The organism is Paractinoplanes durhamensis, from assembly GCF_016862175.1.
Classification (GTDB): Bacteria; Actinomycetota; Actinomycetes; order Mycobacteriales; family Micromonosporaceae; genus Actinoplanes; species Actinoplanes durhamensis.
Map to the genome: position 1 here is coordinate 1 of NZ_BOML01000093.1, position 44,599 is coordinate 44,599.

At 70.0% G+C, this 44,599-nt stretch carries 36 protein-coding genes; 26 read left to right on the forward strand and 10 right to left on the reverse strand.

The genetic code is table 11. The annotated features are described in order from the left end of the window. The coding region (locus Adu01nite_RS45910; RefSeq protein ID WP_203735721.1) for an aminotransferase class III-fold pyridoxal phosphate-dependent enzyme at positions 1-446 on the forward strand (446 nt) is incomplete at its 5' end. 26 nt (positions 447-472) lie between these two features. Continuing rightward, positions 473-898 (forward strand): MmpS family transport accessory protein, encoded by a 426-nt coding sequence (locus Adu01nite_RS45915; RefSeq protein WP_203735722.1) that lies wholly within the window; start codon positions 473-475, stop codon positions 896-898. Here the strand turns inward: Adu01nite_RS45915 and Adu01nite_RS45920 are convergent. Next, positions 878-1,519: a DUF2238 domain-containing protein gene (locus Adu01nite_RS45920; protein ID WP_203735723.1), complete on the reverse strand. Its 642-nt coding sequence runs from the start codon at positions 1,517-1,519 to the stop codon at positions 878-880. The genes Adu01nite_RS45915 and Adu01nite_RS45920 overlap by 21 nt on opposite strands. 116 nt (positions 1,520-1,635) lie before the next feature. On the opposite strand from Adu01nite_RS45920, the gene argC reads away from it, so the two are divergent. The 11 genes from argC to Adu01nite_RS45975 all read left to right on the forward strand — a co-directional run bounded on the left by argC (position 1,636) and on the right by Adu01nite_RS45975 (position 12,402). Further along, positions 1,636-2,637: an N-acetyl-gamma-glutamyl-phosphate reductase gene (gene argC / locus Adu01nite_RS45925; RefSeq protein WP_203735724.1), complete on the forward strand. Its 1,002-nt coding sequence runs from the start codon at positions 1,636-1,638 to the stop codon at positions 2,635-2,637. Continuing rightward, a complete protein-coding gene (gene argJ, locus Adu01nite_RS45930; RefSeq protein WP_203735725.1) occupies positions 2,634-3,806 on the forward strand; it encodes a bifunctional glutamate N-acetyltransferase/amino-acid acetyltransferase ArgJ in 1,173 nt (390 codons plus the stop codon). The genes argC and argJ overlap by 4 nt, the downstream gene beginning before the upstream one ends. After that, a complete protein-coding gene (gene argB / locus Adu01nite_RS45935; RefSeq protein WP_203735726.1) occupies positions 3,803-4,672 on the forward strand; it encodes an acetylglutamate kinase in 870 nt (289 codons plus the stop codon). Before argJ ends, argB begins: the two co-directional genes overlap by 4 nt. After that, positions 4,669-5,817: an acetylornithine transaminase gene (locus tag Adu01nite_RS45940; RefSeq protein WP_203735727.1), complete on the forward strand. Its 1,149-nt coding sequence runs from the start codon at positions 4,669-4,671 to the stop codon at positions 5,815-5,817. Before argB ends, Adu01nite_RS45940 begins: the two co-directional genes overlap by 4 nt. Further along, positions 5,814-6,743 (forward strand): ornithine carbamoyltransferase, encoded by a 930-nt coding sequence (argF, locus tag Adu01nite_RS45945; protein ID WP_203735728.1) that lies wholly within the window; start codon positions 5,814-5,816, stop codon positions 6,741-6,743. Before Adu01nite_RS45940 ends, argF begins: the two co-directional genes overlap by 4 nt. Further along, complete coding sequence (locus Adu01nite_RS45950) at positions 6,740-7,243, forward strand: arginine repressor (protein WP_203735729.1); 504 nt, start codon at positions 6,740-6,742, stop codon at positions 7,241-7,243. Before argF ends, Adu01nite_RS45950 begins: the two co-directional genes overlap by 4 nt. Further along, a complete protein-coding gene (locus tag Adu01nite_RS45955; protein WP_203735730.1) occupies positions 7,236-8,438 on the forward strand; it encodes an argininosuccinate synthase in 1,203 nt (400 codons plus the stop codon). Before Adu01nite_RS45950 ends, Adu01nite_RS45955 begins: the two co-directional genes overlap by 8 nt. Then, the gene (gene argH, locus Adu01nite_RS45960; protein ID WP_203735754.1) at positions 8,435-9,865 is read left to right on the forward strand and encodes an argininosuccinate lyase; all 1,431 of its coding nucleotides are present in this window, start codon (positions 8,435-8,437) and stop codon (positions 9,863-9,865) included. Before Adu01nite_RS45955 ends, argH begins: the two co-directional genes overlap by 4 nt. 117 nt (positions 9,866-9,982) lie before the next feature. Then, entirely contained in the window at positions 9,983-11,035 is a 1,053-nt protein-coding gene (locus Adu01nite_RS45965) for a cellulose-binding domain-containing protein (RefSeq protein ID WP_203735731.1), read from the forward strand. 77 nt (positions 11,036-11,112) lie between these two features. After that, the gene (locus Adu01nite_RS45970) at positions 11,113-11,517 is read left to right on the forward strand and encodes a nuclear transport factor 2 family protein (RefSeq protein ID WP_203735732.1); all 405 of its coding nucleotides are present in this window, start codon (positions 11,113-11,115) and stop codon (positions 11,515-11,517) included. Positions 11,518-11,652: 135 nt separating this feature from the next. Further along, positions 11,653-12,402, forward strand: coding sequence for a hypothetical protein (locus tag Adu01nite_RS45975; RefSeq protein ID WP_203735733.1), 750 nt, complete (start codon positions 11,653-11,655; stop codon positions 12,400-12,402). Positions 12,403-12,743: 341 nt separating this feature from the next. Here the strand turns inward: Adu01nite_RS45975 and Adu01nite_RS45980 are convergent, their stop codons facing one another. The 3 genes from Adu01nite_RS45980 to Adu01nite_RS45990 form a co-directional block, all read right to left on the reverse strand. Beyond that, on the reverse strand, positions 12,744-14,195 hold the full coding sequence (locus Adu01nite_RS45980; RefSeq protein WP_203735734.1) for a family 43 glycosylhydrolase: 1,452 nt from the start codon (positions 14,193-14,195) through the stop codon (positions 12,744-12,746). Positions 14,196-14,333: 138 nt separating this feature from the next. Then, positions 14,334-15,503 (reverse strand): globin domain-containing protein, encoded by a 1,170-nt coding sequence (locus Adu01nite_RS45985; protein WP_203735735.1) that lies wholly within the window; start codon positions 15,501-15,503, stop codon positions 14,334-14,336. Between the two features lie 14 nt (positions 15,504-15,517). Beyond that, the gene (locus Adu01nite_RS45990) at positions 15,518-15,946 is read right to left on the reverse strand and encodes an RrF2 family transcriptional regulator (protein ID WP_203735736.1); all 429 of its coding nucleotides are present in this window, start codon (positions 15,944-15,946) and stop codon (positions 15,518-15,520) included. A gap of 80 nt (positions 15,947-16,026) precedes the next feature. On the opposite strand from Adu01nite_RS45990, the gene Adu01nite_RS45995 reads away from it, so the two are divergent. Next, positions 16,027-16,986, forward strand: a complete 960-nt coding sequence (locus Adu01nite_RS45995; RefSeq protein ID WP_203735737.1) for a DUF1152 domain-containing protein — start codon at positions 16,027-16,029, stop codon at positions 16,984-16,986. Between the two features lie 44 nt (positions 16,987-17,030). On the opposite strand, the gene Adu01nite_RS46000 is transcribed toward Adu01nite_RS45995, so the two are convergent. After that, positions 17,031-17,405 carry a DUF2203 domain-containing protein gene (locus Adu01nite_RS46000; protein ID WP_203735738.1) on the reverse strand — a complete coding sequence of 125 codons (375 nt, stop codon included), beginning with the start codon at positions 17,403-17,405 and terminating at the stop codon, positions 17,031-17,033. Positions 17,406-17,507: 102 nt separating this feature from the next. Further along, on the reverse strand, positions 17,508-18,542 hold the full coding sequence (locus Adu01nite_RS46005) for a LacI family DNA-binding transcriptional regulator (RefSeq protein WP_239133209.1): 1,035 nt from the start codon (positions 18,540-18,542) through the stop codon (positions 17,508-17,510). A gap of 161 nt (positions 18,543-18,703) precedes the next feature. On the opposite strand from Adu01nite_RS46005, the gene Adu01nite_RS46010 reads away from it, so the two are divergent. Genes Adu01nite_RS46010 through pulA form a run of 5 tightly spaced genes read left to right on the forward strand, consistent with a single transcriptional unit; the run spans position 18,704 to position 29,567 of the window. After that, the gene (locus tag Adu01nite_RS46010) at positions 18,704-19,954 is read left to right on the forward strand and encodes a sugar ABC transporter substrate-binding protein (protein WP_203735739.1); all 1,251 of its coding nucleotides are present in this window, start codon (positions 18,704-18,706) and stop codon (positions 19,952-19,954) included. After that, entirely contained in the window at positions 19,955-21,556 is a 1,602-nt protein-coding gene (locus Adu01nite_RS46015; RefSeq protein ID WP_203735740.1) for an ABC transporter permease subunit, read from the forward strand. Continuing rightward, positions 21,553-22,401 carry a sugar ABC transporter permease gene (locus Adu01nite_RS46020; RefSeq protein ID WP_203735741.1) on the forward strand — a complete coding sequence of 283 codons (849 nt, stop codon included), beginning with the start codon at positions 21,553-21,555 and terminating at the stop codon, positions 22,399-22,401. Before Adu01nite_RS46015 ends, Adu01nite_RS46020 begins: the two co-directional genes overlap by 4 nt. Continuing rightward, the gene (locus Adu01nite_RS46025) at positions 22,398-24,155 is read left to right on the forward strand and encodes a glycoside hydrolase family 13 protein (protein ID WP_203735742.1); all 1,758 of its coding nucleotides are present in this window, start codon (positions 22,398-22,400) and stop codon (positions 24,153-24,155) included. Before Adu01nite_RS46020 ends, Adu01nite_RS46025 begins: the two co-directional genes overlap by 4 nt. Before the next feature lie 45 nt (positions 24,156-24,200). Beyond that, complete coding sequence (pulA, locus tag Adu01nite_RS46030; RefSeq protein ID WP_239133211.1) at positions 24,201-29,567, forward strand: pullulanase-type alpha-1,6-glucosidase; 5,367 nt, start codon at positions 24,201-24,203, stop codon at positions 29,565-29,567. A 14-nt stretch (positions 29,568-29,581) separates the two neighbouring features. Here the strand turns inward: pulA and Adu01nite_RS46035 are convergent, their stop codons facing one another. Genes Adu01nite_RS46035 through Adu01nite_RS46045 form a run of 3 tightly spaced genes read right to left on the reverse strand, consistent with a single transcriptional unit; the run spans position 29,582 to position 35,320 of the window. Continuing rightward, the gene (locus Adu01nite_RS46035; RefSeq protein ID WP_203735744.1) at positions 29,582-31,978 is read right to left on the reverse strand and encodes a putative bifunctional diguanylate cyclase/phosphodiesterase; all 2,397 of its coding nucleotides are present in this window, start codon (positions 31,976-31,978) and stop codon (positions 29,582-29,584) included. 49 nt (positions 31,979-32,027) lie between these two features. Further along, the gene (locus tag Adu01nite_RS46040; protein WP_203735745.1) at positions 32,028-32,948 is read right to left on the reverse strand and encodes a sulfite exporter TauE/SafE family protein; all 921 of its coding nucleotides are present in this window, start codon (positions 32,946-32,948) and stop codon (positions 32,028-32,030) included. Between the two features lie 41 nt (positions 32,949-32,989). Next, the gene (locus Adu01nite_RS46045; protein WP_239133212.1) at positions 32,990-35,320 is read right to left on the reverse strand and encodes a putative bifunctional diguanylate cyclase/phosphodiesterase; all 2,331 of its coding nucleotides are present in this window, start codon (positions 35,318-35,320) and stop codon (positions 32,990-32,992) included. 136 nt (positions 35,321-35,456) lie between these two features. On the opposite strand from Adu01nite_RS46045, the gene Adu01nite_RS46050 reads away from it, so the two are divergent. The 3 genes from Adu01nite_RS46050 to Adu01nite_RS46060 all read left to right on the forward strand — a co-directional run bounded on the left by Adu01nite_RS46050 (position 35,457) and on the right by Adu01nite_RS46060 (position 39,379). Then, a complete protein-coding gene (locus tag Adu01nite_RS46050; protein WP_203735747.1) occupies positions 35,457-37,067 on the forward strand; it encodes an alkaline phosphatase D family protein in 1,611 nt (536 codons plus the stop codon). Positions 37,068-37,219: 152 nt separating this feature from the next. Next, positions 37,220-37,807 (forward strand): TetR/AcrR family transcriptional regulator, encoded by a 588-nt coding sequence (locus tag Adu01nite_RS46055; RefSeq protein ID WP_203735748.1) that lies wholly within the window; start codon positions 37,220-37,222, stop codon positions 37,805-37,807. 75 nt (positions 37,808-37,882) lie between these two features. Next, on the forward strand, positions 37,883-39,379 hold the full coding sequence (locus Adu01nite_RS46060) for an MFS transporter (RefSeq protein WP_203735749.1): 1,497 nt from the start codon (positions 37,883-37,885) through the stop codon (positions 39,377-39,379). A 78-nt stretch (positions 39,380-39,457) separates the two neighbouring features. Here Adu01nite_RS46060 and Adu01nite_RS46065 read toward each other — a convergent pair whose 3' ends face one another. Then, complete coding sequence (locus Adu01nite_RS46065; RefSeq protein ID WP_239133213.1) at positions 39,458-40,099, reverse strand: TetR/AcrR family transcriptional regulator; 642 nt, start codon at positions 40,097-40,099, stop codon at positions 39,458-39,460. 152 nt (positions 40,100-40,251) lie between these two features. Between Adu01nite_RS46065 and Adu01nite_RS46070 the strand changes: the two genes are divergently transcribed. The 4 genes from Adu01nite_RS46070 to Adu01nite_RS46085 all read left to right on the forward strand — a co-directional run bounded on the left by Adu01nite_RS46070 (position 40,252) and on the right by Adu01nite_RS46085 (position 44,562). Then, the gene (locus Adu01nite_RS46070; RefSeq protein WP_203735750.1) at positions 40,252-41,268 is read left to right on the forward strand and encodes a lysylphosphatidylglycerol synthase transmembrane domain-containing protein; all 1,017 of its coding nucleotides are present in this window, start codon (positions 40,252-40,254) and stop codon (positions 41,266-41,268) included. Between the two features lie 74 nt (positions 41,269-41,342). Then, a complete protein-coding gene (locus Adu01nite_RS46075; protein WP_203735751.1) occupies positions 41,343-42,836 on the forward strand; it encodes an MFS transporter in 1,494 nt (497 codons plus the stop codon). A gap of 121 nt (positions 42,837-42,957) precedes the next feature. Next, positions 42,958-43,500: a hypothetical protein gene (locus Adu01nite_RS46080; protein WP_239133214.1), complete on the forward strand. Its 543-nt coding sequence runs from the start codon at positions 42,958-42,960 to the stop codon at positions 43,498-43,500. A gap of 372 nt (positions 43,501-43,872) precedes the next feature. After that, positions 43,873-44,562 carry a hypothetical protein gene (locus Adu01nite_RS46085; protein ID WP_203735753.1) on the forward strand — a complete coding sequence of 230 codons (690 nt, stop codon included), beginning with the start codon at positions 43,873-43,875 and terminating at the stop codon, positions 44,560-44,562. Positions 44,563-44,599: the final 37 nt, after the last annotated feature.

Genomic DNA, 44,599 nt, shown 5'->3' on the forward strand with positions numbered 1-44,599 from the left:
AGACCGCGCACGAGCGGGGCTTCCTGTTCTTCACCACGCACGTGTCCGACCCGCTGGTGGCCGCGGTCGGGAACACCGTGCTCGACGTCCTGCAGTCCGAGGGACTCGATCGGCGGGCCGCGGAGCTCGGGGCGTACCTCAGCAAGGGTCTTCGGGGTTTGGCGGAACGCCACGCGGTGATCGGGGATGTGCGCGGGCGCGGGCTGCTCGTCGGCCTGGAGCTGGTGCTGGACCGGGCGACCAAGCAGCCGGCCGACGAGGTGGGCGCGGCGGTGACCAGGCGATGCCGGGAGCTGGGGCTGCACATGAACGTGGTGCAGTTGCCGGGCATGGGCGGGGTGTTCCGGATCGCGCCCGCGCTGACCTCGACCCACGCCGAGCTGGACCTCGGCCTGGAGATCCTGGACCGGGCCATCGCCGAGACGACGGCGGGGGACAACGGCTGAGCCGGTCATGAGCGAGGATGCTCGCCGTGCGTCGATCTCATGTGGCCCTGGTGGCCGTCCTGCTCACCGCCGGCTGCTCGTCCGCGCCGAACTCCGCGCCGAAAGCCCCGGCGGCCGGCGCCTCCGCGATGGTGATTCCGGCGGCGAGCTTCCGACTGGAGAACGCGCCGATCCCGGTCGATCTCGAGGTGACCGGCGACGGCAAGGCGGAGATCACCTACGGGTCGCCGGCGGTCAAGGTCAAGGCGGCGACACCGTGGAAGAAGACGGTCGACTCGCAGTCGTCGGACGTGATGCTGACCATCATGCTGATCGCCCGGACCAGCAGCACCAAGGCCGACGCGACGATCACCTGCCGGGTCTCGGTCGGCGGCGTGACGATGCGGGAGAAGACCGCCCACGGACCAGGGGCGGTCGCCGACTGCTCCCCGCTACTCGCCGGCGTCGGCTGACGCCGCCGGCTGGAGGCGGGCCAGCTGGCGGTCGTGCAGGCGGGTCAGCAGTAGCAGGCTGACGATGGCGCCCACGCCGGCCATCGCCATGTCCCACTGGGTGTCCCAGATGTCGCCCTGGGCGCCCAGGAAGTCGTCGGCCGCCGAGCCGCCGATCAGGGCGGAGATCCACTCGAACAGCTCCCATGTGGCGCTCACCGCCATCACCACGCACAGGGTCAGGGCGTTCAGCCAGCCACCCGGGCGTAGTGGGGTGCGGCGGAGCAGGATCTCGCGGGCGATGATCGCGGGGACGAAGCCCTGGGCCAGGTGGCCCAAGCGGTCGTACGGGTTTCGGGCCAGACCCAGCGCGTCGCGCACCCAGTCGCCCGCGGGGACCTCGGCGTAGGTCCAGTGGCCGCCGATCATCAGGATCAGTGACTGGGCCAGGATCAGGCGGTAGGCGAGCGGGGTCAGCGGGAACCGGCGGTAGGTGAGCACCAGGATCGGGGCCGCGATCACCGCGGCCAGCACCTCCAGGAACCAGGTGCCCAGCGATTTGGCGCCGATCGCGGAGGTGACCAGGGCGATCAGGCCGATCCCGAGCAGGACGGCGGGTTCGCGGCGGCGTGGCGTATTCACGGGTCTCAGCCTTGTCGGTGGAGAAGGATCAGTCATGGGTACGCGTACCCAAAAGGTAGTTGGCGATCGAGGACTTAACTTGATACGGTTCTCTGCATAGTCATGCGGAGGTTGGTATGGGAATCCGGGTCGCGGTTGCGGGAGCCAGTGGGTATGCGGGAGGCGAGCTCCTGCGTCTGCTCGCGGGGCATCCCGAGTTCGATCTCGTGGCGGCCACGGCGCACTCGCAGGCCGGGACGCACGTCACCGCCGTACACCCGCAGTTGGCCGGCCTCGACCTGACGCTCGGGGTGACCGATGCGGCCGGGCTCAGCGACGCTGACCTGGTCTTTCTTGCTCTTCCGCATGGGCAGTCGGCGGCCGTCGCGGCGCAGCTGCCGCCCGAGGTGAAGATCGTCGATCTGGGGGCCGACTTCCGGCTCAAGGACGGCGCGCTGTGGGGGAAGTACTACGGCGGGGAGCACGCCGGCACCTGGACCTACGGGCTGCCCGAATTGCCCGGTCAGCGGGAGCTGATCAAGGGGTCGACCCGGGTGGCGAACACGGGTTGTTATGCGGCCACCATCACCCTCGCGCTGGCTCCGCTGATCGCGAGCGGGCTCGCCGACCCGGCCGACGTGGTCGTGGTGGCCAGCTCCGGCACGTCCGGCGCGGGCCGCAGTGCGAAGGTGAACCTGCTGGCCAGCGAGGTGATGGGCGATCTCTCGCCGTACAAGGTGGGGGCCCACCAGCACGTGCCGGAGATCAAGCAGGCCACCGGCGCCACCGCACTCTCGATGACCCCGGTCCTCGCTCCGATGCCTCGCGGCATCCTCGCGACCGTCACTGCGCGTTTCGCCGGCGACGGTGACCCGCGCCAAGTGCTTCTTGATGCGTACGCCGAGGAGCCGTTCCTCCACGTGCTGCCGGCCGGGCAGTGGCCGCACACCGCCGCCACCTCCGGCTCCAACTCGTGCCACCTGCAGGCGACGGTCGACGTCGACTCGGGCCGGATCATCGTGGTCAGCGCGCTCGACAATCTCGGCAAGGGCGCCTCCGGTCAAGCCGTGCAGTGCGCCAACCTCATGTTCGGCCTGCCCGAGACGATGGGCCTGTCCGTGTTCGGAGTTGCCCCATGACTGTCACCCATCCCAAGGGCTTCCGGGCCAGCGGTGTCGCCGCCGGCCTGAAGACCACCGGTAACCCGGACGTCGCGCTGGTCGTCAACGACGGGCCCGACTACACCGCGGCCGCCGTCTTCACCGGCAACCGCGTCAAGGCCGCCCCGGTTCTGTGGAGCCAGCAGGTCCTCAAGGGCGGCGTCGTGCGCGCCGTCGTGCTCAACTCCGGCGGCGCCAACGCGTGCACTGGCACCCAGGGCTTCCGCGACACGCACGCCACCGCCGAGCACACCGCGACCGTGCTGCGCAGCGGCGCCAAGCCGCAGATGATCGGTCCCGGCGACGTGGCGGTCTGCTCGACCGGCCTGATCGGCGAGCTGCTGCCGATGGACAAGCTGCTGCCGGGCGTCACCGCCGCGGCCCGGGCGCTGCACACCGACGGCGGCAAGCAGGCCGCCGAGGCGATCATGACGACCGACTCGGTGGCGAAGAACGCGGTCGTGCAGAAGGAGGGCTGGTCGGTCGGCGGCATCGCCAAGGGCGCCGGCATGCTCGCGCCGGCCCTGGCCACCATGCTCGTGGTGATCACCACCGACGCGTCGGCCGACAACGAGGTGCTGGACGCGGCGTTGCGCGAGGCGACCCGGCTCACCTTCGACCGGATCGACGCGGACGGCTGCATGTCGACGAACGACACCGTGCTGCTGATGGCCAGCGGCGCCTCCGACCGGCAGCCGTCGCCGGAGGAGCTGACCGCGGCCGTCACCGCCGTCTGCCACGACCTGGCCCAGCAGCTGATCGCCGACGCCGAGGGGGCCACCAAGCACATCGCGATCGTGGTCGAGGGCGCCGATACCGAGGCCGACGCGGTCGAGGTGGGGCGGGTGGTCGCCCGGAACAACCTGGTCAAGACCGCGCTGTTCGGCAACGACCCCAACTGGGGGCGCATCCTGGCGGCGGTCGGCACCACCCAGGCCCGGTTCGAACCCGACCGGGTCGACGTCGCGATCAACGGCGTGTGGATCTGCAAGGGCGGGGCGGCGGCCGAGGACCGGTCGAAGGCCGACCTGTCCGGGCGGGACGTCACGATCACGATCAACCTGCGGGAAGGGGCGATGGCCGCGACGATCTGGACGACCGATCTGTCGCACGCCTACGTGCACGAGAACTCGGCGTACTCGTCGTGAGCTCACCGTTGGAGAAGGCCGGCGTGCTGATCGAGGCGCTGCCCTGGCTGGAGCGTTTTCACGGCACCACGGTGGTGATCAAGTACGGCGGCAACGCCATGATCAACCCGCAGTTGCAGCAGGCCTTCGCCGAAGACATCGTCTTTATGCGATATGTCGGGATTAAGCCCGTCGTTGTCCACGGTGGAGGGCCGCAAATCAGCCGCATGCTTGACAAAATGGGCATCGCCAGCGAGTTCCGCGGTGGGCTGCGAGTGACCACACCGGAAGCGATGGACGTTGTTCGGATGGTTTTGACCGGACAGGTCGGGCGAGAGCTGGTCGGGCTGATCAACAAGCACGGCCCGTTCGCGGTCGGGCTGTCCGGTGAGGACGCCAAGCTGTTCACCGCGACCAGGCGCGGCGCGCTGATCGACGGCGAAGAGGTCGACATCGGCCAGGTCGGCGACGTTTCCCGGGTGGACACCAGTGCTGTCGACGACCTGATCGCAGCCGGCCGCATCCCGGTCATCGCCAGCGTCGCCCCCGATGCCGATGGTGTCGTGCACAACGTCAACGCCGACACCGCCGCCGCGGCCCTCGCCGAGGCGCTCGGTGCCCGCAAGCTGGTCGTGCTCACCGACGTCCCCGGCCTCTACACCAACTGGCCGGACACGTCGTCGCTGACCACCCGGATCGACGCCGACGCCCTCGAGAAACTGCTGCCCAGCCTCGAATCGGGGATGGTGCCGAAGATGGAGGCGTGCCTGCGCGCCGTCCGCGGCGGAGTGCCCGCCGCGCACGTCGTCGACGGCCGCGTCCCGCACTCCACGCTGCTCGAAGTCTTCACCTCGGAAGGGATCGGAACGATGGTGGTGCCCTCATGACCGCGCTGGTCGACCGTTGGTCGCAGTCGATGATGAACAACTACGGGACGCCGCAGATCGCCCTGGTCCGCGGCGAAGGCGCGGTGGTGACCGACGACAACGGCAAGCAGTACGTCGACTTCCTCGGCGGCATCGCGGTCAACGCGCTCGGCCACGCCCACCCGGCCGTGGTCGAGGCGGTCACCCAGCAGATCTCCCAGCTCGGGCACGTGTCCAACCTGTACATCGCCGAGCCGTGCATCGCTCTGGCCGAGCTGCTGCTGGCCCTGGCCGGCCGCCCCGGCAAGGTCATCTTCGGCAACTCGGGCGCCGAGGCGAACGAGGCCGCGTTCAAGCTGTCCCGGCTGACCGGCCGCACCCACGTCGTGGCGACCGAGGGCGCGTTCCACGGCCGGACGATGGGCGCGCTCGCGCTGACCGGCCAGCCGGGAAAGGCCGACCCGTTCCGCCCGCTGCCCGGCGAGGTGACGCACGTGGCGTTCGGCTCGCTGGAGACGCTGGACAACGCGGTCACCACCGAGACCGCCATGGTCATCCTGGAGCCGATCCAGGGCGAGAACGGCGTCGTCGTCCCGCCGCCCGGTTACCTGGCCGGCGCCCGCGAGATCTGTACCCGCAACGGCGCGCTGCTCGTGCTGGACGAGGTGCAGACCGGCGTCGGCCGCACCGGCCACTGGTTCCACCACCAGGCCGAAGGCGTCGAGCCGGACGTCATCACCCTGGCCAAGGGCCTCGGCGGCGGCCTGCCGCTGGGCGCCTGCATCGCCTTCGGCAAGGCGGCCGACCTGTTCACCCCGGGCTCGCACGGCACCACGTTCGGCGGCAACCCGGTCGCCTGCGCGGCCGGCCTCGCCGTGGTCCGCACGATCGCCGGCACCGGCCTGCTCGACCACGTCAAGCGGGTGGGGGAGCAGCTGCGCCGCGGTCTGGAGGATCACCCGCTGGTCGACCACGTGCGCGGCGCCGGACTGCTGCTCGGCATCGTCCTCAAGGGACCCGAGTCGAAGCGGATCGCGGCCGCCCTGCAGGACGCCGGCTTCCTGGTCAACGCCCCCCAACCCGACGTCATCCGGCTCGCCCCGCCGCTGATCATCAGCACCGAGCAGGCCGACGCCCTCATCGCCGCTTTCGGAGCCATCAAGTGACCAGGCATTTCCTACGTGACGACGACCTCAGCCCGCAGGATCAGGCGGCCGTCCTGGAGCTTGCGGCCGAGATGAAGGCTTCGCGGTTCGCCTATCGGCCGCTCGAAGGCCCGCGCTCGGTGGCGGTCTTCTTCGACAAGGTCAGCCTGCGCACCCGGCTGTCCTTCGAGGCCGGCATCGCCGAGCTGGGCGGTCAGCCGATCATCGTGGACACCCAGGCCACCCACTTCGGCCGGGGCGAGTCGCTCGCCGACGCCGGGCGGGTCGTCTCCCGCTACGTCGCCGCGATGGTCTTCCGCACCACCGGCGACGAACGGCTCACCGAGCTGGCCTCCGGCGTCAACGTGCCGGTGGTCAACGCGCTCACCGACGGCTTCCACCCCTGCCAGCTGCTGGCCGACCTGCAGACGATCCGGGAACGCTTCGGATCAACAGCAAACCGCAAGCTTGCGTACGTCGGGGATGCGGCCAACAACATGGCGCACTCGTATCTTCTCGCCGGGGCGACCGCGGGCATGCACGTACGCGTAGCCGGCCCGTCCGGTTTTGATCCTTCCCCGGCGGTGGTGTCCCGCGCCGCCGAGATCGCGGCGTGGACCGGCGGCTCGGTCGAGGTGATGCGCGACCCGTTCGAGGCCGCCGACGGGGTGGACGTGCTCGCCACCGACACCTGGACCTCGATGGGCCAGGAGGGCGACGGCAAGGACCGGTTGACGCCGTTCCGGCCGTACCAGATCAATGAGAAGCTCCTGGCCGCCGCCGCGCCGGAGGCGATCGTCCTGCACTGCCTGCCCGCGCACCGCGGGGAGGAGATCACCGACGAGGTGATGGACGGTCCGCAGAGCGCGGTGTTCGACCAGGCCGAGAACCGGCTGCACGCGCAGAAGGCGCTGCTGGCGTGGCTCCTGGCGGTGAATTCCCAGTGACCGGGCCGGTGACCCGCGCCGGGCGGCATGCCCGGATCGTCGAGCTGATCAGGGAGAAGGCGATCCGGTCGCAGACCGAGCTCGCCGAACTCCTGGCGGCCGACGGTGTGCAGGTCACCCAGGCCACCCTCTCCCGTGACCTGGAGGAGCTGGGCGCCGTGAAGGTCAGCGGCGCCTACCTCATCCCGGAGGACGGCAAGCGGCCGCTGCGCGATGCCGAGAACGCCCCGGCCCGTCTCCTGCGGCTGCTGCGGGAGTTGCTCACCGGAGTGGACGCCAGCGGCAACATCGCGGTCCTGCGCACCCCGCCCGGAGCGGCCCAGTTCCTGGCCAGCGCGCTGGACCGCTCCGGACTCACCGATGTCGTCGGCACCATCGCCGGCGACGACACGATTCTCGTCGTGGCCCGCGACGTCACCGGCGGCAAGGCACTTGCCGAGAAGCTCGCCGAATGGGCCGCACACAACCCTGACAATCTGGAAGGAGCACCCCGTGACTGAGCGGGTAGTTCTCGCGTTCTCCGGAGGCCTCGACACCTCCGTCGCCATCCCCTACCTCGCCGAGCAGACCGGCGGGGAGGTCATCGCCGTGGCGCTCGACGTCGGCCAGGGCGGCGAGGACATGGAGGTGATCCGGCAGCGTGCCATCGACTGCGGTGCCGCGGAGAGCGTAGTGGTGGATGCCCGCGAGGAGTTCGCGGCCGACTTCTGCCTGCCGGCGCTGCGCGCCAACGCGCTCTACATGGACCGGTACCCGCTGGTGTCGGCGCTGTCCCGGCCGCTGATCGTGCGGCACCTGGTCGAGGCGGCCAAGCAGTACGGCGGCACGATCGTCTCGCACGGCTGCACCGGCAAGGGCAACGACCAGGTCCGGTTCGAGGTCGGCATCGGGGCGCTCGACCCGTCGCTCAAGGTGATCGCGCCGGCCCGGGACTTCGCGTGGACCCGGGACAAGGCGATCGCGCTGGCCGAGGAGAAGGGGCTGCCGATCGACGTCACGCACAAGTCGCCGTACTCGATCGACCAGAACCTGTGGGGCCGCGCCGTCGAGACCGGCTTCCTCGAGGACATCTGGAACGGGCCGATCGAGGACATCTACTCGTACACGGCGAATCCGGCTCTCGAACGGGACGCGGACGAGGTCGTCATCACGTTCGACCAGGGCAATCCGGTCGCCATCGACGGCGAGACGGTCACCCCGTTCCAGGCGATCAGCGAGCTGAACCGGCGGGCCGGTGCGCAGGGTGTCGGGCGTCTCGACATGGTCGAGGACCGGCTGGTCGGCATCAAGAGCCGCGAGGTGTACGAAGCTCCCGGCGCGATCGCCCTGATCACCGCCCACCAGGAGCTCGAGAACGTGACCGTCGAGCGTGACCTGGCCCGCTTCAAGCGCTCGGTCGACCAGCGCTGGGGCGAGCTCGTCTACGACGGCCTCTGGTTCTCCCCGCTGAAGAACGCGCTCGACGCGTTCATCAACGACGCGCAGAAGCACGTCACCGGTGAGGTGCGGCTGACCCTGCACGGCGGCCGCGCGACCGTCACCGGCCGGCGTTCGGACGCCAGCCTGTACGACTTCGGGATGGCCACCTACGACACCGGCGACACCTTCGACCAGACCCTGGCCAAGGGCTTCGTGCAGCTCTGGGGCCTCCCGTCGCGCATGGCGGCGGGCCGGGACCGGCGGCTGGCAGACTGAGCGTCGTGACCGAGAAAACTAGTTTGTGGGGCGGCCGGTTCTCCGGCGGCCCCGCCGACGCCCTGGCCCGGCTGTCGGTGAGCGTTCAGTTCGACTGGCGGCTCGCCCCCTACGACATCGCCGGGTCCCGGGCGCACGCCCGGGTGCTCGCCGCGGCCGGGTTGCTCGACCCGGACGAGCTGGGCCAGATGCTGGCCGCCCTCGACGACCTCGAGGCGGCCTGCGCGTCCGGCGAGTTCCGGCCCACCATCGACGACGAGGACGTGCACACCGCCCTCGAACGCGGCCTGCTCGAACGCCTCGGCACGCTGGGTGGCAAGCTGCGCGCCGGCCGGTCGCGGAACGACCAGGTCGCCACCGACCTGCGGCTCTACCTGCGCGACCACGCCCGCGGCCTGGCCGTGTCGCTGGTCGAGCTGGCCGACGCGCTCACCGAGCAGGCGGCGCTGAACGTCAACACGGCGGCGCCGGGCATGACCCACCTGCAGCACGCCCAGCCGGTCACCTTCGGCCACTGGCTGCTCGCCCACGTGCAACCTCTGCTGCGCGACCTCGACCGGCTGCGCGACTGGGACGCCCGCGCGGCGATCTCGCCGCTCGGCTCGGGCGCGCTCGCCGGTTCGTCGCTGCCGCTCGACCCGGCCGCGGTCGCCAAGGAGCTGGGCTTCACCGCGCCGGCCCCGAACTCGATGGACGCGGTCGCCGACCGGGACTTCGTGGCCGAGTTCCTGTTCGTGACGGCGCTGATCGGCGTGCACCTGTCCCGCCTGGGCGAGGAGGTGGTCCTCTGGACCTCCACCGAGTTCGGCTGGGTGGAGCTGGACGACGCGTTCGCCACCGGTTCGTCGATCATGCCGCAGAAGAAGAACGCGGACATCGCCGAGCTGGCCCGGGGCAAGAGTGGCCGCCTGGTCGGCGGCCTGGTCACGGTGCTGACCATGCTCAAGGGACTGCCGCTCACCTACGACCGGGACATGCAGGAGGACAAGGAGCCGGCCTTCGACGCGATCGAGACGCTGGGACTCCTGCTGCCCGCTCTCGCGGGCATGATCTCCACCATGACCGTACGGGTGGACCGGCTCGCCGCGGCCGCCCCGGTCGGCTTCTCGCTGGCCACCGAGGTCGCCGACTGGCTGGTCCGGCGCAACGTGCCGTTCCGCGAGGCGCACGAGATCACCGGGCAGCTGGTGGCGTTGTGCTCGGTGCGCGGCTGCGAGCTGGAGGACCTGACCGACGACGACCTGAAGACGGTCAGCGGCCACCTGGACCCGTCGGTCCGCGCGGTGCTGTCGGTCGAGTCGGCGCTGGCCAGCCGCACCACGCCCGGTTCGACCGGCCCCGGCCCGGTCGCCGAGCAGCTGGCCGGCGTCCAGCACAAACTGGACAGCTGGCGGCAGTGGGCGGTCGAGAAGGTCGTTCCCCGGTAGACGTTTGTTCGAGGAGGGGCGGCGCGTGACGCCGCCTCTCTTCTTGCCTCTTTACGAAAACGTTTTCGGGAGGCACGGTGATAGACGTACATCGATCGTCTGCCACCGGAGGAAACGATGAACACTCGACGAAATCGCAGCCTGGCGGCGGTTGCCGCGGTCATCTCGCTCGGCGCCGCGGTCGCGGTCACGGCGACCGGAGCCAGTGCCGCGGCGGCCGGCTGCCAGGTGTCCTACACGGTCGCATCGCAATGGCAGGGCGGCTTCGGGGCCACCGTTGCCGTCACCAACCTCGGGGATCCGCTCACCGGGTGGACGCTGCGCTGGTCGTTCGGCGCCGGCCAGACCATCACCCAGGCGTGGAACGCCACGGTCACCCAGAGCGGGGCCGCGGTGACCGCCGTCAACGCCTCCTACAACGGTGCGCTCGGCACCGGCGGGAGCACCTCGTTCGGCTTCAACGGATCGTGGACCGGCAGCAACCCTCTCCCGTCCGCATTCACCCTGAACGGGGTCGCCTGCACCGGGTCGGCTGTTCCGACCCCCACGCCCGTCACCCCGGCGCCGACCGGCTCGGCGGCCGTCAAGACGGTTCGGGTCTTCTGGCTCAAACCCACCGACGTCGCCTTCGACCAGCGCTACCCGGACGGCATCGCCGCCGTCATGCGGGAGGCTCAGCGCTACTACAAGCAGGAGATCGGCAAGACGTTCACGCTCAACGGCACGGTCGTCGAGGTGGTAAACGGTGAGCACGACCGGAACTGGTACATCACCACCAACTGCAGCGGCAGCGACCACTACTGGTGCGTGGTCCAGAACATGCAGCAGGAGCTGATGCGCCGGTTCGGGATCAGCAGCCAGGACAGTCGCTGGCTGTGCGTGGGCGAGATCAGCGCCGAGGAGACCAACCAGTCCGGCGGTGGCGCCAGCCCCGGCTGGGTGGTGCTCAGCGGCCACGACGCGGACGGCGCGGCCGGCCTCAACGGGGCGATGAACCGCTGGTACGGCGGCATGGTGCACGAACTCGGCCACGGGTTCGGGCTGCCCGACTCCACGTCGACCGACGGCACCCCGATGTCCGCGTCGTTCTACAGCTACCCGGACACCCACTTCAGCCAGGCGCAGAAGAACGCGATCCTGGCCGGCCCGTACGGCAGCTTCCTGTCCTGAATGCGAAGGGGCGGCTCTTCGAAAGCCGCCCCTTCCCGATCGAGGGCCTACGCTGAGGCCGGGGGAAGGGGCGCGCGATGGAGAGCGATTCTCGAACCAGGGCCGCGATCGAGGCACATTGGCGGGCGTCCGAGGCGGGCGAGACCGACGCCGAGCACGCCATCTACGCCGAGGACGCGATCCTCGACCACCCGCAGTCGGGGGAGCGTTTCCGCGGCCGCGCGACGATCGTCGCGCAGCGCGGCGGGCACCCGGCCGACCGGCACTTCACCGTCCTGCGGATCACCGGCAGCCGGGACATGTGGGTCAGCGAGTGCATCATCACCTACGACGGCGTGCCCACCCACTCGGTGAGCATCATGGAGTTCGCCGGCGAGCAGGTGTCCCACGAGACGCAGTATTTCGCCGACCCGTTCCCGTCCCCGGCGTGGCGGGCCGCCCTCGCCGAGCCGATGCCGGGCCAGGAGATCATCCGGGCCTGACCGAGACCGGACACCAGTGCGGCCTCGACGCCGGTTGTGCCGGGTGGCGGCAGGCCGGAGCATGGCGGGATGGGTTTCCGCCTGCGTGTTCCCGGTCGTGTGCCCACTGTGGAGGCCGGCCCGGTCCTGCTGATCATGCTTCTGGTACTGGCGATCGCCTCCGCGATCGGCGGCATCGCCGTGCTCAACGGCAGTCACGGCGAGGGGATCGCCTTCGAGGTCGGAAAGTGGCTGCTCCAGCTCACGACGGTGCTGGTCGGGGCCGGCGCGATCGCCACCCTGCTGCGCTGGACCGACCTGGTGCGGGCACGGCGCGAGGCGTGGACCGGCCTGATGCACGAGGTGATCGCGGCCGGCAACACCATCGAGATGGCGGGCCGGACCTTGCAGGCGGACATTTCCGCGGCGTCCTATCAGCGGTTCATCGAGACCTGCCGGGAAGTCCGGGCGGTCCTGCGGCGGATCACCGCGGCTCCGGCCCTGCACGAGGACGAAGAGCTTCGGAACGGCCTCAACGTCATGCGGCGCTACCTCACGACGCTCGTCCTCGAGTGCGAGGACCGATATCTCGCGGTGGCGCGCCAGCAGCAGCTCGACGACTACTTCCTGGAGGCCCAGCTGAAGAAGCTCGCAACCTCGGCCGCGACGGCTCCGCCCCGCCTGCCGACCGAGCTGGCGGCGTCCATGCCCGCCGCCGAGATGTTGCGGAATGCCGTCCGGTTCAAGGAGTTGACCGCCTTCCGCGAGAGTTTCGACAAAAGCCCGTTCCGGATCGCGTACGTGCGGACGGTCAAGCCGTTGCTGGAGAAGCACGCCGGTGTCCACCGGCGTCCCCGGCAAAGAGGGTCCCCGTCCGGCGCGGTCCGCCCGCCGGCCGGCTGGTAGGCGGGGTCCCGCGCGATTTCCTTGATGTTGGGTCTCGGGTGGGCGAGGGCCCGATTTCCTGGATCTCGGCCTCTGGGTGCGAGAGTGAGGCCCCAACTTTCGCGAGGTCGGTGGCACTTGCTCCCTGGCCGGCTCTCCGCTGCTCTCGGCGCCGGCCGGGTGTTCCTCGCGCACCAGCCCGGCGCCGGCCAACTCCGTGGTCAGCGCCAGGGTGGTGCTGCGATTGACCCCCATCCGCTCGGCCAGGGCGGCGCGGGACAGCGGCCCCGCCACGTGAACGTGGTGGAGCAGCGTGCCCAGGCTCGATCGGTGGCGGTGCATGTCAACCGACAATCTAGGGGCTATTCGCCGGCCGGTGCGGTCAGCGTGACGCCGAGGCCGACCGGGGTGCCGAAGTTGGGGGTGCCATCCGCGTTCCAGGTGAACTTCTGGGCCCTCGTCGAACGGTTGAGGTCACAGTTGCCCGCCGAGTTCGTGGTGGCGTGGTAGACGATCCAGTCCTCGGTGCCGTCCGGCGACTTGAAGAAGCCGTTGTGGCCGGGGCCGTACACGCCGGCCGCGTTGTTGCGCTGGAAGACCGGGGTGGCCGACTTCACCCACGACGACGAGTTGAGTGGGTCGCCGCCGTTCCAGGTGAGGATGCCCAGCTTGTAGTCGGGCGTCGAGCAGTGCGACGCGGAGAAGACGATGAACGTCTTGCCGCCGTGCTGCAGCACCTCGGCGCCCTCGTTGACCGCGCCGCCGACCGTCTCCCAGTTGTAGGTGGGGGTGGAGAGCAGGTGCCGGGTGCCGGCCGCGGTCCACGGGTTGGCGAGCTCACGGATGAAGTTGGGCTGGGCGCCGTTGTAGTACGTGCCGAGCAGGTAGATCTTGCCGTTGAGCTGCAGGATGCTCGGGTCGAGCTCCCAGGTGTTGTCGGCGGTCGGGTCGAGCAGGTCGGCCTTGAACGCGTACGGGCCCATCGGGTCGGTGCCGGACGACTCGAGCACGTGGATGCGCTGGGTGCCCAGGTTGTACGGCTCCTGACCGGCCACGTAATACAGGTACCAGTGGCCGTTGATCAGGAAGAACTCCGGCGCCCACATGGTGCCCGCGCCGTTCGCCCGGGTCAGCGTGAAGACCGTCGTGTCGGCGGCGGTGGCCAGCCCGCCCAGGGTCGCCGACTTGCGCATGGTGACCTTGTTGTTCCAGGTCGTGGTGGCCAGGTAGTAGAAGCCGCTGTAGTAGGTGAGCCACGGGTCCGGGCCCTGCACCTTCAGCGGGTTGGTGAAGGTCTTGGTGGTGCCGCCGCCGGTGGGGTAACCGGCCAGCCGCCAGACCCGATCGGTGGCCGTGGTGCACGGCAGCTGCACGAGCCCGTTTCCGGAGGTGCCGGTGGCGATGCACTTTCCGGAGTGGACGGCGGCCAGCTGGAACGTGCCGGTGGCGACCGGGCGGAGCTGGAATCGCTGGTTGTCCTGCGCGTTGCAGGGCCACTGGATGATCTGTGCGTTGTCGGCGGTGCTCACCCCGTACACATCAATGCAGTTGGTGTTGGCCGGGGTGGTGATCGTGTAGATGTCGGAGGTCGCCGAGATCGGCGTGAGGGTGAACGACTGGCTGCAGGTGGCCTGGGTGAGCTGGAGCCCGGCGGTGGTGGCGCCGCCGGGGACCGTCACGCAGTTGCTGTTCGCCGTGCTGGCGATGGTGCTGGAGAAGGTGGACGCGGCCTCGGCGCGGGCCGGGACCAGCAGGCTGACGAGCAGGGCGCCGACGAGGACGGCGGCGCCACGTCTTTTCCGGATGCGGAGCATGGGGATCCCCTCGCTTCAGGACAGGAAGCTGGCGGATGCCGGGTTGGGGAGTCACCGGCGAAAACCTTTTCAGGACGATAACAGCGCACGCCGAAGCAGTGATAGAGCTGTTTCGATCCGAAAAGTTTTCGGTACCTCTCAGGCCATCGCGGGCGTCGCGATCCACTGCTCGGATCCGAAGACCTCGTAGCGGATCCGCTCCTCCGGGATGCCGCGCCGATGCAGGCCGGCCCGCACCGCACCCATGAACGGGATCGGGCCGCACAGGTACACCTCGGCGTCCGGGTGCAGCGGGATCACCGCCGGGTCGATCAGGCCGACCTCCTCCTCGTACCAGACCTGCTGGGTGAAGGTCCGCAGCCGGGCGCCGGCCGCGGTGATGTCGGCGCGCAGTGGGTGCCGGGCGGCCGAGCGGTCGGCGTGCACCACGGTCACCTCGCGGCCCGGCCGGGTTCGGGCGACATGGTCGAGAATGGACGCCATCGGGGTGATGCCCACGCCCGCGCTGACCAGCAGCAGGGGACGGTCGCCGCCGGCCGGGAGCGCCAGATCGCCGTACGGCTGGGAAAGCTGGAGCTCGTCGCCCTCCCGGACCACGTCGTGCAGGAAGCCGGAGACGGCGCCGCCGGGGAGGCGGCGGACCGTGATCCGCAGGGCGCCGCCGGCCGGTGCCTGCGACAGCGAGTACTGCCGCAGCTGCCGGATGCCGCCGGGAAGATCGGCGGCGACGGTGACGTACTGCCCGGGGTGGAACGGCGCCGCGGCGCCGCCGTCGGCCGGGGTGAGCAGCAGCGACACGGTGTCGTCGGCCTCGGCCACCTTCGAGGCCACCACATGGCTACGCCATGGCCGGTCGGCGTCGACCCCGGCGGCGGCGTAGAGCCGGGCCTCACGCCCGATCAGCCGCACCGCGAACAGCCAGTAGACCTCGTCCCAGGCGGCGGCGACGGCCGGGGTGACCGCGTCGCCGAGCACCGTGCCGACCGCGCCGAGCAGGTAGCGGCCGACCATCGTGTACTGCTCGGGGGTGATGCCGAGGGCGCAGTGCCGCTGCGCGATCCGCTCGACGACCTGCTCGATCGGGAACGGGACCGGCGCGCCGACGAGGTGGCCGGCGAAGGCGGCGACCGCGCCGGCCAGGGCCTGCCGCTGCTGACCGGTGGCCTGCGCGCTGCGGCTGAAGAGATTCAGCAGCTCCGGGTTCTCGCCCAGCATGGTGTCGTAGAAGGTGCCGGTGATCGCGGCGAGGTTCGCGCCGACGACCGGGAGGGTGGCTTCGACGACGGCTTTGCTGGATGCGGACAGCATGGTTCCTCCTGCGATTAGGGGCGGGCCAGGGTGAGCAGCACCTGGCGGGCCGGCGGCGAGGTGAGGTCGCCGACCGTGATCGGGTCGAGGGCGGTGTAGAAGGCTTCCTGCGCGGCGGCGAGGGCCCCGCGCAGCCGGCAGCCGCCGGCCAGCGGGCAGACGGCCTCGCCCTCGCAGTCGACGACTTCGGTGCCGCCCTCCAGCTCACGCACGATGCCGCCGATCGAGGCGGTGGTGGCGGCGGGGGTGAGGCGTACGCCGCCGTGCCGGCCCCGGACGGTCTCCAGCAGACCCAGGTGCTGCAGCCGCTGCACCACCTTGGCGAGGTGGTGCCGGGGCACGTTCAGGGACTCGGCGAGGTGGTCGACCGTGAGGAGGCCGCGTTGCACCGCGCCGAGCATGAGGATGCGGAGGCTGATGTCGGTGGACCGGTTGAGGCGCACGACCGAAACCGTACGCCAAAGAGGACTCCCATATACCTCTTTGTGTCACCAGCCACTCGAAGATCTGTGATCATGGATCGGTGACGTTCTCGTTGGCCACGCCGCCGTTGTTCGCCGCGCTTGCGCCGGCCCGCCGGGTGCTGATCGCCGGGGCCGGTGGTGGCTTCGACGTTTATGCCGGGCTGCCGCTCGCGCTGGCGCTGTGGGAGCTCGGGGTGGAGGTGCACCTGGCCAACACGTCGTTCTCCGAGCTCGAGTTGGTCGGCCGGGAGTCCTGGCTGACCGAGCACGTGGTCGCGGTGACGCCCGAGTCGAGCAACCCGGACTGGTATTTCCCGGAGGGCACGCTGGCCCGCTGGCTGGCCGAGAAAGACCTGCCCTCGAGGGTGTACGCGTTTCCTCCGCTCGGCGTGCAGACCCTGCGGGCGGCCTACCGCTTCCTGATCGAGCGGCACGACCTCGACGCGATCGTGCTTGTCGACGGCGGCACCGACATCCTGCTGCGCGGCGACGAGAACGGGATCGGCACGCCGGTCGAGGACCTCACCAGTGTCGGCGCGGTGACCGCCCTCGACGTGCCGATCAAACTGGTGACCAGCCTCGGGTTCGGCATCGACGCGGCCGACGGCGTCAACCACGTGCAGGTGCTGGAAAATCTGGCCGCACTCGACCGGGAAGGTGGCTATCTCGGCGCGCTGAGCATCCCGGGCGACAGTCGGGAGGCGGTGCTCTACCGCGATGCCGTCGCGCACGCCCAGGCGGCCACGCCGGACCGGCCGAGCATCGTCAACGGGCAGATCGCGGCGGCCATCAGCGGCGCGTTCGGGAATGTCCAGTTCACCCGGCGCACCAGCGGCAGCACGCTGTTCGTCAACCCGCTGATGGCCATCTACTTCACCGTCGACCTGGACAAGCTCGCCGCCCGGTGCCTCTATCTCGACCGGATCGAGAACACCGTCGGCCGACGGCAGGTGATCAGCCGCATCGAGGCGTTCCGCAACGAGATCACCACGCGGATCCCGCGGGCCTTCCCGCACTGAGAGCGGGCCTTCCCGCACTGAGAGCGGGCCTTCCCGCACGGAAACTAGAGGGCGTCGAACGGCAGCCTTCGGCGGCCGGCGAAGCCGAGGTCGGCGCGGTGGTACCAGTCCAGGCCGGTCTCGCCCTCCAGCCAGCAGAGCAATACGGGTACGCCGTCCAGGTCGGCCGGGAAGTCGACCAGCAGGGGAGCCACGCCCTTGAGCTCGGCGCCGGTCTGCTGCACCTCGGTCATCAGCTCGTCGAGCCGGGCCTCGGTCGCCTTGCGTTCCGCCAACCCGCCGAGCGGGGAGGGTTGACCGCCGGGGGTGAGGGCCGCCGACAACTCCACCATGTCGGCCCGCCGCACCACGATCTCGTCGAGGACCGGCATCAACCGGACCAACTCCTGCCGAGCCTCTGCCACCGTGAACAGACCCATGACGATCATTCTGGCACCGTCCCGCCCGCGGTAACAGGTTGGTAACAGGAGAACCGGTTCAGTGGGCTCGTGGCCGATAAAATGGGTGGGCGTTCGTGCAATCTATGAAAGAACTTGCGCGATCAACTCGCGGCGACTCGGTGCGATCGCGGTCGATTCGCGCACCACGAGCTCCGGGCGGAACAGGTACTCCGAGTGCGGGGCGCCGTGGCCGTTGATCTCGTCGACCAGCGAGCGGCAGGCGGCCACCGCCATCGACGCCACCGGCTGCCGCAGCGTGGTCAGCGGCGGGTCGGTGAACGCGATCAGCGGCGAGTCGTCGAAACCGATCACCGAGACGTCCTTCGGCACGTGCAGGCCACGCCGCCGGGCGGCCCGGATCGCCCCCAGCGCCATCAGGTCGGAACCGCAGATCAGGCCGGTGACACCCTGCGCGAGCAGGCGATCCGCGGCCACCTCGCCACCCTCCACACCGAACAGCGTGAGCGATACGTCCGGCTCGTCGATGTCCAGCTCGCGCTTCATCGCGGTGCGGTAACCGGCCAGTTTGCGCTGGGTGTTGATGAACCGGTTCGGTCCGGAGATCATGCCGATCCGGCGGTGCCCGAGGGCGACCAGGTGGCTGACCGCGAGGTCGCCGGCCAGCCGGTCGTCGCACGACACGAAAGGCGCCTCGATCGTCTCCGCATAGCCGTTGACCAGCACGATCGGAAGCGGACGGTCGAGCAGGCGGCGGTAGCGGGACGGGTCGGCGGCGGTGTCCGCGGACAGGCTGGAGACGAAGACGATCCCGCTGACCTGACGGTCGAGCAGCATCTCCACGTACTCGTCCTCGGTGACCCCGCCCGGCGACTGGGTGCAGAGCACCGGCGTGTACCCCTGCTGGGCCAGTGTCGACTCGATGACCTGGGCAAACGCCGGGAAGATCGGGTTGTCCAGCTCGGGGACGACCAGGCCGACCAGACCGGCCGAACGCTTGCGTAAGCGTTCCGGCCGTTCGTAGCCGAGGACGTCAAGGGCGGTCAGCACCGCCATCCGGGTTTCATGGGAGACACCTGGACGGTCATTGATGACCCGCGAGACCGTCGCCTCGCTGACCTGGGCCTGTTTGGCGATATCGGCCATCCGTGCACGCATGGCGGACACCGTAGCAATGGCTCGTAGCGGCCTCGTGACTGCAAGCCCTTCCATTCTCTGCAAGTGCTTGCTAACGTCCCGGCAACACGGCCGACACATGGTGATCAATTCGTGTCGGCGGTTGCAAGTTCTTTCGAAACCAAACCCGACAGGAGATCCATATGCGCATCCGTGCCGCGGGTGTGGTCGCCGTTCTGACCATTCCCCTGCTGGCCGCTGGTTGTGGCAGCAAGGACGACAGCGCCACCACCGACAGCCCGTCCGCCAAGGCCGCCACCGGCGAACTCGTGATCTGGGCCGACGACAAGCGGGCCGCCGCGCTCAAGCCGTTCGCCGACAAGTTCGGCACCGAGAACGGCGTGACCGTCAAGATCCAGGCCATCTCGAAGGACCAGCAGACCACCTTCGTCACCGCGTCCCAGCAGGGCAGCGGCCCCGACGTGATGGTCGGCGCGCACGACTGGATCGGCAACCTGGTGCAGAACGGCGCCATCGACCCGGTCCAGCTCTCCACCGAGCAGAAGTCCGGCATCGCCGAGAACGCCCTGAAGGCCGTCACCTTCAACGGGCAGACCTACGGGGTTCCGTACGCCACCGAGAACCTGGCCCTGATCCGCAACACGGAGCTCGCCCCCGAGGCCCCGAAGACGATCGAGGACCTGGTCAGCACCGGCACCGCCCTGAAGAAGGACAAGAAGGCGTCCGAGATCCTCGCCCTGCAGGTGGGCCAGAACGGCGACGCCTACCACCTGTACCCGCTGTACGCGTCGGCCGGCGGCTACCTCTTCGGCACCAGCGCGAACGGCGACTACAACGCCAAGGACCTGGGCGTCGGCAACGCCGCCTCGGTGGCCGCGTTCAAGAAGATCGCGACCCTCGGCGAGAAGGGCTCGGGCGCGCTCAAGCGGTCGATCACCTCGGACAACTCGATCGCCACGTTCACCGGAAAGAAGAGCGCGTTCCTGATCTCCGGCCCGTGGGCGATCACCGACGTCAAGAAGGCCGGCATCAAGTACGACATCACCGGAGTCCCCGGCTTCGCCGGTGGCAAGGAGGCCACGCCGTTCCTCGGGGTGCAGACCTTCTACGTCGCCTCCAAGGGCAAGAACAAGGCCCTGGCCCAGGAGTTCGTCACCAACTACGTGACCACCCCGGACCTGGCCGTCGCGCTCTACAACGCCGAGCCCCGGCCGCCGGCCCTGACCGCCGCCTTCGACCAGGTCAAGGGCAGCGACCCGGACCTGGCCAAGTGGCAGGACGCCGGTAAGAACGCGATCCCGCTGCCGGCGATCCCGGAGATGGCCGCCATCTGGGACCCGTTCGGCAAGGCCGAGGCCGCCATCATCGGTGGGGCCGACCCGGCCAAGACCATCGAGGCCGCCGGCAAGACCATCTCGGGCTCGATCAAGTAAATGTCGACGCAGCTTGGAGGGCCCGCACTGCGGGCCCTCCCCGCCCACGAAGAGACCCATCCGCCTTCGCGGGAGCTCGGCATGGCCGGCCGCATCGTCAAGATCGTCCTGTTGGGACTGGTCGTCGCGATCGCCGTCTGGGCCGCCTTCCCGCTGGTCGCGAACGAGGCGTGGATCGGGCTCGCGCTCGTGGTGGTGACCACGGCCGTGCTGCTCTGGCTGTACCTCACCCCGCGGCACATCCCGGCGAAATACCTCGCGCCGGGCACCCTCCTGCTGATCATCTTCCAGATCTTCCCGGTCATCTACACGGCCAGCACCGCGTTCACCAACTACGGCGACGGGCACCGCGGCAGCAAGGACGAAGCCGTCGTGGCCATCCAGAGCGCGTCGGTCACCCAGGTGCCGGGTTCCACGCAGTACGCGCTGAGCGTGGCCACCACCGGCGACCCGGCCACCGGACCGCTGTTCTTCCTGATCACCGACCCGGCCACCAAGCAGGTCTCGGTTGGCGACGCCGACGGCCTGACGAAGCTCGACGACGCCACCGTTTCGAGCTCCGGCAAGGTGACCGCGGCCAAGGGCTACACGGTGCTCAACGCCGGGCAGGCCAGCCTGCGCAGTAAGGAGATCACCGCGCTCGCGGTGCCGGTCGACGGCGGCGCGATCCGCTCGTCCGGCCTCTCCCGGGCCTACGAGGGCAAGGCCGGCCGGGCCTACGACCAGACGTGCGACTGCATCAAGGACACCACCACCGGCAAGACCTGGACCGCCGACGAGAAGGCCGGCGCGTTCATCGCCGCCGACGGTGACCGGCTGACCCAGGGCTGGAAGGTCGGCGTCGGGTTCAGCAACTTCACCCGGGTGATCACCGACCGGTCCATCTCCGGGCCGTTCCTGGCCACCCTGATCTGGAACTTCGCGTTCGCGCTCGGCTCCACCGGCGGCACGTTCGTGCTCGGCATGCTGGTCGCGGTGTCGCTGCACTCCAAGCGGGTGCGCGGGCGCAACCTCTACCGGCTGATCCTGGTGCTGCCGTACGCGATGCCGGCCTTCGCCATGCTGCTGGTCTGGCGGGACATGTTCAACACCGACTTCGGGCTGATCAACAACCTGCTCGGGGTGCACGTCGACTGGCTCGGCGAGACCACCTCGGCCCGGATCGCGGTGCTGCTGGTCCAGTTGTGGCTGGGCTATCCGTACATGTTCCTGGTGACCACCGGCGCGCTGCAGGCCATCCCGGCCGAGCTGAGCGAGGCCTCCCGGATCGACGGCGCCGGCGCCTGGCAGAGCTTCCGCCGGATCGTGCTGCCGCTGCTCATGGTCGCGCTGACCCCGCTGCTGATCTCGTCGTTCGCGTTCAACTTCAACAACTTCAACGCGATCTACCTGACCACCGACGGCGGCCCGTTCCCGGCCGACAACCCGATGAACGGCGCCACCGACCTGCTGATCACCTACACGTACCGGCTCGCCTTCGGCGGCTCCGGCGCGCAGTACGGCTACGCGGCGGCCATCTCGATCTTCATTTTCCTGATCGTCGGCACCGTCTCGGCGATCGCCTTCCGCCGGACCCGCCAGCAGGAAGAGGTGTACGCATGACGAGGTGGATGAAGCGAGTGGGCTGGCGGCACGCCGTCGGGCTGCTGGCCGTGGCGTTCTCGCTCGGGCCGATCCTGTTCGTGCTGTCGGCCGCGTTCAACCCGCTCGGCACGCTGTCCTCCAGCCAGCTCGTGCCGACCGGCTTCTCGCTCGGCAACTTCGACAAGCTGCTCACCGAGACCGACTTCGGTAAGTGGTTCCTCAACTCGGTGATCATCGCGGGCGTCGCGTCGGCGGTCTCGGTGTTCGTGAGCGCCCTGGCCGCGTACGCCTTCAGTCGCCGCCGTTTCCGCGGCCGGCGGGTGGGTCTGCTCTCCGTGCTGCTGATCCAGATGTTCCCGCAGTTCCTCGCGGTCGTGGCGATCTTCCTGATGTTCGCGACGATCACCGACTACTGGCCGGCGATCGGCTTCAACACGTCCTGGGGCATCATCCTGCTCTACCTGGGCGGGTCGCTGGGCGTGGGCACCTGGCTGATGAAGGGCTTCTTCGACACCGTCCCGCGCGAGCTGGACGAATCGGCCACGATGGACGGTGCCTCGCACGCGGCGATCTTCTTCCGGATCCTGCTGCCGCTGGTCGCGCCGGTGCTCGCGGTGACCGGCCTGCTGGCGTTCATCACCACGATCAACGAGTTCGTGTTCGCCAACATCTTCCTCACCGACTCCGGCTCCAAGACCCTCTCGGTCGGGCTGTGGGGCCTGGTCGCGGCTGAGCAGCGCAACACCAACTTCGGCATCTTCTGCGCCGGCACACTGCTCACCGCGATCCCGACCGTCGCGGTCTTCCAGGCGCTCCAGCGCTACATCGTCGAGGGGCTGACGGCCGGGGCGGTCAAGGGATGATTCCGCACCACGACGGCTCCGAGCTGTACGTCTCGAACCCGGCTCCGGCGCTCGGCGAGACGGTCAGCGTCTTCGTCCGGGTGCCGGCCGGGCTCCGGACGAGCCGGATCCACCTGCGGTGGCTCAGCGACGGTGAGCCGGTCTTCACCTCGGCCGTCGTGGACCGCACCGATGCCACCGGCGATGTCTGGTGGCGGGCCGAGATGCCGGTGCGCAACCCGGTCACCCGGTACCGCTTCCTGATCCGGACGAGCCAGGGGGTGCGCTGGCTGACCGGGCTCGGCCTCACCCACTACGACGTGCCGGACAACACCGACTTCCGGCTGGTCACCCACCTGGCCCCGCCGGCCTGGGCGCGCGACGCGGTGGTCTATCAGATCTTCCCGGACCGGTTCGCCCGGTCCGGCGCGGCGATCGACCGGGAGCGGCCGGACTGGGCGATCCCGGCCTCCTGGGACACCCCGGCCGCGCTCGGATCCACCCAGGTCCTCTACGGCGGCGACCTGGATGGCGTCGCGCGCCGGCTCGACCACATCGCCGGCCTCGGGGCGGACACGCTCTACCTCACGCCGTTCTTCCCGGGCCGGTCCGCGCACCGCTACGACGCGTCCAGTTTCGACCGGGTCGACCCGCTGCTCGGCGGCGACGCGGCGCTGAGCCGGCTGAGCCAGTCGGTGCACGAGCGGGGCATGCGGATCCTCGGCGACCTGACCACCAACCACACCGGGCTCGCCCACCCGTGGTTCGAACAGAACCGGGACTTCTACTACATCAAGAAGGACGGCAGCTTCGAGTCGTGGCTGGGCCTCGGTGAGCTGCCGAAGCTGAACTGGGGGTCGGGCGAGCTGCGCCGGCGCTTCGTCGAGATCATCCAGCGGTTCTCCGCCGACCTCGACGGCTGGCGGATCGACGTGGCCAACATGACCGGCCGCCGCGGCGCCGACGACTGGACCTACGAGGTGGCGCGGCTGCTGCGCGAGGCCGCCGGTGACGGGCTGCTGATCGCCGAGCACGCCCACGACGCCACCGGCGACCTGGACCGCAACGGCTGGCACGGCACGATGAACTACTCCGGCTTCACCCGGCCGGTCTGGGGCTGGCTGCGCGCCGACGAGCTGCCGTTCGACGACTTCCTCGGGGTGCCGGGGGAGGTGCCGGCCCGGGACGCGGCGGCCACCGTCGCCACCATGTCGGCGTTCGGCGCGCAGATGTCCTGGCGGTCGTGGACCACCTCGTGGTCGATCCTCGGCTCGCACGACACCGCCCGGATCCGCACCGTGGTGGGCAGCGCCGACCGGCAGGAGGTCGCGGCCGGCCTGCTGCTGACCATGCCGGGCACGCCGATGATCTTCGCGGGCGACGAGATCGGGATGACCGGCGACAACAACGACACCGCCCGCCAGCCGATGCCGTGGGACCGGCCGGACACGTGGGACCGTGCCACCTTCGGCCGCTACAAAAATCTCATCGCGCTGCGGAAGGCGCATCCGGCGCTGCGCCGGGGCGGCCTGCGCTGGGTCGCCGGCGACGCCGACAGCCTGCTCTTCCTGCGGGAATGCGCCGAGCAGACGGTGCTCGTGCTGGCCCGGCGCGCGGGCCACGAACCACTGCGGACGACCGACCTGCCGGCCGGTTCCCGCTGGGAGAACCTTTACGGCGGCGCCAAGCCGTTGTACACCGAACCGGATGGCTCCACCACCATCGATGTCTCCGGCCCGGCCTTTCAGGTCTGGGCCGCAGATACACATAAATAAGGGGACAGTGTGGTCAAAAAACGGCTTCTGGCTGCCTTACTCAGTTTGTTCGTTCCATTCCTGGTCGCGCTTCCGGCCGATGCGGCCGCCGCCAAGGCGCCCAGCGACGCCGCCATTGCGAGTTGGGGCGCGGACAAGCTCACCACCAGCGAGCAGTACTACTTCGTGCTGCCCGACCGGTTCGCCAACGGCAACAAGGCCAACGACACCGGAAATCTAAAAGGCGACCGGCTCCAGACCGGTTACGACCCCACCGACAAGGGCTTCTACCACGGTGGCGACCTGCAGGGCGTGATCGACAAGCTGGACTACATCCAGGGGCTCGGCACGACCGCGATCTGGCTCGCCCCGGTCTTCAAGAACCGTCCGGTGCAGGGCAGCGGCACCGACATCTCGGCCGGCTACCACGGCTACTGGATCACCGACTTCACCCAGGTCGACCCGCACTTCGGCACCAACGCCGACCTGAAGCGGCTGGTCAAGCTCGCGCACCAGCGCGGCCTGAAGATCTACCTGGACATCATCGTCAACCACACGGCCGACGTGATCCAGTACGCCGAGAACAAGTACGACTACATCGACAAGGCGACCGCGCCCTACAAGGACGCTTCCGGTAACGCCTTCGAGGACCGCAACTACTCGGACGGCCAGAACGGCTTCCCTTCCGTTTCAACGGCGTCGTTCCCTTATACGCCGATTTTTCCAACTCAAAAAGACAAAACGGTCAAGGTGCCGAGCTGGCTGAACGACCCGACGATGTACCACAACCGGGGTAACTCCACGTTCGCCGGGGAGAACAGCGAGTACGGCGACTTCTACGGCCTCGACGACCTGTGGACCGAACGTCCCGAGGTGGTTCGCGGGATGACGAAGATCTACGCCGACTGGATCACCGACACCGGCATCGACGGCTACCGTCTCGACACGGTCAAGCACACGGACCTGGACTTCTGGCCGCAGTTCGCGGCGGGCATCAAGAAGGCCGCCGGCAAGGACTTCTTCATGTTCGGCGAGGTCTACAGCGCCGACCAGGAGATCGAATCGACCTACGTCCGCGAGGGCGGCCTGCCGGCCACTCTGGACTTCTCCTTCCAGGAGGCGGCGAAGGGCTTCGTGACCGGCGCGGGCTCCGCCCAAACCCTTGCTGACGTGTACGCCAAGGACGCGCTCTACACCGCCCGCGACACCGACGCGGACCGGCTGCCCACCTTCCTCGGCAACCACGACATGGGCCGGATCGGCTCGTTCATCGAGTCCGGCAACTCCGACGCTTCGTCGTACTTGAGAAGAGACGAACTCGCGCACGAGCTGATGTTCCTGACCCGCGGCCAGCCGGTCGTCTACTCCGGCGACGAGCAGGGCTTCACCGGCCCCGGCGGCGACAAGGACGCCCGGCAGGACCTGTTCGCGTCGAAGTCCGCCGACTACCTCGACGACGACCTGATCGGCACCGACCGCACGCACGCGGTCGACAACTACAACACCGCGCACCCGATCTACCGGACCATCGCGTCCCTCGCCGCGCTGCGCAAGGCCAACCCGGCCCTGACCACCGGCGAGCAGATCACCCGGTACGCGGCCACCGGGGCGGGCGTCTTCGCCGTCTCCCGGATCGACCCGAACAAGCGCAACGAGTACGTGGTAACCGCCAACAACGCGACCACTCCGCAGACCGTCACCTTCGACACCTCGTCGGCCGGGGCGAACTTCCGCGGCATCTACGGCGGCACCACCGCGATCAGGGCGGCCGCCGACGGCAAACTGACCGTCACGGTGCCGGCGCTGTCCACTCTGGTGTTCCGGGCCGACACCACGGTCGCGATCCCGTCGGCCGCGCCGACGGTCACCATCACGTCGCCGGCCGCCGGTGCGCTCGTCCCGACCCGCGCCGCGGTGACCACCCAGGTCGCCGGCGACCCGCTCGCCACCGTGACCCTGGCCGCGCAGGTCGGCGACGGCCCGTGGCAGCTCGTCGGCACCGCGACCCGCGCGCCGTACACGATCTACCACGACCTCGACGGCCTGGCCGGCGGCACCACCGTGCGGTACAAGGCGGTGGTGCGCGACAGCCGGGGCCGGCTCGGCTCCACCACCAGCTCGATCGTCGTCGGCACGCCGGTCGTCTCGACCAGCCCCGACTACGCGGTCGTGCACTACCAGCGGCCGGCCGGCGACTACGACGACCAGAACCTCTACGTCTGGGGTGACGTCGACGACTCGATGGCCTCGACCTGGCCCGACGGGCAGAAGTTCGTCGGCCGGGACGCGTACGGCGCGTTCGCCTACGTGAAGCTCAAGCCGGGCGCCAAGAACGTCGGGTTCATCGTGGTCAGCAAGGACGGCGTCAAGGACACCGACGCCGACCGCTCGCTCGACCCGAGCAAGAACGCCGAGGTCTGGCTGAAACAGGGCGACACCGCGGTTCAGCTGAGCCACGACTACCCGGCCCAGGACCAGAACACGGCGATCATCCACTATCGCCGGGCGGACGGGAACTACACCGGCTGGGGGCTGCACGTCTGGGACGGCGCGGCCACCGGCACCGACTGGAGCTCGCCGCTGCAGCCGGCCGAGACCGACACCTACGGCGTCACCTACAAGGTGCCGCTCGCCGCCGGGGCGACCGGGCTGAGCTACATCATCCACAACGGCGACGCCAAGGATCTGCCCACCGACCAGCGGCTCGACTTCGCCACCGCGGGCCGGGAGGTCTGGCTTCTCGGCGGGGTCACCGACCGGCTGCTGCCGATCGTCAAGAAGGCCGGCGCGGGCGGCGTCATCGACCTGACCAAGGAGAGCGCGGTCTGGATCGACCGGAGCACCATCGCCTGGAAACCCGGCGACAGCACCGACGGCAAGAGATATGAGCTGGTGTACGCCCCGGACGGCGGCATCGGCGTCGCGGACGGTGAGCTCACCGGTTCGTACTCGTCAATTCCGCTGACCGCCCGGCGTGACGGGCTCACCGAGGCGCAACGCACGACGTTCCCGCACTTGTGGCAGCAGGACGCGTTCAAGCTCAGCGCCCCGAACATCCAGAGCATCCTGCGCGGCCAGGTGGTTGCCGTCGAACGCGACGCGGTGGGCAAGCTGCTCTCGGCGACCGGGGTGCAGACCGCCGGCGTGCTCGACGACGTCTACGCGGCGGCGACGAGTGCGCAGCTCGGGCCGGTCGGCACCACCCTGTCGGTCTGGGCGCCGACCGCCGGGACGGTCGATCTCCAGCTCTACGACACGACCACCGCGTCGCCGCAGACCGTGGCGATGAAGCGCGACGACCGCACCGGCGTGTGGAGTGTTCGCGGCCCGGCGACCTGGATGGGCAAGTACTACAGGTACCGGGTCACGGCCTGGCAGCCCGCGGTCGACAAGGTCGTCACGGCGGCGGTCACCGACCCGTACTCCATCGCCCTGTCCACCGATTCGACGCTCAGCCGGATCGCCGACCTCAATGATCCGGCGCTCGCGCCGGCCGGCTGGTCCTCCCTACGCAAGCCGGCCGCCACCAGCCCCGCGAAGATTCAGATCTCCGAACTGTCCGTGCGGGACTTCTCCATCGCCGACACGACGGTGCCGGCCGCTGAGCGCGGTACCTACGAGGCCTTCACCGACCCCAAGACGGCCGGCATGAAGCACCTCGCGGCCCTGGCAAGCGCGGGAACGACCCATCTGCACCTGCTCCCGGTGTTCGACTTCGCGACAATCCCCGAGAAAAGGGCAGATCAGGCGACGCCCGCCTGTGACCTCGCCGCGCTGCCGCCGGACTCGGAGGAGCAGCAGAAATGTGTGACCGCGGTGGCGGCCACCGACGGCTACAACTGGGGCTACGACCCGCTGCACTACACGACGCCCGAGGGCGGCTACGCCGTCGACCCGGACAAGCGGACCGTGGAATTCCGGCAGATGGTCCAGGGGATCAACAAGGCCGGTCTCCGGGTGGTCATGGACGTCGTCTACAACCACACCTCGGCCGCCGGCACCGACCCGCACTCCGTGCTCGACCAGCTCGTGCCCGGCTACTACCAGCGGCTTCTCGCCGACGGCACGATCGCCAACTCCACCTGCTGCGCCAACACCGCCACCGAGAACGCGATGATGGGCAAGCTCGTCGTCGACTCCATCGTCACCTGGGCGAAGGCCTACAAGGTGGACGGTTTCCGCTTCGACCTGATGGGCCACCACCCGAAGGCGAACATCCTCGCGGTCCGCTCCGCCCTCGACAAACTCACGCTCGCCAGGGACGGCGTCGACGGCAAGAGCATTTATGTGTACGGGGAGGGCTGGGACTTCGGTGAGGTCGCCGGCAACGCCCGCTTCGTGCAGGCCACCCAGGCCAACATGGCAGGCACGGGGATCGGCACCTTCAACGACCGGCTGCGCGATGCCGTTCGTGGCGGCGGCCCGTTCGACGACAACCCGCGACTGCAGGGGTTCGCGTCCGGTCTCTACACCGACCCGAACGGCGACACCGCCAACGGGACGGCGGCCGAGCAGAAGGCCCGCCTGCTGCACGACCAGGACCTGATCAAGGTCGGGCTCAGCGGCAACCTCGCGTCGTATCGCTTCGTCGACTCGTCCGGGGCGACGGTGACCGGCTCGCAGGTCGACTACAACGGCTCGCCGGCCGGCTACACGGCCCAGCCGTCCGACGCGATCACCTATGTGGACGCACACGACAACGAGATCCTGTACGACGCGTTCGCCTACAAGCTGCCGCAGGCCACGTCGGCGGCGGACCGGGCGCGGGCACAGACCGTCGCGCTCGCCACCACCGCGCTCGGCCAGGGCATCGGGTTCGTGGCGTCGGGCAGCGAGCGGCTGCGGTCCAAGTCGCTCGACCGCAACTCGTACAACTCCGGTGACTGGTTCAACCAGATCATCTGGAACTGCGCGGACGGCAACGGCTTCGGCCGCGGCCTGCCGCCCGCCGCCGACAACTCGACCAAGTGGGTCTACGCCAAGCCGTTGCTGGCCGACGCGTCCCTGGTGCCGAGCTGCGCGGCGGTCAACCAGGCCGACGCGACCTTCCAGGAGCTGCAGCGCATCCGCAGTTCCTCGCCGGTCTTCGGCCTCCCGAGCGCCGCCGAGGTGCAGAAGCGACTGTCGTTCCCGCTCAGCGGCTCCGCCGAGACGCGGGATGTGCCGGTCGGCTCCGCCGAAGAACCGGGGGTCATCACCATGACTCTGGACGGACGGGGAATCGACCGGAACTACCGATCGGTGACGGTCGTCTTCAACGCCACCTCGGCGGCCACCACCCAGACCGTGGCCTCGCTGGCCGGGAAGCAGATCAGCCTGCACCCGGTCCAGCGGGCCTCGGCCGACCCGGTCACTCGTACGGCGTCCTTCGCCAAGGCGAGCGGCACGTTCACCGTTCCGGCCCGTACGGTCGCGGTGTTCGTCGAAGGTTAGGTTCTTCAAGAAAGCTAGACCCAGGAGCCGGCCGCCAGACGCTCGATGAGCGTGGCGACCGGCTCCGGCCGTCCCAGGTGGTAGCCCTGCGCGTAGCGGCAGCCCATCCGGGTCAGCAGCTGCAGCTGGTCCTCGGTCTCGATGCCCTCGACCACGACCTTCAGGCCAAGCGTGTGCCCGAGCTGCAGCACCGCGCTGACCAGCTCCTGCTGCCGCTGGTTGCCGACCAGGCCGGTGATGAACGAGCGGTCCACCTTCAGCACGTCGACCGGGATGTCGCGCAGGTAGCCCAGCGACGAGTAACCGGTGCCGAAGTCGTCGATGGCGATCTTCACGCCGAGCTCGCGCAGCTCCTCGAGGCGGGCCGCGGTGACCGCGAGGTCGCGCATCAGGACCGTCTCGGTCAGCTCGAGCACCAGGCAGTGCGGGGACAGCCCGGTGGTGGCCAGGGCGTAGGCGACCCGGTCGGTCAGATCCGGGATCTCCAGCTCGACCGCCGACAGGTTCACGCTCACCCAGGCCGGCGATGCCTCCGGGGCCAGGTCCTGCCAGCGCTTGACGGCCTGGCACGCCTCGAACAGCACCCACCGGTCGATCTCGGCGATCAGCCCGGTCTCCTCGGCGAGCGGGATGAACGAGCCCGGCTGCTGCAGCCCGCGTTCCGGGTCCTGCCAGCGGACCAGCGCCTCCACCCCGCCGACCCGGCGGCCCGGCAGCGCCACCACCGGCTGGACGTGCAGGCGCAGCTCGCCGCGGTGCACGGCGTCGCGCAGCCGGGCCTCGCTGTCCAGCTTGTCGAGCAGCTGCTCGTGCATGTGGCTCTCGAAGACCTGGAAGCAGCCCTTGCCGTAGGCCTTCGCCGCGTACATCGCCACGTCCGCGTTGCGCAGCACCTCCTCGGCGTCGGTGTAGGCGGCGATCGGCGACACCATGCCGATGCTCACCGACACCATCGCCTTGCGGCCATGCATCACGAACGGCTGGTTCAGCGCGTCCAGGCAGGCCTGCGCGTACGTCTCGGCGGTGGGCTGGTCGGCGCCCTCCAGCAGCACGGCGAACTCGTCGCCGCCGAGCCGGGCCACCGTGTCGTGCGGGCGCAGCGCCGCGACCAGCCGCTCGGCGGTGGTGCGCAGCAGCGCGTCGCCGGCGTTGTGGCCGAGGCTGTCGTTGACCTTCTTGAAGCCGTCCAGGTCGAGGTAGAGCACGGTGGCCGCGTCGCCGGCCGCCCGGGCCCGGGCCATCGCGTGCTCCAGGCGGTCGAGGAACAGCTTGCGGTTGGGCAGGCCGGTCAGCACGTCGTGCAAAGCTTGGTGCCGCAGGTCGTATTCGAGGTCGCGCTGCCGGGTGACGTCCCGCAGCACGATGACCGCGCCGATCCGGGCGTCGTCCTTGACGATGGTGCTGACCGTGTAGGCGACCCGCACCGACGTGCCGTCCGGGCGTTCGAGCGGGATCTCGCGCTCGGTGTCGTCGCCGGCCGGCAGAAACTCCTGGGCGTCCACGCCGAGCAGGCCGTCCGCGCCGAGCCCGGTGATCCGGCCGGCCGCCTCGTTGGCGAAGGTGATCCGGCCGCCGGCGTCGACGCCGCAGATGCCCTCACCCGCGTTGGCCAGGATCCGGTCGGTGTACTCCTTGGCGAGGATCTCCCGGGCCGAGCGTTCCAGGCGCCCGGCCATGTCGTCGAAGGCCTGCCCGAGCCGGCTGATCTCGTCCCGGCCGGACAGCGCCACCCGGCCCGAGAGGTCACCGTCCCGGATCACCTCGACCGCCCTGGTCAGCGAGTTGATCCGGCGGGTGATCGACCGGGAGATCAGGAGTCCGAGCAGCATCACCAGCAGGATGCAGATCAGCACGGCCGCGATGATCAAGCGCCGGGCGCCGCTGGTCGCGGCCACCATCTGGTCGTAGAGCGGCGTGTATTCGAGGACGATCGCACCCTTCACCGCGCCGGCGACGCCGATCAGCGGAACGACGACCTGCTGGATGCCCTCCGGGTAGTCGGCGCTCTGTTCGATGAAGATCCGGGGTTTCTGGTCGTCGATCGTCGCGGTCACCTCGCCCCCGCGGTCCTCCTCGAACCGGGTGCCGATGTTCTCCGGGACCGCGTCGGCCAGGATGTTCTTGTTCTGGTCGATCACCACGATGTCGCGCTGCTGCAGGTCGTGCAGGCGGTTCAGGTACAGCTCGAGGGCCGACTCGTCGTAGAGGAGCGGCGCCGGATGCTCGCCGTCGGTGTCCGCCGGAAGCCCGAAGGCCACGTCCTTGGCGATGCCCCGGGCCACCTGCTCGGCCTCGCTGACCGCGGCCTGCTCGGCCGCCGTCCGGTCGGCGTGCAGCACGACCCCGCCGGTGGCCGCCACCAGGGCAGCCGCCACCAGGAATGCACCCAGCAACTTGCGCCGAACGTCCATCCCACCCCCACTTGCCTGATCGGCGGGGTGAACGTCCGGTTTAGCGTCCTCAGGTCAGTCGGACGGGTGAGCGCTCCTGAGCCGGTGATGACTCGGGCTCCAGGGCGGCCGGGATGCGGCGGGCCCGGTTGGCGAGGGCGAGCCCGACGGCGATCAGGACGGCGATGCCGGTGACGATGCCGACCGCGGCGGTGGGCACGTCGAAGAGCTTGAGGGCGCTGGCCAGCAGGACGATCACCAGGGCCGCGCGGACCAGGCCACCGGGGGCGCGGGACGAGATGCGGGAGCCGATGAGTACGCCCGGGACCGAGCCGATCAGCACGGCGCCGGCCAGGTCGAGCTTGAGGTCGCCGAAGAACGCGTGCCCGAGGGCGGCCGACGTGACCAGCGGGATCGCTTGCACCAGGTCGGTGCCGACCAGGTCGTTGGCGCGCAGCTTCGGGTACATGGCGAGCAGCGCCACGATGATCAGCGAGCCGGAGCCGACCGAGGTGAGACCGACGACCAGGCCACCGACCGCGCCGAGCAGCGCTGTGGGCAGTGGCTTCACGGTGACCTTGACCGGTTCGTCGGAATCGCGGATGCCTTGCCTGCGGGCCACCCACGCCTTGGCCAGCAGTCCGGCCGCGGCCAGCACGAGCGCGACGCCGAGCGCGATCCGGATGGTCTGCTGCACGCTGTCGTCGTCGCCGAGCAGCCGCAGCAGGAGCACGCCGAGGAACGCGCTGGGCACGCTGCCGGCGCACAGCCAGCCGACCATCGCCCAGTTCACCGTGCCGCGGCGGGCATGCACGGCGCCACCGAACGGCTTCATCACCGCGCTGGCGGCGAGGTCGCTGGAGACGGCCGCGATCGGCGGGATGCCGAAGACGAGGACCAGGATGGGCGTCATCAGGGCGCCGCCGCCCATGCCGGTGAGGCCGACGACGATGCCCACGCCGAGGCCGGCGAGCGCCAGGGTGAGATCCATCCGGCGAGTCTGGCCGAGGATCCCCCACCTTGTCCACTATTTCAGTGGAGATTGTCGACTTTCCCGCTCGCTGGGATACCGGTGGGAAGTGATAGGAGTAGGTCGATGTCCGAGGCGGGCATCGGCCGGGCGAAGTGGAAGCCCTGGGCCAGCCGATAACCCATCTTGTGCAGCCGGAACGCCTGGTCGGCCGTCTCCACGCCCTCGGCGACCGCCTCGATCCGCAGGCCCTCGGTGATGCCGATCAGCCCGTTCACGATCACCGCCTGGGCGCTCGTGCCGGTGACCCCGTCGACGAACGACTTGTCCACCTTCAGGACCTTGACCGGGCAGTCCACCAGCAGGCTCAGCGACGACTGGCCGGTCCCGAAGTCGTCCAGGGCGATGCGCAGGCCGAGCGCGTGCAGATCCCGTACGGCATCAAGCGCTTCTCCGGTGCCCAGCACCGCGGTCTCGGTGACCTCCGCGACCAGCCGGTAGGGATCGATGCCGGAGCTGCGCAGCAGCTCGGCCACCTCGGCCGGGAAGCCCGGCTCGCGCAACTGCCGGGCCGAGATGTTGACGCTCACCTTCTCCGGCGCGTTCGCACCGTAGGTCTGCTCCCACTCGGCGGTCTGCCGCACCGCCTCGCGCAGGATCCACCGGCCCAGCTCGACGATGTAGCCGTTGCGCTCGGCGAGCGGGATGAACACCGCCGGGGAGACCAGGCCGTGCTCGGGGTGCCGCCAGCGGACCAGCGCCTCCACCCCGGCGAGCCGGCCGTGCGGCAGCTCGACGATCGGCTGGTAGAGCAGGAACAACTCGTCGCGGGTGAGGGCCTGGCGCAGGTCGGCGGCGAGCTGCGCGTCGGCGTCGGCGAGCTGGTCCATGATCGGGTCGAACCAGGTGCAGCGGCCGCCGCCGGTGTTCTTGGCCGCGTACATCGCCACGTCCGCCCGCCGGAGCAGCTCCTCCGGGGTGTCGCCGGCCCGGGCCGCGGTGACGCCGATGCTGACCTGCGGTTCCAGGTCCCGGCCGTGCAGCGCGAGCGGCTCCTGCACCCGGTCGAGCACCTCGCGCAGCAGCCGGGCCGCGGCCTCGTCGTCGAGACCGCACAGCAGCAGGGTGAACTCGTCGCCGCCCTGCCGGGCCACCGCGTCCTGCGGGCGCAGGCTCTCGTGCAGCCGCCGGCTGACCGTGCGCAGCAGCGCGTCGCCGGCGCCGTGCCCCATCCGGTCGTTGATCACCTTGAAGTCGTCGAGGTCGAGCATCGCCACGTGGAACGGCCCGCCCTCGGCCAGCCGGTCGGTGACCTGCTCGGCGAACCGTTCCCGGTTCGCGATGCCGGTGAGCGCGTCGTGGTTGATCTGGTGGTCCAGCTCGGCCTGGTACTCGCGCAGCTTGCTCAGGTTGGCGGCGACCGTGGTCAGCAGCCGGGCGTTGTCGCGCAGCGCGCTGATCTGCCGGACCACCACGAGCGCGGTGATCGCCGCCACGCTCGCCGCGATGGTCAGCTGCTCCGGCCCGTCGTCGATCTCGCCGGCCAGCAGAAGCGCGGTCATCGCCGCGATCGCCACGTAGGGCAGGATGCTGAACCGCTGGCCCATCCGCGGGTCGGCGGCCGGTTCGCCCGCCGCGCGGCGCTGCCGGGCGGCCGCGATGACCGTGGCCAGCCCGGACACCGGCCCGGCCAGGAACGACGTGGTGAGGTACGGGCGGTCGGCGAAGACCGGGCTCAGCGCGCCAGTCGCCGCCGCCAGCGCCACCCCCGCCGCCAGGATGTGCAGGGCCTTGCGGTCCAGCTCACCGGTGCCCGCGAAGGTCACCTTGACCAGGGCGATCACCGCGACGATGGCGAGCGCGCAGACCGCGAGCATCGCCGCGTTCTGCGCGGTCCACTGCCCGCCGGTGTGCAGCCAGAGACGCCACAGCAGGCCACCATAGGTGATCAGCAGCACGCCGGCGTCCAGCCCGAAGCGGGTCCAGTCGCCGCGGGAGCGCTGCCAGACCGGCAGCCGCAGCATCGACCAGATCATCACGATCACCACGACGACCAGCAGGCCGAGCGTGAGCGGGCTGATGTACTGCGTCGGCTCGGGTCCGTGCAGCGCGTCGTACATGTTGCTGATCTCGGCGACCGTCAGAACCGCACAGGCCACCGCGAGCGAGCGCCAGAACCGCCGGGTTGCCGCGGCGAGATCCCGCCTGCGGGAGACCTTCCCGCAGGCGTACGCGGCGAGCGCCGCGATCGCCACGACCGGGAGCCACCCGATCGCCGGGTACGCCCACTCGTGCCGGAGCCCGATCAGCACCCACGCCGCCTCGAACGCGGCCAGCGCCGAAGTCAGCGTGGTCGTGCCGCTGAGGCGCCGGAGAACGGAGGTAGCGGACACGGTTGCCAAATCGGTACAACCGCGGCGGACATGAGGACTTCGCCATTTGACGCAGCGGTTGCCGGGTCTCGGCCATCCGGCGAACATCTCCGCCGACCGGGCTAAGTTACCGGCGAGTCAATATATATAGAACGGCATGACTGTCACTTCGAGCCGACGCTCGTTGCTGCTCCTGGCCGGAGTGGCCGCCGCGGCGACCGCCGCCCGTCCCGCGTTCGCCGCCGCTGCCACCAGCGCGTTCCAGCACGGCGTCGCGTCCGGCGACCCGCTGCCCGGCGGCATCCTGCTCTGGACCCGGGTCACGCCCACCCCCGAGTCCGCTCCCGCTTCCGGTGCCGGACCGGTCGTCACCGTCGACTGGCAGATCGCCGCCGACGCGTCGTTCGCGACCATCGTCCGGTCCGGTGTCGTCGCGACCGGTCCCGACCGCGATCACACCGTCAAGGTCGACGTGACCGGGCTGACCCCGGCCACCACCTACTGGTACCGCTTCGGCCTGGCCGGCGCCTGGTCGCCGACCGGCCGCACGATGACCGCGCCGGCCGCCGACGCCGCCATCACCCGGCTGCGGGCCGGCGTGGTGAGCTGCGCCAACTGGGAGGGCGGCTACTTCGCGGCCTACCGGCACCTGGCCGAGCGCGGCGACCTCAACCTGGTGGTACACCTCGGCGACTACGTCTACGAGTACGCCTCGGGGGAGTTCACCGCCGGCGGCACCGTGGTCCGCAAGGCGCAGCCGGCCAACGAGACGATCGCCCTCGCCGACTACCGCACCCGGCACGCGCAGTACAAGACCGACCCCGACCTGCAGGCGCTGCACGCGTCGGTGCCGTGGGTGATCACCTGGGACGACCACGAGATCGCCAACGACGCCTGGAGCGGCGGCGCGGAGAACCACGACCCCGCGACCGAGGGCTCGTACGCCGCCCGGGTGGCCGCGTCCCGGCAGGCGTACGCGGAGTGGATGCCGGTGCGGCTGGCCGAGGACGGGCACATCTACCGGCGGCTGCGCTACGGCAACCTGTTCGAACTCTCGATGCTCGACCTGCGCACCTACCGCTCTGAGCAGGCCAGTGGTGCGGAGGTCGACGACCCGGACCGGACCATCACCGGTGCGGCGCAGATGAGCTGGCTGATGGACGGGCTGACCAACTCCACCGCCACCTGGAAGATCGTCGGCAATCCGGTGATGATCTCCCGGCTCGACGTGGGTGCGCTGCCGGCCTGGCTGCTCGGCCCGCTCGGCAAGCTGATCGGGGTGCCGGAGAACGGCCTCGTGCTCAACGGCGACCAGTGGGACGGCTACAACGCCGACCGCGAGAAGCTGGTCGACACGCTGCGCGCGCACGCCACCAAGGACGTCGTCTTCATCACCGGCGACATCCACACCTCGTGGGCGAACGAACTGACGACCAAGGACACGGGTACGGCGAACCCCGCCGCCGCCGAGTTCGTGGTGCCGTCGCTGACCAGCGACAACGTCAACGACTTCCTCGGCACCAGCCCCGGCGGACCGCTCAGTCTGCTGGCCGCGACGCTGATCCGGGCGACCAACCCGCACGTCAAGTGGGTGGAGACCGACGGGCACGGCTACGGCGTCCTGGACATCACCTCGAGCCGCTGCCGGATGGACTGGTACCACCTCGCCGACCGCACCTCCAAGACCTCGTCGGTGACGTGGGTCCAGGGTTACTCGGTCGGCCGGGGCTCCTCGAAGATCCGCCGGGAATCCGCGCCGACGGCCTGATTCTTTCTCGTTGCGCAAGACGCCCGCCCTCCGGCGGGCGTCTTTGCCGTTGGCTGGGTCACAATCGGCTACGGAGATCGCCATCGGGAGGCAGGAGCGCTAGTGTACGAAACAGTTTCGTTTCGCATGGCCGTGAAGACGGGGGGTTCGTGATGGCTGAGACCACAGCTGCCCGGACCCGGCGGCTCGACGAGGACCGGGAGCAGGCGATCCTGCGCGCGACCTACGAGCTGCTCGGTGAGGCGGGCTACCAAGGCCTGCGGGTCGACGCCGTCGCGGCGCGGGCCCAGGCCAGCAAGGCGACGCTGTACCGGCACTGGCCCACCAAGGCCGAGCTGGTCGCCGACGCCGTGCGGTGCTGCAAGACCGAGTCGCCGCCACCCGCCGACACCGGAAGCCTTCGGGGTGACCTGATGGCGTGGTTCGGCGAGATCGGCTGTTTCATCTCCGGTGAGGAAGGGCCCATCCTGGCCGGGCTGTTCATGGCTCTGCACACCGACCCCGCACTGGCCGCCGAGTTGCGGTCGATGCAGGAGTCGAAGTTGCCGTTCGCGGAAGCCATCTGTGAGCGGGCCGAGCGCCGCGGGGAGATCCACCCCGGCTACGACGCCGGCTTGATCGACGAGATCGTGCCTGCCCTGCTGTTTATGCACTGTTTCGCCCTCGGCCAGCCGCTCGACGACGCGTACCTCGCACACGTCGTCGACGACATCGTTCTCCCGCTCCTGACCAGGTCCTGACTGTTTCGTTCCTGACCCCGCGGCCCTGCATGCCGCGCGGGTGATCTCCGCGTGCCCTGACTAGGGGGAATCTCCATGTCCATCTCGACTTCTGACGCTCGCGTCGCGCCGGATATATCCGGTAAGTCACCATCCAAGTGGCTGGCGCTCGCCGTCATCGCCGTGTCGCAGCTTCTCATCGTGCTCGACGCCACGATCGTCAACATCGCCATGCCCACCGCCCAGGTCGCGCTGGACATCAGCGACGCCAACCGGCAGTGGATCATCACGGCGTACACCCTGGCCTTCGGTGGTCTTCTTCTCCTCGGCGGCCGGATCGCCGACTACACCGGCCGCAAGCGCGCCTTCATCATCGGCCTGCTCGGCTTCGCGGTGGCGTCCGCGCTGGGTGGCCTCGCCCAGAACGCCGAGACCCTGTTCGCGGCCCGTGCCCTGCAGGGTGCGTTCGGCGCGCTGATGGCCCCGGCCGCGTTGTCGCTGCTCACGGTCACCTTCACCGAGGCCAAGGAGCGGGCCCGGGCGTTCGGCGTCTACGGCGCCATCGCCGGCGGTGGCGGTGCGATCGGCCTGCTGATGGGCGGCGTCCTCACCGAGTACGCGTCCTGGCGCTGGACCCTGCTGGTCAGTGCCCCGATCGCGATCGTGGCCGCGGTGGCCGCCTTCCGGTTCGTCGGCGAGAGCCGGGCCGAGGGCAACACCCGCTACGACCTGCCCGGTGCGCTCACCTCGACGCTCGGACTGGTCTCCCTGGTGTACGGCTTCACCAAGGCCGCCAGTGACGGCTGGGACTCGGCCACCACTATCGCGTACCTGGTCGCCGCGGTCGTGCTGCTGGTCGGCTTCGTGGTGATCGAGCTGCGGTCGTCGCACCCGCTGCTGCCGATGCGCGTCATCCTCGACCGCAACCGCGGCGGCTCGTACCTCTCGGCGCTGCTGGTCGGCGCGGGCATGTTCGGCGTCTTCCTGTTCCTCACCTACTACCTGCAGCTGACGCTGGGCTACTCGGCCCTGAAGACCGGCGTGGCGTTCCTGCCCTTCACGCTCGGCATCATCCTCGGCGCCGGCTTCTCCGCCCAGATGCTCACCCGGGTCGGCCCGCGCATCCTGATGTTCGCCGGCATGCTGCTGACCGCGGCCGGCATGGTCATGCTGACCCGGATCGGCCTCGACACCGGCTTCTGGAGCCACGTCTTCCCGGCCGAAATGATCATCAGCTTCGGCATGGGCGTGGTCTTCGGCCCGATGTCCAACACGGCCCTGGTCGGCGTGGCCGACCACGACGCCGGGGTGGCCAGCGCCCTGATCAACACCACCCAGCAGATCGGCGGCTCGCTGGGAACGGCCCTGCTGAACACCATCTTCACCTCAGCGGTGGCCGGCTACATCGCCGACAACCTGACCGACCCGTCCCAGGCCCAGGCCTTGCAGGGGGTGGCCGTGGTGCACGGCTACACGGTCGCCTTCTGGGTGAGCGCCGCCGTGATCGGCGTCGCCGCCCTGGTCGCCCTCCTGCTGGTGAAGGCCAGCCGCGAGGAGGTCGCCACCACCGGCGCCACCCCGGTAGCGGTCTGACCGCGCCGACCCCGGCCGCACCGCCGGCCGGGGTCAGCCGCGGCTTTGGCCGGGGGTCAGCCGCGGTTTCGGCCGGTTTCAGCCGCGGGGGAGCAGGGCGTTGATGACGTCGGTGAGGGGGCCGATCAGGTCCTGCTCGTCGGCGGAGTCGATCGGGGTGAGATGCAGGGACGAGCGCAGCAGGGTGATGCCGAGCGCGGTGCCGAGCATGATCTGGGCCCGTAGCAGCGCCTGGTCGTCCACCGGCCGCCCGCCCGCGGCGGCGAGTTTCTGGCTGACCGCGAGCAGGATCTCCCGCCGCATGCCGTTGACGCGCTCCTCGCCCGAGGTGCGCAGCAACATCATCAGCGAGTCCTGCAGCCGGGCCTCGTCGGTGCCGGCGGTGATCTTGTTGGCCATCCGCACGGTGATCTGCTCGAGGGAGACGTTCTCCGTGTCGCGGCTGATGTCCGAGACCGCCATGCCGAGGCAGGCCTCGAACAGCCCTTCCTTCGAGGTGAAGTAGCGGTTGATCAGGGCGACATTGACGCCGGCGTCATCCGCGATGTCGCGAACGGTGGTCGCGGCGTAGCCGTCCCGGATGAACCGGATCCGGGCCACATGAAGAAGCACCTGCCGGGTCTGCGCCGCGTTCCGCCGACGACGCGGCGGCTCCGCCTCCTCCGGTCGCGCGGTCTGCGCGCTCCGCTCGCCTGACAACCTGGGCCGCCTCTCGGTCAAGAGTCTCAGCGTATCTGATCAACTCCGGCTAAGTAAGCAAGCATTTACATCTTTGGTCACCGGGTGCATGTGATCAACCACTCAGCTGCATGTAAACAACTGTTGATGTACCGTGCCGAAGTCAGCGCACGTTTACTAAGGGGCGATCGATCATGGAGCTCGGCGTCGCCGGTGGTCGCCGGACGGGTTTCGCGCTTCGCGAGTTCGTCGTGGCCGCCTCGCGGCGGTGGTGGGTCCGGGGGCTTGCCGCGCTGGTGGCCGGGGTCGTCGTGGTCGTGACGCTGCGCGGGCGTGCGCCGGAGCCGGGCGAGATCCTCGCGGCTCTGCGGGCCACCGACGCGCGCTGGTTCGCTGTCGCGGTTCTGCTGCAGCAGCTGTCGCAGGCGGCGTTCGGGCGGCAGCAGCGGGTCATGCTCGCCGCGTTCGGGGTGCGGATGTCCCGGCCGGTCGCGCTCGCCGTCGCCTATGCCCGGTCGGCGATCAGCCTGGCATTTCCGGCCGGCTCGGCGATGTCGGCCGCGTATGCCATGGGGCAGTACCGCCGCCGTGGAGCGACCGCCGCCGCGGCCGCGACGACGATGGTGCTGTCCGGTGCGGCCTCCGTCGGCGGGCTGCTGCTGGCGTATGCCGCGGTGGCCGGGTCGATGGTCGGCCTGCGGCAGCCCGCCCTGGCCGTCGTGGTGCTGCTGTGCCTGGTCGCTGTCGTGCCGGTGGTCGTCGGGGCGGTGCGCGCGCGGGTCCACCATGAGTCGCGGATCGCCGCGCGCCTGCCGGCGGCCGTCGGCCGGGTGCTTCGTGAGGTCCGGACGGTGCGGCCACGGGAACTCGGCGTGACGGTGGCATTCGCCGTACTCAATTGGCTTCTTGATCTTGCTTGTCTTGCCGCTGCGGCTCGGGGGAGTGGGCTTTCGCTCTCGGTGGCGCAGCTGGCGACCGTGTATCTCGCGGTGCAGGTGGTGCGGCAGATTCCGATCACGCCGGGGGGATTCGGGCTGATCGAGGCGAGCCTGCTTGCCGGGCTTGTTGCCGCCGGGGCTCCGCATGCCGCCGCCGCCGCGGCCGTGCTCGTCTACCGCCTCGCGTCCTGCTGGCTGGTGCTGCCGATCGGTCTGGCGTCGCACCTGGTGTTGCGCCTCGGTGGCCGGCACCCGGTCGCGAGTGTGACGTAAGCAATTGTTGACTTAACCTCGGCCGAGGCCGATAGTTAGTCAGCAAGCGTTTACATCGAGCGGTGAGGGACGTCATGACGGATACACTCGAGGCTCGCGAGGCAGCCGGCGTCGACCGGCCCCGCGGCGGCGGCATGCTGGTGCTCTACCTGTCGCTGGGCGGTCTGGCCTTCGCCGTGCTGCAGTCCCTGGTCGCCCCGGCGCTCGGCACCATCGGGCGGGACCTGGGCGCGGACACCAGCGACGTCAGCTGGGTGATCACCGCCTACCTGCTGTCGGCCTCGGTGCTGACCCCGGTCCTCGGCCGCCTCGGTGACATGGTCGGCAAGCGCAAGGTGCTCATCGCCGTGCTGGCCGTGCTGGCCATCGGCACCCTGGTCGCCGCGCTCGCGCCCAACCTGGCCGTCCTGATCGTCGCCCGGGCCCTGCAGGGCGCGGCCGGCGCGATCCTGCCGCTGTCGATTGGCATCGTCCGCGACGAACTGCCCCGCGACCGGGTCAGCGTCATCGTCGGCCTGCTGTCCGCGATCTTCGGCATCGGCGCCGGCATCGGCATCGTCGCGGCCGGCCCGATCGTCGAGCACCTCTCCTGGCACTGGCTGTTCTGGCTGCCCCTCGCCCTGGTCGTGATCGCCCTGCTCGGCGCGGTCTTCGGGATGAAGGAGTCGCCGGTCCGCACCCCCGGCCGCCTCGACCTGCTCGGCACCGGCATCCTCTCGGTCGGCCTGGTCGCGCTGCTGCTGGCGATCAGCAAGGGCCAGAGCTGGGGCTGGGGCGAGGCCAAGACGATCGTGCTGCTCGCCGTGGGCGTCGTCGCGCTGGTCGTGTTCGTCTTCGTCGAGTTGCGGGTGCGGGAGCCGCTGGTCGACATGCGGCTCATGCGGGTCCGCGGCGTCTGGGCCACCGACATCGTCTCGCTGATCCTCGGCTTCGCGATGTTCGGCACGTTCCTGCTGGTGCCGACCCTGCTGCAGCTGCCCGCGAGCACCGGCTACGGGTTCGGCAAGTCGGTGTCGCAGTCCGGCCTGTTCCTGCTGCCCACGGTCATCACGATGGTGATCTTCGGCCCGCTGGCCGGCATCCTGAACCGCAAGTTCGGCCCGAAGCTGCCGATGTTCCTGGGCACGCTGTTCGTGGTGGCCGCATTCGCGGTGCCGGCCCTGGCCCACGGCGCACTGTGGCAGGTCGTTCTGTCCGGCCTGCTGTCCGGCGCCGGCATCGGCCTGGCCTTCGCCGCCATGTCGAACGCCATCATCGAGAGCGTGCCGGCCACCCAGACCGGCGAGGCGACGAGCGTCAACACCATCGCCCGGACAATCGGCAGCAGCATCGGCACCGCGGTGGTCGCCGCCGTCATCACGTCCCACACCACCGCCCAGGGCCTGCCCACCGACGACGCCTTCACGTACGGCTTCGGCGCCTGCGCCGTGGTCGCGGTGATCGCCGTGGTCGCCGCGCTCGCCCTGCCGTCGGCCCACCGTCGGCACGAGCAGGCGGTCGAGGCGGGCGTCGGCGACCTCCCGCCGGAGCCGGCGGAGATCCACCTGCCGCACGCGCACCATCGCTGATCCTTTTCTTTTTCACCGGCCGGCGTACTTCGCTCAAGTGCGCCGGCCGGTTGCCGATGGATGCCACATGATTACTGTCCGGGCTGGAAGCACCCTCACTCTCCGCTGCTACGGCGAAGGGGTGAGCACCCGAAGCGCGGGGGTGGAATCCCTTTCGCTGATCAGCTTGGCCGAGACCTCGGCGAACTTCGTCGCGGAGCTGGCGCCGATCCCGGTGCTCAGCCTGGACGGGCCCGGCGTCCGGCGGCTCGGCGTCCTCGAACTGGTCAGCGACGCCGGCGTGACCTGGGTCGAGGCGGAGCTGCGGGCCGGCCTGCTCACCGTCCGCGGCGCCCCGCCGACCGGCATCGTCCAGCGCCGGGCCGCGGCCCGGCACACCGGCGGCTACACCGCGACCGGGACCGCCCAGATCGACGGCGGGCTGGTGGCGATGGCCGCCGAGATCGAGGACATCTCCACCGACGGCGTGCTGCTGCGCGTCACCGACCGCCCGCGGCTGCCCGAGGGAATCTCCCGGACGCTGCTGCACGTGGCCATGCCCTGGGGCCTGCTGACCGCCGCCGTCACCACCGTGGATCAGCGAGCCGACCAGCTGCGCGGCACCTTCGAGTGGATCGACCCGGCCGGCGCCGCCGCACTGCACGAGTTCTGCGCGGCCCGCTGACTCGGTCCAGCGGCGTGGCCGGGATGGTGCCGCTTGCTGCCCTTGTTCTGCGGCGTGGCCCTGGTGGCGCGGCCCGCTGACTCGGTCCAGCGGTGCGAACCAGGTGGCGCCGCCCGCTGTCGGTCCTGCGGCGTGATCTTGGTGGTGTCATCTGCTGTCTTGGTCTTGCGGCGTCGCCCCGGTGGCGCGGCCGGCTGACTCTGCCCGGCGGAGTGGCCGAGGTGGTGCCGCCCGCTGACTCTGGTCGGCGGTGCGGCCTGGTGGCGCTGCCCGCTGTCTGTCCGGCGGCGTGGTCCTGGTGGCGTCACCTGCTGACTCTGTCCGGCGGCGTGACCCAAGTGGCTCCGGGTGGCGGAGCCTAAAGTCGACGGTGTGACTCCGAAGGGGAGCGGCGCGTTCGCGGAGGTGCTTGCCCGGCTCGGGGGCGAGGCCGATCACCGCGATGCGGAGCAGGCGTTTCGGCTGGCGGGCTGGGATTCCTGCGGCGAAGGGGACTGGGCGATCGCGCTGCGTTCGCCGGACGGCGCGGCGGCTGTGCGCATCAGTCCGTTCGATCCGACCGGGCCTTACTCGGCTGCGCTCTATCGCGAGGCCGCGTCTACGCGGCAGGTCCCCGAGCTGTTCGCGCATCGGCGCCTGGCCGGGGGCGGCGACCTTCAAATCATGGAGTTTCTCCGGGCTGTCCCGGAAGACCAGGCCAACGCGTTCCAGCGGACGATCGAGGATCGGGCCGACCTCATCGAGGTCGTCCGTCGCGTCCATGAGCGAGCCCGCCGGGAGCTGCCCTGGTGCGGGCCGCTGGATCAGAACCCGGCCAACGTCATGCGGGCCGGCGACGGGCGGCTCGTGGTCACCGACCTTTTCTACGCCGACGGGCCGAACCTCTATGCGACCGCGGCTGCCGATCCCGACCTTGTCGTCGCGCGGATCCCGGAGTCCGAGCGTCGCTTCCTGACCGAGATCCCGTTCGCCACGTCCGGGCCGTGGCGTCCGGGCGAGCAGGCGGCGTTGCGGGCCGGGCTCGCGGCCGCCGACGCCCGCGCGGGACTTTGGTCCCGCTGAAAAGGGATCTGCGGCCCCGGTTTTCTCAGCTCACTCA

Excerpts from the sequence above, each read along its gene's own strand:
- argC (WP_203735724.1), top strand. The coding sequence starts at position 1,636 with ATGGGAATCCGGGTCGCGGTTGCGGGAGCCAGTGGGTATGCGGGAGGC.
- argJ (WP_203735725.1), top strand. The coding sequence starts at position 2,634 with ATGACTGTCACCCATCCCAAGGGCTTCCGGGCCAGCGGTGTCGCCGCC.
- Adu01nite_RS45940 (WP_203735727.1), top strand. The coding sequence starts at position 4,669 with ATGACCGCGCTGGTCGACCGTTGGTCGCAGTCGATGATGAACAACTAC.
- Adu01nite_RS45965 (WP_203735731.1), top strand. The coding sequence starts at position 9,983 with ATGAACACTCGACGAAATCGCAGCCTGGCGGCGGTTGCCGCGGTCATC.
- Adu01nite_RS45970 (WP_203735732.1), top strand. The coding sequence starts at position 11,113 with ATGGAGAGCGATTCTCGAACCAGGGCCGCGATCGAGGCACATTGGCGG.
- Adu01nite_RS45975 (WP_203735733.1), top strand. The coding sequence starts at position 11,653 with ATGCTTCTGGTACTGGCGATCGCCTCCGCGATCGGCGGCATCGCCGTG.
- Adu01nite_RS45980 (WP_203735734.1), bottom strand. The coding sequence starts at position 14,195 with ATGCTCCGCATCCGGAAAAGACGTGGCGCCGCCGTCCTCGTCGGCGCC.
- Adu01nite_RS45985 (WP_203735735.1), bottom strand. The coding sequence starts at position 15,503 with ATGCTGTCCGCATCCAGCAAAGCCGTCGTCGAAGCCACCCTCCCGGTC.
- Adu01nite_RS46000 (WP_203735738.1), bottom strand. The coding sequence starts at position 17,405 with ATGGGTCTGTTCACGGTGGCAGAGGCTCGGCAGGAGTTGGTCCGGTTG.
- Adu01nite_RS46005 (WP_239133209.1), bottom strand. The coding sequence starts at position 18,542 with ATGCGTGCACGGATGGCCGATATCGCCAAACAGGCCCAGGTCAGCGAG.
- Adu01nite_RS46010 (WP_203735739.1), top strand. The coding sequence starts at position 18,704 with ATGCGCATCCGTGCCGCGGGTGTGGTCGCCGTTCTGACCATTCCCCTG.
- Adu01nite_RS46015 (WP_203735740.1), top strand. The coding sequence starts at position 19,955 with ATGTCGACGCAGCTTGGAGGGCCCGCACTGCGGGCCCTCCCCGCCCAC.
- Adu01nite_RS46020 (WP_203735741.1), top strand. The coding sequence starts at position 21,553 with ATGACGAGGTGGATGAAGCGAGTGGGCTGGCGGCACGCCGTCGGGCTG.
- Adu01nite_RS46025 (WP_203735742.1), top strand. The coding sequence starts at position 22,398 with ATGATTCCGCACCACGACGGCTCCGAGCTGTACGTCTCGAACCCGGCT.
- Adu01nite_RS46035 (WP_203735744.1), bottom strand. The coding sequence starts at position 31,978 with ATGGACGTTCGGCGCAAGTTGCTGGGTGCATTCCTGGTGGCGGCTGCC.
- Adu01nite_RS46040 (WP_203735745.1), bottom strand. The coding sequence starts at position 32,948 with ATGGATCTCACCCTGGCGCTCGCCGGCCTCGGCGTGGGCATCGTCGTC.
- Adu01nite_RS46050 (WP_203735747.1), top strand. The coding sequence starts at position 35,457 with ATGACTGTCACTTCGAGCCGACGCTCGTTGCTGCTCCTGGCCGGAGTG.
- Adu01nite_RS46055 (WP_203735748.1), top strand. The coding sequence starts at position 37,220 with ATGGCTGAGACCACAGCTGCCCGGACCCGGCGGCTCGACGAGGACCGG.
- Adu01nite_RS46060 (WP_203735749.1), top strand. The coding sequence starts at position 37,883 with ATGTCCATCTCGACTTCTGACGCTCGCGTCGCGCCGGATATATCCGGT.
- Adu01nite_RS46070 (WP_203735750.1), top strand. The coding sequence starts at position 40,252 with ATGGAGCTCGGCGTCGCCGGTGGTCGCCGGACGGGTTTCGCGCTTCGC.
- Adu01nite_RS46075 (WP_203735751.1), top strand. The coding sequence starts at position 41,343 with ATGACGGATACACTCGAGGCTCGCGAGGCAGCCGGCGTCGACCGGCCC.